Consider the following 57,671-nt stretch of genomic DNA (forward strand, 5'->3'; position numbering starts at 1 on the left):
AGCTCTGAGATTGTAGATTTTTCTCAAGTAGAGCTTCCTTATGGACAGTTAGCAGCTAAACATTACTTAAAAAGTTTTATGAGTAAAATTGCACTCTATCATCGTTTAAAAGAAGTAGAAAAAGAGACTACTTCCACTAAGTAACTTTAAGAATCTAGCAGGCCCCTCAAGGGGCTTGCTTTAACCTCTTCGCTCTAACATCACCATTTTGAATCTCTTTCTCAGTTAACTTTGCGAGACCTCTCGCCGTGATTCTCACTTGATTGCGAACGGAATAACCGTAAGCATGGCACTGAGCAAATGAGGTATGAATTAACAAACCCTCGTTAACCTTATCCTGATAAACAAACTTTCCTTTGGTCTTAGGGTTCTGATAGATCCAGTTATGCTCATACATCCAATCTCTCAAATCTTTTTTAGATCTAATCCCTAACTTCTTATCGCCTTCTGTAATGGATAAAGCACCTGAAGCACAAGACACCCACAATATATCCAAACATCACACCAACATCAGTGTATCTCTTAAACAATTTATCTTTCAATTTGATAGAGTACTCCTCTTTAATAAAACCCTTGAATAAAAGAGGGACCTATTCACTACCACGAGAAAAGATCTTAACTCCCATTGCTACTTCCTGTTAACTAAAAAAAAGGGCGCTTAAAGCGCCCTTTCTTGTACTGCAACACTGATATCAAATATCAGCAATCACTATTCAAATAAGCCAATAAAAGACGATTCATGTCTTACTCAGAAGAATGACACTTATAAAGTTTTAACATCAGACGTTCCTTTCGCTTGTTTGTCGGTGTTAGTTTTACTTGCCTTAAAACCTCTACCTTCTAGCAATGCATCAGTAGATGGCTCTCTACCACGAAAACCAACATAAGCTTCTCCATAGTTTAAGGTATCACCTGTACTGAACACATAGTCATACAATCTTTTTGCCGTTGATTTATCGAAGATATCGTTTGCCTCTACAAACGCATTGAATCCGTCGGCATCCAAAATCTCTGACCACATATAGGCATAGTAAGCCGAGGAATATCCACCCGCAAAAATATGCGAGAAGTGAGTACTACGGTGACGCATAATGATTTCGTCAGGCTTGCCATATTCACTCAAGATTTTATTTTCAAATTCTCGAACATCGATCTTATCCACTTCTGTCATCGAGTGATAAGCCATATCGACTAACGCAGACGCAGTATATTCAACGGTTGCAAAACCTTGATTGAAGGTACCTGCATTTTTAATACGCTGAATAAGTTCATCAGGCATTGGCTCATTGGTTTTATAATGACGAGCGAACTTCTTCAACATTGAAGATTGCTCAATATAGTGCTCATAAAATTGCGCAGGAAACTCAACCCAATCCCGTGAAACGCTGGTACCAGCAAGCGTTGGGTAAGTTACATTCGACAACAAACCGTGTAATGCGTGACCAAACTCATGGAACAGTGTCACCGCATCAGAATAACTCATAAGCGTAGCTTCACCTTCGGCAGGCTTATTTAAGTTCATGTTATTAATGATGAGAGGCTTAACGTCACCAGCTAACTTCTGTTGTGATCTAAACGAACTCATCCACGCGCCAGAACGCTTTGTTGAACGTGCGTAATAATCACCGAAGAAGAGACCAATCGAGTTATTCGCAGCATCTTTCACTTCCCAAACTCGCACGACGGGATTATATACCGGAATGTCCTTGCGCTCTTCAAACGTTAAACCAAACAGTTTGTTAGCCACATAAAACTTGGCCTCAATCATGTTGTTTAATTCAAAGTACTGAGCAATTTCACCTTGGTCCAGATCAAAGCGTGCTTTACGTACTTTTTCGGCATAGTGACGCCAATCCCAAGCCGCTAACTCGTGCTTAGCGCCTTCCTCTTTCATTATCTCTTTGATCCAAGCTTTCTCTTTTTCAGCTTGTGCGACGGCAGGCTTCCACATCTTCATCAGTAGTTCCATGGCCGCCTCCGGTGATGAAGCCATAGTATTTGACAAGACATAATCCGAGTGATGCTTGTAACCTAATAACTTTGCACGCTCAGCTCGCAGCTTAACGATTTCTTCAACGATGGCTTTATTATCAAACTCATTATCGTTATCACCACGCATTGCCCAGCCTTTAAAAGCTTTCTCACGTAGATCACGACGGGTAGAAAATTGTAAGAATGGCTCAACGCTAGAGCGTTGTAGTGTAATAAGATATTTGCCTTCTAATCCTTGCTCTTTCGCTGACGCCGCGGCAGCTTCAATCATCGATTTCGACATGCCGTCTAAATCAGTTTTCTCGAGCACCAGCTTAAAGTTGCGGCTATCATTAAGCATGTTTTGACCAAACGCAGTGGTTAAGCTCGAGATACGCTCATTAATTTTGGCAAACTTTTCTCGGTCTTCACCCGTAAGATCAGCTCCAGCTCTTACAGCATCGTTGTGTAAACGTTTTACCAGTCTGATTTGCTCGGCATTCAAGTTGCTTTTTTCTAAATTTTCAAAAACCGTCTTCACTTTTGCAAATAAGGCTTCATTCATTTGAATCGCATTCGTATGGCGGGCTATCATCGGTGAGATTTCACGCTGCAAAGCTTGCATCTCATCGTTAGACTCAGTGCTGGTTAAATTAAAGAAAACCCTAGCGACTCGACTCAGATCAGACCCGGACAATTCAAGTTGTTCAATAGTATTTTCAAAGGTAGGAACGCTATCGGATTTTACAATAGCATCGACTTCAGCTAAGTGCTTTGCCATCGCTTTTTTAAACGCAGGCATAAAATGTTCGGTTTTGATTTCCGCGAAAGGTGGAGCGCCAAATGGCGTATTCCAAGTCTTAAGAAGAGGGTTCGCTTCCACCGCCACTTTTTCAACCTCTGCAACCTCTGCCACTTTAGCAGGCTTTTCAGCTTTTTGTTCTTCTTGCGAAGAGCATCCTGAGGTCATCAGTGCAATAGAAATAGCACTGGCTGACAAAACTAGGGAAAATTGATTTTTATTCATAGAGCTTCCTCACCGTTAGTATTCTTATATTTTTTGGGCTAGCGTAAATATGAACACAAGCCGATTATTAATAAAATCTCGTTATCGCCAATAGTTTATCTTCACCATAACACCTATTATTGCCCTACGGCTCTCACTCAAAGAGTTACACCTAATAGAAGTGCGGCTTTGGGAGTTTGGCCAAGCCTATTAAACAGCTGCGAGATAAAAGGTAGACAGCTTACCGAAAATCAGTGACTAACCAAACCCTTTATCATGCGTGTATCATTGTGCAATCCATCAAATATTGAATTTATTGAATACTTAGGGGTAACCGGGGCATCTCCAGCCGTCCCTCATTCAATCTAACCCATTGTTACAAAAGGAGTTAAGTCAAATAAACATCAAAATTCCGATGATGTTTTCTGACACAATTTGAAACTATTTACCGGGTTATAATTCATTCAATTTTTACGAAGACCTCGAAAACTGATCATTTCTTATTCATATTTCGTAAATCACAACCATCAAGCTTATATCAATTTACAAGGTAAAATGCTGCGTAAACTCCAAAAGCAATGACATGTTCTTTTGGAGTTTTCTAACGTACACTACATCGGCAACAGAAGGTGTCACGAAGAGATTCTTAAAATGTATGTGTTTCGAACGTTGATAAAAATGCGAAACATAACAGATAAGTGGCTTGTGGAATATAACAATGCTCCCATGGCGCATTTACAGAAAGTGCAGATAAGGCCATCCTTTCTAGACATTATGTTTTCGCGTTTGAGTTTAAATTGAGGCTTACATCTAAAAATGAAACTGAGTAATGACTTTAGCGGTGCATTAAGAACTTTCGCCTATTTTATGGCGAGCGGAACTCACTATATGCTGGAAGACATAGACTACTTGTCGCTATATGGTGAAGAACCTGGCGCTATCGAAATAGCCTTTGCTATTTTTGCTAATAATATAGAGATGGATGATTATGGCCAGGTTATTAATTTCACCTATGCACAAAAACGAGCGACTGATTACATTCGAACATACTGTGATCCATCATTTGAAATGTCTCCCCCACTTGAAGAATGGGAAGACGCGCTTTATGGTCCACCTAATACGTAGAATTAAAGTTAACCTTATTCATTATACCTACAAGAAATATTAAGCTCCCCCCAAATATAGGCCCATAACAGAGATGAGATGTTTTTTGTTGACTCCCCTATAAGCACATCTCGTGAACTTACCTAGTTTGCTATTCCCATATAAATACTAGATACTTAAGCTAACCCACACTCGTCAAGGAAAAGGCAGTAATATGAATCAAAGGAATCATTCATCCGAATCTCAAAGCGAAGCAAATCCACATCCCAGTTTATTAAGCTCATTTATTAAATATCTACTGCTGTTTTCAATCCCGATGGCCGTTCTGATGTTTGTACCCACACCACAAACTACAATGGAAACCGCTGTAGGAACAGGCTCTGTACTTAAGTTCTTATCTTTTGATAATGCAGAATACTCAAAAACTAAAATCCAGATTGTATCGGTAGCCCATTCTGATTACATAGGCCCCGATCCTGGTATTTTCATTCAGATCGTAAAGAATGGAAAAGAAGTGGTGACCGCGGTAGCAGGAGACTTTGAGAAGCCACACAAAGGATGCAAATCCTACGGCAACTCCTTAAGCTCAGAGAAAGGGGAAAACGTTTCGTATACTTCAAACTATCTAACCTATCTGGAATGCACTTTAACGATATCAGCAACCAGTCGAGACGAAGACAATCCGCATAAAGCAGGTAAACCTAAGAAAAACACCAGTTTTATTGTGAGGGCCTATCCTAGAGGAAGTTGCTCCAGCTCCAAAGACTGCAAGCCAGAAGTGTCTCTTGATGTAGCCTATTCAATACAAGGTAAGTGGTACCAGAAAGCCTTGCTAATCATTGGAAACATTATTAAGTAATCTATCATTTAAAGAAAATGTAGGAAGATACCCAAAATAAACTTAACGCTTAGAAGCGTTCTTAGCTCCTTTTGTTCATTCAATACGTTTAGAAGAGAGTCTGAAACTCAAAATATATCAGTATAAAAGAAGCAATTTGAATCAGTAGAGTGTTGAAAAAATTAACGACATCCTCACCAATGCCAGTCATTTTGGAGCATCTATGAAAAAAGCGCTAGTACTTTTTATCTCTACACTTTGCTTAAATAACGGGTTTACAGCCGAAAAACAATTGGATGTGCATACGCAAAAAGAAATAGCCAGATTAGCAAGCCAAGAGCTAGCGAGTACTGGCACACCTTCTCTACAAATATCAATCGGATACAAAGACCGTATTGTTTATGAAGATGCTTTTGGATTTAGTGATCTAGAGAACAAAGTACCCGCGTCAACAAAAACCAAATACAGAACGGCCTCTATTGCTAAATGGTTTACAGCCACATCAGCCATGGCATTGGCTGAAGAAGGAAAGCTTGACCTCGACACACCTATCCAAACCTACTGCCCACAGTTCCCTGAAAAACAAAGAAAGGTTACAACGAGACAATTGTTAACCCATACGGCGGGTATTAGAGGCTACCTTGACTTTTCTAAGTTATCAGAAGAAACCCAAGACCTTAAGGAACTAGAAAACTTAAGGAAGAAAGAATTACAAGAAAAGCTAAGTCAGCAAACTCGATATCAGGATGTGATTACTCCTCTCGACGTTTTTAAGAATGATCCTCTTATATTTGAGCCCGATACGAATTGGTCATACACCTCTTTAGGATATCGTATTTTAGCCTGTGTAATGCAAGGAGCATCAGGCCAAAAATTTCGCACACTGTTAAAGATGTCAATTTTCGAAAAAGCCAAGATGAACAATACACTCGCTGACGACGCCTGGGCAATCATTCCACATCGAGCTGCGGGATATCGACTCAATCGTGATAAAACGATCCGTCGAGCAGACTCTCGTGATGTTAGCGAAAATTTGCCTGCCGGAGGCTATCTTTCGACTTCCAGTGATCTAGTGAAATTTGCTTTAACGTTTAACGATAGTTTTATATTGCCAAAAACAAAAAGTTTAATGACATCTCCAGTACTTAACGAATCATTGGATATAAAATCTAAAAAAAGTTGGAGAGATGCCATGCCACATAAATCAAGGTATGGCTATGGTATCATGCTGTGGTCAAAGTATGTTCCAGGAATGATCGGACACACAGGACGACAAGCGGGTGCCTCTTCTATCTTAATACTCATTCCGAGCAAAGATTTATCTATCGCGGTGATGACCAATGCTAAAGGCTGGAACGGCTATCTGAACTTTACAATGAAAATAGTTGAAGCGATTGAGAAGTCGGGAGGCGTAGCATCACTTTCCCATAAAAAACATCAATAACTAAAGGGAAATCTTTCACTCTCCCTTCGCAATGTTCTGTAATACGAACATTGCGAGAGAAGAAGGCTTTAATTATTATACCAACTAATATGTTTGCAATATGGGTTGGGTACTTTTGGAAGCGTTAAAAATAATTCTTGCTGCGGCAATGGGCCAAGGACTGCTGATAGTCATCATGTTGCTAACAGCTCGTCGCAGTAACTTTAAAGCCAATGTATTTCTATCAATCCTTGTATTGATGATGACTCAAGTTATGTACATCGGCTATGCACAGCTGCAAGGATGGAATACAGAGTTTCTTGATCGCATGGGCATCTATCCATTGTTTATCCACGGCCCAGTAATTTATTGTTATTGTATCTTAATGACCCAGCCTAAAGTAGCGACCTCAAGTATTATGGTTCACTTTTTATGGCTACTTTTTCCCGCTCTGTGGATTGCCTTTGGTCTCTACAATGTTTCATGGGGCATTCCATTCCTTCATATTGTGAGCTTTCTCCAGATCGGTGGCTACTACTTTTTGTCCATTAAAAAATTGCGAAACTATGCCCAAACCATCAAGCTTAACTTTGCGAATACCGATAAATATCGACTTCGATGGCTTTATTTCTTGCTCAGCGGATTAGGTATTCTCACGCTACTGGATCTTGGCAGCATTATGCTCAATTCATTGGCACTAGAGGGTATGGCTCAAATTCAATTTAAGTATCTTTACCTGTTAGAAGCGGCCTACACGTTTGCCATTGGCTTTATGGCCTCAAGGCAGCCGCAGATTCTATTTAACACGCCAATTATAGAAAGCACACGAAAATATGATCGCTCCAGCCTCAACTACCAAAAGGCTGATGATATCTGCCAGCAGGTACAGCGCATTACCCAAGAACAAGAATTGTTTTTAAACAACGAACTTTCACTATCGGAGCTAGCCCAGCTAGTAAAAGTGAGCCCTCATCACCTTTCGCAGGCACTCAACGAAAACCTGAATAAAAACTTCTACGAATTTATCAATGAGCTACGAATTCAACATTGTCAGAACTTATTAAAACATCCAGATAATAAGCGTCGAAATCTAACGGATATTGCTTTAGAGTGTGGCTTTAACAACAAGACTTCTTTTAATAACGCGTTCAAAAAACACACAAATATGACGCCTTCTCAATTTAGGAAGCAACAACACACTCAAACATAGCGAGACTTCTAGAAAAAACTTAAAGCAAAGTCTCAAAAACTTCTTGTGACATATCAATAAGTTAGAAAAACGTAAATCCCGCGCCAAGCCAAGTTAACGTTTACCAAAATCAGATTGGCGCAATCGCGGGCACTCCTCGTTAACGTTAGGCCTACGGAATCACTCCGTAGTGTCTAAATCAGAGGAAACAATAATGAAAAATTTTGTATTACTGCTCAGCTCACTTTTTATTTCGGTCGCTTCCATGGCTCAAACGCCGACAGAAGAAGCCAGAGAAGTGATGTCTAACTATGATTTTATGGAAGGAAACTGGCTAGCGATTAACCGTTCATTGAGTCCCGACTTCTCCATCAAAGAGCAGCCTTTCTTTTTAAAAATCCGCACAAACTCTTCGGGGTTAATGCAAAAAAATCAATGGCGTTCGCTCAAAGAAGGATTCGAAGCCGATCCTGAAAATCTCCCCAAATTACGCAAGCTCAAAAAAGCCAGTCAGTACTTTGGCACAGTATTCAATACTTTTGATCCTGCCTCACAAGCAATCACCACGGCCTTCTTTGCCGCAGAAAGCTCTAGTTGGGACATTAATAGTCGTCAGTTTACGTACAGTGACGGGCTGATAGAAGCATCAGGAGAGTCTCAGGATGACTTTGGACCTTACCAATACTACGAAAAAATTGAGAAGCTATCTGAAGATAAGCATCAGTTCGTTTCGCAACGTCTGTACGAGACATTGGGATTCTGGATCACTGTAGACAGCTATGTTGCCTACAGAGTTAAACGAAAATAGAGGATATTCTGTGCCAAACTTTAGAGTTTGGCACAATACGACTTCTAAAGTTTGCTTTTAGGGGAGGTAAATAATTTAATCGAGCAAGGCAAGCAAGTCACTTTGCATGGTCGGCTTTTATCTTTTCAACAGGATTACATATAAGCGGTTTTAGAATAACTGACTTCCAGAGATTTTCCGCCGGAGCTTTCGTATTCCAGATATTTAAGAATGATTGTCATTTCGGAAATTCGTCTCTCTATCACTTTATAAAGAAAAGTATCTTTTCCCACCCTTCCATACTCAGCAATATATTCAATGAGCTCTCGAGGGCGGTCAATTTGATAACCGTAATCAGCCACATAAGCGTGTATGAAGTCATAAAAAGCCTTGAGATCTCGATTACTCTTAGAGTTCCAAGTGCTCTGACTCAACCACTCTATCAACCGCTTCATCGTGGTATCTGATAGATCCATCTCGCTGACCCTCTTTCGCTGCTCTCTGACGAAAATCGTCTTAAATGGAACAAACTACCCCATAACGAGTATATATTAAATACGTGTTTCCTGCCTAATTCCTCACACAATCAAATCCTGAAAAGCCAGCACTCGCCGAGCAATAGCAAACACCTGACGGATTAAAAGCAGAAACCAACTATTTGACTAACCAATTGAAAGCAGTATCTATTTCGTCAAAGTGCTCAATCTCACCACTCATAAACCAAGCCCCTACCCTGGTACTTAACTCTAACCATTTTTGGTTTCCAACAATGGCAATCTTAGAAAACTCACTGCCATGTTTAAGCCCCAACTTTAGATCATCCCAAGCAGCACGTAGCTCCCAACCATCCAGTTCTTGAGCATCAATAAGCGCTTTAATTCGAGGATTCTTTACTCCTTGAAGTGCCGACTCCAACAATGGAACCATAATGCCGTAATCATCATGGGTTAACTTGCCTATGACTTTAATGGTTAGCATAAAGTTGTTATCAGCTCTCTCGATCCCTACGGATATGCCATGCTTTTGAGTTTTCATAAATCCCCCTCATTAGTCCTATCTGTCTCCAATACAAATGCTATCTAAATTACCTTAGGTATTGTTTGATCTAAATCAGGTTAAAGAAAAAGTAATTTGCATTTCAATATCTCAAAAACGAGCTATAATCAAAAGTTCAGACGTACCTATTGTTGAGTATAAGTAGTTGATATGGTCATTTGTAATAAGCAACACAGGTTAATAGAAAGTTTAGCTCTAGTTCCCACCGATAGCTCAGGAATGAGTCAAAATAAATGCCCTGGATGTGCTTATGAATCGGGGTATCGATCGGGATTACAAATGGATGTGTCTTTGAATCTTCCTTTTCAGAATCTTCCCAATTGCCAACATGCAACCACTCAGTCAAAAGATATCTTTGCGGCCTTTGCTCAGGGTTATTTTGATGGAGTGAATGACTTTCATCAACAAAAGACAGCATAAGTCGATGACAAATTATTGAGTGACTCCTAACAACATTTCTCTATGAAGCATAAAAATCTCTCTGCCGACATTGGGATTTTTATAACAAAGATCTCCCAAAGAAATTGGATGAGAAATGTCGCGATAACCATCGGTGACCAGCTCATTGATGTGGTTAACTGATTTAAAAGCCATCGACCAGTTTGCAAAAGCACGAGACTGAATATCGCCCTCATAAACAACATTAATGGTTCGGTGCTTATCATCATCTCTTATGAGAGGAAAAACCTGTTCAACTGCCGTCTTCGGGCCTTCTAATAACTGGATAAACTCTTGATTATAATAAATTAGCATTCCAGTTATTCCATATCCTTGATTTCGACTCCTTGCTATATTTAACAGCCTAATAAGAGACTTATCATCAAACTTCATATTAGCAACGCTCGTATAAATAAGCTCATACATTGGTATATAGAACTCCTTTTTTAGCCTTACTAAAAATCTAGAGAGATACAGCAAAAACTTCCATACCCGTAAACTGGTTGTCTAAGGTTTGTAAAGCTTTTTACTGAGCAAAGAAAAATAACTAGGCACGAACTCCTTTTCTGCCATCGACTGACTATCAAAAAATAAACGACTCCAATACTCGCCGCTTATTGATTCACAAACTCCATAATAAGATCTGTCAATCGATCACTGGCATCAGCTTCAAATGTATCGATATCCATATCAAATGCGTTTAAATAACGAGAAGCATAGCTATGGTTCAAGTTTTTATTACCTACGCGATACTCAATTTCTGGAAGAGACTTATCAACTCTAGGAAGAATTTCCCAACTCATAAAACCGACGTCGTACATAGCCACCTGGCCCTGTGCAAACTGACAAAATTCGCTAACAACACCAGCACCGTCAGGCCCCAAACTACCCGGTTCGATTCGACAGACAACCTTGAGCTTTTTATCACTAGGTAATGAAGGATAACTTTTCATCGCCCCTCCCCTTATTATCCATATAGGTGTTAGGTTCACTACAAGAACTACCTATTAAGTATAGATATAAATTCCAAATAGGAACAAATCCTCCGGGGCAGTATTTACTTTATCCAATGCCTGCCTGTCCTGAAACCATCAAAGTAGTTACGACTCAGTAGGTTAAGGCTAACTGTTTAGAACTCACTTTATCACCGCCCCGGCTCAAATTCATCATAACGAGGCAATTCAGCATCTAAATCGTCCCAGTTTGCACGTGAAGTGACAAAATTATGTGACATGGGTCTTTCACAAATATCATCATTTAGAATACCCAATCTGATGCGTATATAGTCTGGATTATCGGCGTTAGAGCTGTAGACAGGAGAGCCGCAATCACTACAAAAATGCCTTTCTCTTCCTGGTTTAAAAACATACGCTTTGAGTTTGCTTGCACCTTTGGCTATTCGGAATTCTGCCGACGCCACAAAGCCGTTAGTGGCATAGGCAGTTCCTGATGACTTACGACAAAGAGAACAATGGCAATGAATAATACTTCCGATAGCTCCGGTAACTTCTACCTCTACCGCCCCACACAAACATGATCCTGTGTACATAATGATTCATAAATTGAAATTTAATGAGGAAGAACAATAAGTGATTTTTTAGCGTTAAACAACCTTTTCATTGCACATAAACCTTCAGCAACTCCTTGATGTAAAAAATAATAGTTTCACGATGAATGACTTTATTTTATAGTGCAGCCTTAAGTTCCATTGACCTAACAATTGAAGGTTATTCTCAATGAACGATCCAGAGTTTTCTTTTGAGTTTATGTTCCAGGATGAAGTAGTGGGTCTTTTTTCTCCTTTTATTCCTAATAATCCAGGACGAGTAGAATTTATCCCCGTTCGTGGAGCAAGTTATGACGAACTGGAAATGGAAGCGGAAGCAGGAGAGATGCCAGAGTGTCACTTTATCAGACTGCGTCAAGAAAAAACTTTCAATGTTTTTTTTGATGTCATCAGTATACCGGAATATGGCGTCATGATGATCGACAACTTACGAGAAACATATAAAGAAGAGACTTAATTTTTTCTAGCTTCTATTGCTCTATACTAAGCCCGATAACGTATAAGGATGAGCAAACGTTAGCTTGGCGTTATCGGCTCACCATGAATTAACTTTCGGTGAGCTTTTTTTTACACATTTTCCACTCAAAAAGCAGCATCAAAACAATAACGCCTTCGACAATAGCTAACGGCCATAAAGCGGAAGAGTAGAGCAAGAAGCTGATTAATCGAGCTCCTAATAACACAGCAGATACGACCATCATAAATCCTAAGCTGGCTAAGCGTAGTTCAACTTTATGTATACCAATGATTAAGGCACAACCCAATCCTATTTGTAATCCACCGTATACAGTAAAATACTCTGATAAACCTTTTGCACTACTTAGGGTTAACCCTAAGTAGCTCGCAGAAAGCACAGGATTAACAATGCACCAAATTCCAGATATAAGATATAGAACTGCGACTGTTCTTGCCATCCACATAAATCGAAACTCCAATAAAATCGTTTTCTTTTATTCCAAAGGCAAATAAATATCAATGACCGCGTCACTCTCATTCACATCGGGATACATAGCAACTCGGTGTAAAAAACAAGGAAAATCTCTTAAGCCTTCACCACTTTGAGGTAACCATTCAGAGTATAAATATCGAATCGAGTCTGCAAGAGTTTCATCACTACCAATATGCCTTAATAAAGCACAACGCCCCGCAGGAATAGCGGAAGCAATAACTCCTTGTTCATTACTAGATATCACTTTACTACCGCAGGAAGCTGCAATACCAAAGCGATACTCTTCAGCGTTAACCGATTCTGGATCGTCATACAATAGATTATACGTCTGACTACGCTCTGGAGATAATTTATTTTGCTTGCGCCATTCAATAAATACTTTGACCGACTCAAAAATTGTTTCTTGCGGTCCTTGATGAATGAATAAGGCGATGGGAGTTTCATTAAACTCGACTATTTCAATGCTTTGCTTATTGATCTTCACTATATTAGCCCTCTTTTGCGATACTTCAGCCGAAAACACTTGCCACCCGTTCATATCGGGTGCTTTTCGATATTGAGAAGGCGTCTTTCCTGTCCATCTTTTAAAGGCGCGACTGAATGACTCTGGACTATCAAACCCGACCATCATTGCAATATCAATCACTTTTAAAGAGTGGCGAAAAGCAAGCAGGTAGGATGCTTTTTTAAGTCGGTAGCCTAGAACATATTGTCCCAGATTCATTCCCATATAAGCATAAAACTGCCGATGAATATGAAACCGAGAAAAACCAGCAATGCTACTCAAGGTATCCAGGCTAAGATCATCATCAAGATGCTTTTCGATATAATCCAGAATACTTTCAAATCGTTGCCTATAAGTTAGGCTGGTGTGTCTATTCATATCACCTCCCAATGTTTGGAAGTGTACTGTTTAGCTATCTCATAAACCTGACATATATTGCTTTTATGCTATTATTTTTCTGGCTAAGAAACACAAGAAGAGAAACGGGTGAAACTTGCCGCCACACCCGTTTTTTAACTAAAGTTTATGTCGGAGAATAGAAATGGCTTGTTTTGTTTTTCCGAGTCCTGAAAGCGCCTGGCTCTCGGTATAAGACAAGAACTCCTCTGCATTTTTCTCTTTACTCTCAGGTAAATCTCTAAATTCAGAGATAAAATAAAGAACGTCTTGATAATCATCGGCGTTGCTACTGCTAACAATAAACATATAGAGTAATCCAGCTCTGTGCTTTCCTGGTATGGTAGGATTTTCCAGTAACTTTTTTGCGGCGTCATTGGCTTTAATACGATCTTCTCGATTACCACTGCTTGATAAAGAAATGTAAGGTTTTAGTTGTTCATAATACCCGACAGGAACAACATCTTTTAGCCGAGGAGCATCAATATTATGGTTGACGCTATAGATCTGAACATAAGCCATATACAATGCTTCTTGCTGCTCATTAGATAAGGCGCTAAGCTCTGAACGGCCATCAGCCAGTAGCTCGAAACCTTGAGCTTTCTTCTTAGCATTTTCTCTCGGATCAAAGAACTGAAGCTTATAAGCATAGAGTTGCTGGGCTTGCTTTTCCGATGCGATGTTTTCAAGAACACAATCTAAAGCAGCACGTACTTTTAATCCGACTTCTTCGTCCAGTGAGGTCAGTAAAGATGTATCATTACAGTACTCTTTTGCTTTGGAGTACCAGGAAACAACACTTTCTGGGGTGTCGCGGTAAAGCTTATTGATCATTTCTAGTGTCTGAAACTCATATTTCATCCCTAAGGTTTGATCGTTCCCCATTCTTTGATACCAGTAGCGATATTCTTTTTCCGAAAAATAACCAAACTTACCCACCGATAAATTGATGGTCATCAATTTTATTAATGAGTCTCCTAAATCAGTATTTGCATACTCTTCAATAGCGGCTTCAAGCGACTTTTTTGCCAGCATTAAATGGTCAGGATTTGAGGCGTTGTCTAAATGTTGTTTATATTGTTTAAAATGGTCCACGCCTTTAGGAACGGTTGCGCAAGACACCAATACGAAAATAGATAAAAACAGAAGTCCTCTTTTGCAAAATGCAAAGCTCATAAATAACCTCATTATAAAAAGCCTGATACAGGCTAAAATTCCAGTTCTCAACAGCAATGAGAAAAATCACGAATGCACATTAAGTCCGAATAAAATATCAATGGTATGAAGGAACTTAGGCATGAGCAGCTCCGCTCAACAAAGTACCTTAAGCCATTGTTTTGTTGCTGTTTACTTTCCTTGAATAAAAAACGGCAACTTTTTTAGTCTTAAAACGCCAAGGCACATTATAATGGATAAAACACCAAAACCACTACACCCATTGCCTTTCAAGCAGCATGGTTATTCGTTGGCTTGCAACGCCCACACCACTCGAAGTACTTTTCTGCCCCTTCCTCCCTTCCAAATAATTCCCCAAAAACATATAAATGGTCTACCTAAACTACTACAGAAGGTTTACAATGGCGGCAACCATTGTACTGGCTTCAGGTGCAGCTTAGCTTAACGGGGTTCGTTTCCCACTTCAGTCTTAGGTCATTATTCAAACAAAGTACGGTGTATGAGTTTCAGATTACAACTTCCCTGATTGCACGGTGTCTTATCAAGCATAATAACAAAGTTTATATTACGAGGTATTCTTAAGTTATGGAAATAACTTTATTTATTGGAGTTTTGGCCATTACCGGCTCAATTTTGGGAGCGTTGGTGGGCGGCATATTCTCCTTCATAGCGACCCGCAGGCTTTACGCCAGCCAAATACTATTAGACAAAGAAAATCAATCAGTTGAAGTTAACAATATATTAGACAGTCTATACGACGAAATTAATGCTTTGGTAAAACTCTACAAGAAAAACATCGGCAACCAAATCAAGAAGCATCCAAGCAATCAGGTTTTTGATCATTATTTCTTTGCCAAAAGCGACTACTTTACCGTTTACGAAAGCAACGCTACTTTGTTGGCCAAACTCTCTGATCCCGAACTAAAGAAGCTCATCATAGAAACCTATTTATGGTTCAAAAGCGTCATTGATACTTTAGAGCTCAATAATGAAAGAATGGCTAAATTTGAAGAAGCGCGTGATCTATTTATTCAGACAGGAGACCAAAGATATCAGCTTCTGGAAGATGAATACTATAAAACGCTACTTAAGCTGGCGAGCAACATCAAAGAAAATCATCAGAACGCTATGAAATCCTCAGAATCAATGTTGGATGCTATAGAAGAATACCGCGAAGAAACAAACGAATAATTATTCGCCACAGCAGCCTGATGCTTGCAGCTGTGGCGCTATCATTTACTCAGGCTGAGTCACTACTTTCTGTTTCGGCTTTAGCTCGATCCTTCCTAACTCAAAACCACGAAGATATTCATTCTCATCGAAGTTTTGAGGCCGATTGCCAATCACCACATAATAATTGTTGCGCCAGTTAATCGGTAAACCAGCAATGGCATCCTGATAACCTGTCTGATAGCTATGGTGCTCCAATTGAGGCTCATTATGACTCATGGTCGCACATCCCGATAGTAAGAAGCTTCCTGTCATTGCAGCAAGTACTGATTTTATCTTTTTATTGTTGTTGCCAAACTTGTTCATCTGCTACTCCTGTAAGTGGCACCAACCAGAATGGGTTGGTTACTAATGCCAGCAAATCAAACATCTCAAAAACAAATATTTGAACTTCATTTCGAGAACTGGTTTTATTCTAGCTGTGAATTTTTCCTATATCTACCTTAATTATTAGCGGGAAATACAAATATTCCAGTCAACATTCATAATATTGCCGAGTTTTCTCCCCATAAGTGACGTTAAATAAGTATTACTCCATTGTGAGTAAGCACCCTCTCACCTTTAAGCACAGGAATTCCAACACTTTGTTAGATGTGCATAATCCCACTTATCAATGCCGCAACTTCTTCATAACTAGAGTTACTTATCTAGCGACAATCATTATGTGTTTTTAAATAAATGAATTTTTTATTGCGTTGTCTTAGCCAGACATCGCCCATAAAAACACGAAAGAACAAAAAGTGTTCTATTTGAAAAAGGTACCCATCGTCATGTTGCGATTCACTTTTCCTGTTTTATTGGTGGTAGGTCTATCCAGCTACTTTTATCTATCAGAAGCTCGTTCTCCTGATGAGCCAGTAACGGCCGTAAACCAACAAGCATTGTCCGAGAGCAAGGACTATCAGATCCTTGAGGTTTCTGAGTTAAAAAGTCTGGCAGATAAACAAAATGAGCGAGATGCTCAACACGCACTTGCCCTCCGATACAAAAAGAGCAAGAACTATGACGCTGCCAAAGAATACTTTTTAAAAGCAGCCACAAACGGTAGCAGTGACTCACTCATCGAATTGAGCAATGTGATGGTAAGCTATGTTGACAACATGCAACTGTCACCAAAGGCAAAGCAGGCAGCAACAACAGAAGCATTAAGCTGGTTGTATCTGGCAAAGAATCTGGGTAATGCTAATGCCAGTATTATGCTAGAACTCTATAAAGATGGCTTCTTCCCTGCCTCACAAAAAGTCGATGCGGATGCACAACAAATGGCCTTACGTCGCTACAATCAGATGCTAGCTCAAGGCTATATTCAAGCCTTTGCTCAGTACTATGATGCGGCCAGCGTACTGCATACGCAGGCCGAGTAACTCCTACTGTAGCGACTTCTTAATAGCCAGATAGTCGTCAAATAGAGTTTGAGTATGGGTATCAGGATCAACTGATTCGTAGTGCTTAACAATATTGCCTTTGTCATCTACCAGCAACGTTTCGCGTCGTGTATGTGGCCAGGGCAAGTAACGAACCATGTCCAGTTTGGATGACAACGCTTTATCCACATCAGCCAACAGACTGAACTTTACCTTGTAATCCTTAGCAAAGGACAGGTGAGACTCCACAGAATCCAGGCTCACCCCCACCACTTCGAGTCCTTGCTTTTTCATCTGTTCGTATTGCTGAGCAAAATTCGTCGTTTCTTTGCTGCACCCAGGCGTATGATCTTTTGGATAAAAATAGTAGGCAACCCAGTGCCCTTCATAATTTTTATTCGACACCCAGTCTCCATTCTGATTTTGCAACTTATAGGTTGGAAACAAAGACCCCGTCAAATCTTTAGCATGAACCGTCGCCACCGTGAAGCAAAGCCACAACATACCCAATAATCGAACCATAATATCCACTCCGTATTTCTTTGATACTCAGGCGACATCCTAGCGGTATCACAGCCACTCCACAATGCCACCAAAGTCATTTAAACCCAGGTATTTCATCTAATTATACGTTAGATATGGCTGATCCGATCTTGCCGTTCGCTGGTAGCCCCTCTAGCATTATCATATAATCCCCCTCTCCTTTTGTCGCCGTAGCTAAACCATGCCCAATACTGACGCCACCGAACTCAAACAACGCTTACAAGAATGGGCACAAGAACTCGGCTTTCAGCAGGTCGGCGTTGCTGCAGCGACTTTAGACAAAGATTTATTGCACTTTAAACAGTGGCTTAAAAACCAATATCATGGCGAGATGGGTTATATGGAAACCCGAGCCCAACTACGCTGTGCCCCACAAGAACTGGTACCAGATACCCTGTCAGTTATCAGCCTACGTATGAACTATGTGCCCGAGAATGCTAATTTCGACGGCACACTGACTCAAAGCCACAAAGCCAACATCTCCCGTTATGCACTTGGTCGCGATTACCATAAGCTCATGCGCAAGCGGCTGGCCAAGCTGGCTGAAAAAATAAAAGCCGAAACTCAGCACTTCGATTATCGAGTCTTTGTGGATAGTGCTCCGGTACTCGAGCGAGCTTATGCACAACAGGCAGGCATTGGCTGGATCGGCAAGAACGCCATGTTAATCAATCCCGAAGAAGGCTCTTTTTTCTTTCTTGGAGAAATCTATACCAACCTGCCGCTAGAAGCCGACAAACCTCAAACAGAGCAATGTGGCGCCTGTACCTCCTGTATTAATTTGTGCCCCACTCAGGCCATCGTTGCTCCTTATCAAATTGATGCCCGTCGCTGCATTTCTTATCTAACCATTGAATTAAAAGGCTCAATCCCCGAAGAGTTTAGACCTCTGATTGGTAACCGCATTTATGGCTGTGATGACTGTCAGTTAGTATGCCCATGGAATCGATTTGCCAAAGCAACCGACGAACAAGATTTTCATCCGCGCCATCAATTACAAAATGCCGATTTATTAACATTGTTTGCATGGACAGAAGAAGAATTTTTGCGCAAGACAGAAGGCTCGCCTATTCGACGCATTGGACACGATAGTTGGCAACGAAACCTCGCCGTTGCGCTAGGCAATGCCGCTTACCAGGCCGACATTATCAAGGCTTTGCAAGCTCGGCTGGAGCAAACCTCTTCGGCCATGGTAAAAGAGCACATCCAATGGGCGCTTGAACAACAGGAGCAGCGCGCCAAACAACATATACCCGTATTCGTTGAAGCCAAAGAACACAAAAAGCTGGTACGAACCTCACAAAAACTGCTGCGGCAATTCCATTAAAAATAAGAAGTTTTTGATTGAGGCGGCTAACAGAGAAGCCATCAGCCAGCCTCATTGATCGGCCAATCATCAAGAAGGAAGCAACAAGGATCCTTGATGCTTAAAACGTAAAGCGATATGGGCTACCGCAAAGCCTCCTACGATCAACAATGCCAGTGCTGCGGGCACAATCGCGGTGACCAAAATGGCGCTGGCCAGAGCCAGTTTATTGCTGCCCGCCAAGCCTTCGGGCAAATCATCTGCCGCATGAAGACTCTCATAAACCCAGTAAGCACTGGCAGCTATCATAAGTAACCCTACCAGATGCCATAACACCAACCCCATGCTAGAAGCTAACATGACATTAGCACTTACCTGAAGGGTCAAAATCAGCAGCGGAGCATGGCTCCTTTCAGGCCATTTAAATTCGATGTCTCCAGGCAAAAGTTTGAGCAGAGGTAAACATAAGAATGCAACTGCGGCAATAACTGCACCAATGACTCCAACCACCCATTGACCGATCATCATCATAGCCAATCCTAACAACATCGCGCTCATAACGCTGTTAAGCAACAGTGGGGCTTCTACTTTATGCTTAACCATTTCTGCCATGGCTTTGTGGAAAAGAGGCGACAACACTTCATGATCGAGTCTCGATAATGGCAACTTGTTAACTTGCTGCTCACACTTCAACTGCGAAATCATATCTACATCAATGGCGGTTTCGATAACGCCCCACTGATTTTGCTTGGTTGGAAACACCAATGCTCGATCTGCCCGACTCATCACCAGCATCATCTGATGCCAGTTTAAAGGACGATTCTTTGGCATACGTTCAATAAGCTTAAAGATGATGGGGGTGCATTTGTACACGCCAATGTCGGTACCACTTTTGCAATCGTCACTGGTTCGTTTTGCCACAATACGACCACGAGAATAATGCAATCGAGATAGGCTATTCATTTGTGTCTGAGGATGCTCAGTACCTGAGTATACCAGACTAACCATTTGGTGACTGGACACAGGAAAACGAGACAAACCTTTGAGTAGCTGGGTGGAGACTAAACGATTCACAGGCAAATAGATAAACGCTTCTTTCATATAGGCCTGTGCTAATAAAAGACTACGCTTTTGCTTTGCTACTTCGGGGTCCACTTCCAAAAACGTTGGATTTAATCCATAACGAGAAGCAACTCGCGCAATAATGTGCTTAACATCAGTATCCTGCAGCACTAACACAAAAAGCGAACGAACGCCGGCTTGCTTCAATGCTGAAATCTGATGTTCAACCATAGATTTATCATATATGGACGTCAACAACTTATGATTATCATCTGATTGCAGCAATCTTCTAAAATCAACTGTCGCATCTAATACACATTTCATTTTTCAATACTCCCTTCTATCGGAAGATCCTATCACTTCGTCATCCAGGAATATGTGAAGACCATCAACTTTAATAGAGCATCATCCGTAACTATTTAACGTTTTGGCTATTTATCTCAACGAAAGCAGCGCCTTATACAACTGACTTTCAATTCCGTTTTTAAAATTGTCGAGACATAAAAAAACCGCTCTATTAACAAGAGCGGTTTTGATAACATCATAAAGAACGACTGGCTATTCTTGCATAACAGTCTCGATGAGCTGCTTGCGAATCTCAGCAGTTTCTCCTTGCTTGGCTTGGCGAATAGCCAACGCATAAGCCAGATAATCCTTACCCGCCTCTAACTGGTTTTCTGCTAATAGACGTTCTGCTGCCGCCTGATAGCGAATATCGGGATCTTTTAACATCTCAGACAGCTTGGCACCAATTTGAGTGGCGACCTCTACCGACAACTGTTCCATGATTTCGATATCCGATGGCAACTCAGCTCGCTTACGTTCCAATGTAAACTCACCAATACTTACACTTTCGTTACCTTCTCCCTCAAACAGCTTTTTGTCGCGGGCATTTTCATTAACCACTACCTGGCCATTGGTTTCTGCCAAACGATAAGCAATAGAAAGAATACCGGTTTTGCGTAAATACTGAGTATTTACAGTAATGTCTTCTTTCTTTTCGAGAATATTAAATTCATCAGGAGCCGCACCATCCTTACCGTCTTTTAACCATTTGGCATAAGCCGGGTTAGGCTGACGCTGTGTCTCTGTAACAACACGCATGGTTTTTTGGCCGCTGGAATTATCCGACTCTACCCCGGCTTCCAAAATATCACCTTGCAACACCAACAGGCGTCCCGGCGCATCAGCATCAACAGAATCAGAATGTTGCTGCACCAATGCAATGTCACCTTTCATGTTATCAAAAACCCAGCCATAAACTTTCTGCGCCACCGATTTACCAGCACTATGATGAGTTCCGGTTTGTGAAAAGTCTTCTACTTTCAAAACAGTCGAAGAGTACTTCACTAAAAACTCACGGGTTTTATGCAACTGAGTTTGAATGCCAGGATACTCAGGGTTAAAGCCTGCAACGATTTCGAGATAAGCCAGTTGCTCGCCGTAGCGTTTTTCTTTACCTCGGTTGGCAGCCAGATTCACCATCTTACGTAAAAAATGAAACTCGGCTTCTGATCCCAGAGGTTCGCCAATTAATTGCTGAATATTTCGCGCTTTGGTAAAACTTTTGTAAGCACCTTTTAAGGCACCTTTCGAACTGGCTTGCAGTCCCTGGTTTTCAAAAAAGCGAACCAATAATTTAATACTGTTACCCAGTGATGCCTTCACGGATTCAAACATGGGTGTCTGCGCAATACTCATAAAGGCTTCATAGGCTTTTTCTGGTTGGCCTTTTTCTAAAGACTGGCGAAACACAGATGAGAACTCTTGCTGTTGCAATGAAGCAAGGCGTTTTTTGGCTTGTTCGTTCTTTGGCTCAAGCCCAATCACCTTACGTAAATAGGTTTGAGCAACCGCGTACTCTCGCTTAGCCGTCGCCTGATCAACCTGAGCTAACCAGTTATCGATGGTTTGTTGTTTTTGATTCACAAAGTTTTGGTAGTGGCGGCTGTTTTCACCAGCGATCCGTGCCGCTTTTTCCATCGCTGCAATACGTTTTACCTGATCTGAGGCAGGGATCTTGCTGACCGCCAATAACTTTTGCGACAGTACGTCTTGCGTCTGCGTCGCTTCATTGGTCATTTTTTTGCGCGTTTCGGAATAACGAGATTCGCTCCAGCGCTTAATTTGCTCAGTCTGCTGCTTGAGTTGCTGCAGTCTTTCTAATGGCGCAACGCCTTCTGGCAAACGTTCATCTTCAACTTGCTGATAAATCTGCTGTTGTAACTTCAACGCAATACGGTCAGCTATCTGCGCCGAAATGCCATTGAGTGTTTCGCGCCGACTCCCGCTGGCCTGTTGTAGCTCTAGCTGCACTTTTTCGTACAGCTCATTTAAAGTGCCATTTTGCTGCGCTTGATCAATTTGCTGAGGCGTAATGGTCGGCTTCTTTGGACCACATCCGCTCAGTGATAAACACACAGACAACATTAGAGCGCGTGTAAGCATCGTTTTATTTTTATATTGCATACTGACCTCAAGTCTTGTTCATTAAGGCAATGCCGGGTTGACGCCGTCATCGCCTTGAGTCGTGGGCTTCTCTTCTGATTCAGGCTCTTGCGCGATGGGCTCTAATGTCACATCCATCTCGGCAATGGCCTGTTCTAGAACAGAAAGCTGGTTATGTTTTGGGAAGCCTTGTTTTAGTTGTGTAAACCAGGACAAAGCTTCTTCTTGCTGGCTATTATTAATCGCTTCGCGAACGAGTTGAAGTAAGGTTTCTTCAACCAGGGTAATGCCATCTTTGGCTTGTTGATGGCGATCATCAATGGCCAACACATCGCGGTATTTTTCTAACGCGTTATCACCACTGGGCTGCACCAGCCGCTTCTCGGTCACAGCCAGACGAGCGGCATCCAAAAAGCTAGAAATCTTAAGCTGCGTTAAAGGATCAGCCAGCCGCGCTATGCGTTCTTCTTCGGCCTTTTTGACGGCCGCTTCTTTCTCGGCAATAGCTTTTTGTTCTTCAACCTGCTGCGCGATCACATTAAGCTGTTGGCGTAACTCCGTTAATATGGCTTTATCTTGTTTAAGAGTTTGCAATTGCCCAATGTAGCGCCGTGCTTTGGCCACATCTTTATCCAGCATGGCTTTTTGTGCCAGTTGAGTAAAGCGGGACTTCACTTCTTTCATACCCGCCAAAGCCCCTGCATTACGACTGTCTAACGCCAGCACCTTACCATAATAGTAGATTGCATTATTGCTTGCCGGAGCAGACAGACGTGAGGCCTTTAAGGCTTTATCACCATCCTTTAGCCACTGCTGAAGTTGCGCCTGTTGTTGCTTGCGCTGTTCACGCTGAGTTTGATTGGCTTCATATTGAGATAATTGTCCAGTCAACATCGTTATCTGTTCATGATTGGGTGCAACATACTCTATTACGGCTTTATATTGTCGAAACAATTCAGGGTTGTCTTTTTGATTAAGCGCCTGTTGTGCCGAAGCACTGGCTTGTGTCACAACATGCTCTTTTCCATCAACGGCTTGCTGAGAGCCAGGTTCTAGCGCTTCAATTTGCATATAGTGTTGTGCCAATTGCCGCAACTGCGCAGGCTCAAGCTGTGGTAAAGCGCGTAACGCATCAGCCTTCACTAAGAATGAAGCAATTTCGCGCGCTCGAGCTTCATCTTTAGCATCATTAACACGGGTTGCCACTTGCTCGGTTGTTTCTGTCTGGGTGGCGGGAGGCTGTTCTTGCAGCTTAGATTCTGAGACTGAAGGCTTCTTTTGTTCTGCAGGTTGGGCTGTCGTCACAGGTTTAGGCGTTTGAATAGGCTGGCCAGTGATTTCACTCACTAGCTGCTTTGCCTGAGGTAACCAATGTTGTTGTTGCAAGAAGCCGACGCCACCGACAACAACCAGCACCGCGACAATCCACGGCCAGCGAGTTTTAGACTCGGCTTCTAGATTGAGCATAGGCTCAGGCGCAATGAACTCATCGTCGTCATCAAAAATCTGTTGAGTGCGATCATCTCGCTGCGCCACCATGGTATCGGCGCTCATGGATTTTTGTGCCGTCGTCGTATCGCCCGCAAGAAAACGCTCGATTTCGTCGGCTAACAGGCCGCCTGTCTGGAAGCGATCATCAGCCTTTTTAGCCAACATACGATCCAACAGCCATTGGTAGTGCTTTAACCGCACAGGTAATTTAGGGATAGGTTTGGTGACATGTTGCAAGCAAACGGCAACCGAGTCCTCTCCATCAAAGGGCACGTGCTGAGTCATCATTTCGTAGAAAATAATGCCAAGACTATAGATATCAGAACGCCCATCTAACTTGCGCCCACGACATTGCTCAGGGCTCATATACTGCGGCGTTCCAATCAATTTGCCCGCTTGAGTCATTTGCGTTGCAGAATTGGATGCTTTTGCGATGCCGAAGTCAGTCAACACCGCCTGCTCTTCATCTCTAAAAAGAATATTTTCGGATTTTACATCGCGATGAATATATCCCTCTGCATGAGCGTAATGTAAAGCATCGGCCATCTGTCGAATCACCGACATCGCCAGCTTGCCTTTAATTCCCTCAGAAATACGCGTACGCAGATCGGTACCAGGAAGATACTCCATCGCCAGATAATAAAAGCTATCGTGCTCTCCCACATCGAATACGGTCACGATGTTAGGATGCCTGAGCTTAGCGACAATGCGAGCTTCGCGTAAAAAACGCTCACCAAAAGAAGGATCAGCGGCTAACACAGGAGACATAACTTTAAGCGCCACTTCACGCTCAAAACCTTCCTGAATGGCCAGATAAACCGTCGCCTGACCACCAACCCCAAGGGTTCTTATTATTTTATATCCAGGTATCGTTATTGATGTCACGCTAACCCTGCCCCCAAATCCAGAGTTCTATCGTCATTCTCCGAGACGATTATATGGTATCTATGCCAGCGCCACCCTAAGATAGACGGGCTTACCATTATCGGGTCTCAATTTTGTGAGATAACGCACGCTTTTGCCCCTACTTATGACAAGGGTAATTGAGGCAAACAAAGCCATTAGCCTTCACATTCGGCGTGCTCCACCTCTTAATGATAGATCTGCTAGGCCAGATCTGGCAACTAGTTGAATTCTTAGAATTTTTTTAAGGCCATAAATTGGCTTAAATAACACTCAATTTTCATCCTTCGGCGCTGACCTCAACACGTCCTTTCGACTCTCTTTATCCTCAGTAAATTCTGGCCGTGCAGCCGATGCGGTGAGTGCTGTTTGCTGATATAGCGAGTTTTGTTGCTCAACAAAATGTTCGCTAGATTCAGGCGTTTGCCATAATACTGAAGGTGGCAAAATCGTCGAATCATAGCGTGGATAATCACGATAATCCTGCGACTCGAAAGCCGCTGGCAGCAAGAATAATAAGACTATACCCCAGGCCACCGAATTTGCAGTGATCATACGAGTCAAAGGTTTTTGAGGGACCGTTAAGTACAAGTTGCACCAAAGCAATAACGCAAAGATGGCACCATTCAAAACCAGCTGAATCTCTCTTATCCACAAGCCTAATAAGGCATTGTAACTAATGATCTTAAGAACGATGGGGCTCCACTGAAACAACAGCGCTGCCATCACCGTAATCGACAAGTGCGTAACAAAACGACTCTCATGACGCACGATACGCCCAGCAAGAGACCACAATAGACTCCAGATCCCAATAAAAATGAGCTGGTAGAACATATTTTTACTCAGTCCATGAGCCGATAGGTCATTGCTTGAGGCAAAACTATTGAGTGCCCACTCGCCAAGCACAAAGGTGGTAACCAATATCATTGCCAGCCATATCGAGCTGAGCGAATGAAACACATCATCCACTACGTCCAGTTTCCAGGTATCTTCTACTGGATGTTTCTCGTCCCAGATACGAATGTAGGCACGCCCCAGCTGCAATGAATCGCCTGATTGGATCACACTTCCAGATAGGATGAGTTGTCGCTTGGTGTTTCGGATACCATTTTGGCTGTTATTGTCATGTACCAACCACTGCCCAGTGTCATCTTCTATCAATACCATGTGATGGGGACTAACATGAGGCTCGGTTAAAATAATATCATTGTCAAAAGCTCGACCAATGGACACCTGCCGTGTGTTGTTGATCTTGTGACGTTTGATCACCTTATGAGTGCGATTAATTTCTTCTATCACAAGATTCATTACAAGTGATCCATAAAACGCTGCAAAAAGGATTGAGCAAACTTTTTCTCTACTCCAGCCAGAGTGTAATGGCTGATCAAACTTTTGTTATTATTGCTCACTGACATGGCCAGATATAGAACATCAAACAAGCCTTTAAATTGTTTATAAGCACGAACGCAATAAACAACTTTTACAACCTCTTTCGATTGAGTAACAAAGTTGTTATTGCATTCAAACTCAGTCACATCTTCTTGATTAGCAACATTGCCCGCAGAGACACTATGAAACCCTTCTGCCAAAATACGATAGAACTGCCAACTAGACATGGCTTCTGATTCATACCAGAAAAACTCCATTTCAAGAATCCCGGTATGAAAAGCAGGTGCAATATAAATGTACTCTTGATTGCGACAACGTCGGTACACTTCTTTGATATTCATCTCGTTAACCGACGAATCGCCCCAGCAACTGATAAAGTCAGTCAACTCACCAACCACCTTAGCCTCTCCTAAAGGTAGTCGATTCCAGTCACCATCTAGCACGGATTGCATTAGCGTTTGTTGATTAGCAACCAGCTGTTTATAAGCTTGTGTCGCCAGAGATAAAGAAATATCACGTTCATTATTAAGTAGTATTTGTAACTTCTTGAGCGGCACCAAAAAACTGATTTGGTTTCCGGATGTGGCCACATTAACACCGACCACCTCTCCTTTATGATTAAGAACAGGCCCGCCACTCATTCCGGGATTCACCGAACCCGAAAATAAAATGCGATCATAATATGAGTAGCTGGTATAGCCATTGTAAGTGCCAGGAACAACCGTCATCCCAAGATCTCTTGGATTACCTAGCGAATAAATAGCTTCTCCCTGCTGTGGCTCTGCTGTGGCGAGCTTCAGTCCCTTAGAAATGCCCGGCTCTTTAAAAGATACCCGCGCCAGGTCATTGATCACATCGATATTGTCAATCACGATGGGGAGGCTTTTGCCTTCACTGTTCAAAGCTTCCAGATGGTATTTATCGGGTCTGAGTATGGCGTTGGAGATCACATGATAATTGGTAACCAGGCTGCCTTTGTCATTGATGGCAAAAGCCGAACCAATAGAAGATTTGCTGCCGGACTCGTTATCAATGGTGCGGATCTGATACAAACGATCCCGGAAAGAAGAAAACAAAGACTGAGCTTCTTCATCAGCAACAGCAACGGCAGGCCACAGCGCTGCCAACATTCCAATAAGAACCCCAAAAAAAATTAGTTTACGCATTCATTCCCGCTACATAACCGGATGACCAAGCCCATTGAAAGTTAAATCCTCCCAGATGTCCGGTGACATCAACCACCTCGCCGATAAAGAACAGTCCAGGAATGTCCTTCGACATCATCGTCTTAGAAGATAGCGCATCAGTATCGACCCCACCGAGAGTCACCTCTGCGGTTTTGTAACCTTCGGTTGTCGTTGGCTTAATAGTCCACTGATGCAATGTTTGGGCTATTTCATTTAATTGTTTGTTGGTGAAATCAGCCAACTTTCGGCCCGCATCCACCTGTTGTAAAATAATAGTAGCAAACCGTTTCGATAAAAGCTTGGCAATCACGGTTTTCAGCTGGCTATTGGGCTGCGCTTCTTTTTGCTCAATAAGCCATTGTGCTAGATCCATATCGGGCAACAAATCAATCTTTACCGACTCTCCCGGCTGCCAATAAGATGAAATCTGCAAAATAGAAGGCCCACTCACCCCTTTATGAGTAAACAACATAGCCTCTCGAAATGACCGAGAATCAGTGCTGGCGACCACATCCTGACTCACACCAGCCAATTCAATGTACTGCTTTAACCAAGCCTTATCCATGACAAAAGGCACCAAAGCTGCTCGAGTTTCTAGATTTTTCAGGCCAAATTGCTGTGCCACATGATAACCAAACCCTGTCGCTCCCATTGAAGGTATCGACAATCCGCCCGTGGCGACGACTAAGGATTCACAGGTGATGACCTTATCGTCAGTCTCAACCTTAAATCCAGCTCCCTGCTGTTTAATCCGAGTGATTCGAGTCTTCGTCTCTATAGTAACTCCACCTCGCTCACACTCAGTTAACAACAACTGCACGATATCTCTCGACTTGTTGTCGCAAAATAGCTGTCCTAGCGTCTTTTCGTGGTAAGGAATTTTGTGCTTGTCAACCAAAGCAATAAAATCCCATTGCGTATATTGACTTAGCGCCGATTTGCAAAAGTGCGGGTTCTGCGAAAGAAAATTATCAGGCTCCGTATACATATTGGTGAAATTACAACGGCCACCACCAGACATGAGAATCTTACGCCCCACTTGCTTAGATTTTTCGAGCAGCAACACCCGCCGCCCCCGCTGAGCGGCAACAAAAGCACACATCATACCTGCTGCACCAGCACCAACCACTACCACATCATACGTTTTCATGCATTAAACTACTTACTTCAAAGATAGCGCGAAGCATAAGAGATCAATGCTCAATTAACAAGTTCATTTGCTCACAGATGGGCGTTAGGCATGACAAAACACCCCATAGAACCAGCCCCCTTGTAATATAGTTAGCAAACCACTTTCAATATCCAACACTAGCGACTAATAACTCGCTCTACTTACTGGCATAATCAGAGCTATTATCCATAAGATATATTGCCTCTTAATCAGAACCTTCTGCTCATTTTTGGAGTATAATATAAGTTAAAGTTACGCTTTAATAATTGAGTTAAATCTTAGATAAAAGGGTTCATCTATGGACAATCTTGATTTGGAAGAATTAATGCACTTAGCGATTCATGCATCATCCAATGGTCGCAATGATGACGCAATCAATTACTTAAAAAAAGCTCAAGAAATCGATACAGAAAATGCCCACATTGCTTTTCTTCTCGCCGCAGAGTATGCGCAGATAAAAATGTATGACAGAGCCTTAACACTATTCGAAAAAACAACTCAGCTAGCCCCCGAGCTTTCGGTAGCACGCTTACAATGGGGCCTTCTTCTCATTATGCTTGAGCAATCCGATAATGCCAAAGCAACTCTAGAGCCATTGACCGATCTTGAAGAAGAAAGCCCCTACAAGATGTTTAGTAAAGGGCTTCTTGCATTACTTGAAGAACAAATGGATGAAGCCAAAGCTTTGTTTGCCAAAGGCATCGAATCAAACCATGAAAATGAACCGTTAAATAACGATTTTCGTCGTATTATCAACAACATTGATGGAAAGCTAGAAAATAGCGAGTCCACTGAAGATACAAAAGAAAATGCCAATGAATTTTTACTCTCAACATACAACAATTAGAGCAACTCATGTCCAGAATAAATAAAACGGGACAAATCAATGAGTTAATCAAAGCATTAAGCAGTCGCTCAAAAGAAACCGACAGTGCTTCGACACCAAACAAAAGTCGAGCACCTACGACAACGGGTGGCGAGCGACTGACTAGTCTCAAACAAGACATTATTCATTCAATTGCTTCTCTTGACATCAACGAAGAAAATGACCGAGAAAGTGCTCGGAAAATATTGATCAGCAAAATGTTGCAGTGGCAGTTTAAAAAACTCCCGTTAACTGCTTCGCATATTGATTATCTGGTTAGTAATATAAACTCCGCCATTAAAAAATCAGAATCAGACGAACAAAAACTCAATCAATTACTGCACGACCTTAAAAAGTAAACTCACAAGAAGTCTTGTCTCTTATAGTTACTCGAAAAATACTCAATAAGGTGCTGGAGCGCACTTTTAAACACTTGCGAAACCCTTCCTTTTGATACTCCCAGTAACTTTGCTACCTGACTGAAATTCAACCCACATGAATAATGATATTCAACCACTTTTTGCTCCATATCGGGTAAGGTCGCAATAGCTCGCTTTAGAATATCTTGAGTAAGCTCCTCATCCTTAACCAGGCTAGAAGGATCATCAAGAGTATAAAAACGTTGATAGTAATCATGATATAGGATATTCAAAGCATAACCTGTCACCATATCTAATATCGTCTTAAATAAATCATCGCCGTCCCCATCAAACAGATCATGACGCTCAAAGTGAGCACGGCGAACAATACTTTGTTGCTCAGAGTAATTGCCCATGCTATTGATAATTTCGCCTCGAATCCTTGGTTTGGCATAAGTCTTAAAACTCACTGACTTGTTAATATCAAAGCGGTCAATTGACTCCAAAGTAGCAACCATCGCATGTTGAATAAAATCAGACAGCTCAATACCCTTTGGCTTGATAGAATAAAAATGATGCTTTGCTTCGCTTACAATCCAATCTCGATAAAAAGTAAGAACCGTTTCTTTTGATGTGCGACCTTCTGCTTGATAAGCTTCCCATAACTCGGCTTCTGCATGGTCTTTCATCATCACCTAGCCTCAACCAGACACGCTCGCAACCAAAGATTGAACGATTAAGTTCCAGCCATCAATCAATACAAACAGCATGATCTTAATAGGCAAAGAAATGGTTGTTGGAGGTAACATAATCATCCCCAGAGACATAAGCACACTGGACACTACGAGATCAACCAATAGAAAAGGTAAGAAAATAACAAAACCTATTTTAAATGCCATTCTGAGCTCACTCAGTAGGAACGCTGGCACAATATGAAAGAACTTTACTTGTTCTATTGTATCTGGCATTGACTCTTTAGCCAATCGAACAATAAGAGCCAGATCTTCTTCTCTCGTTTGTTGAATCATAAAACGCGTCATCGTATCTTTGGCGTTTTCTATTGCCTCTACCGAAGAAAGAGATTTCTCCATATAAGGGGTAACCGCTTCGTCATGTATCTTGGTTAATGGCTCCTGCATAACAAATAAAGTTAAAAACAATGAAATGCTGATTAAAATGATATTAGGAGGTGTCTGCTGTAATCCTAAAGCAAACCGGAGCATAGAAAAAACAATAATAAACCGAGTAAAAGAAGTCACTGCAACAAGCAATAATGGAGCTACAGACAAAGCGGTTAAAAAGATCAAAATCTCTAACGGCTCTGCCAATGAGACCTGCTGTGCAAGTTCTCCGGCAATCTTTTGGGTTGTATCAATGCTCATTAACTTCATCGCCTTTTTTATTAACATCGATACTTAAGTTAGGATCTAACTGAACCAGTGAGTGGCCATTTTGCACCAGATAAAAAGCTTTATTACCAAGCTCTATTTGATACACACTTAAAGACTCTTGTTTAGCCACTAATGAAATATGACTATCTTTAGGAAGCTTTCCCGATGACAACCACGAAACGCCGCCAGAACGTTTTAAAAAATAGAGTACAACATAAATAGCCGCTAAAATAACAATAACCACCCACCATACAGTAGGTGTTTCAACCGCCGAGGTATCTTTAAACGGAATAGCAGATAACCATAACATGTTTCTTAACTCTCTTTATAAAATAGATATCCACCGCCTTTGAAAGTGCGCGGATTTTGGCTAGCTACTTATCAGCAACTTCAGTCAATTTAATAGCGAAGTGCTCTTCTGTTGCCACTAATTCTCCTAAAGCCACTAACTTATCTTTATAATACAGTTTCACTGGTTCTTCTGACTTTTGTTCCAGAACAAGAAGCTGCCCTTTAGTTAAAGAGTACAGTTCTCCAACTGTTAGGTGGGTAGTTCCAACAACGACCGACAACTGAATATCCAACTCATTAATTATCGACTGGTGTTCTACCACCTTGTCACCACTAACAGATAACTCGTCTTCTTTTATTTCTTTTAACTCGATTTCGTTAATATCCATTACTCACCTTCACTCATGTATGACAATCACTTTATGACTTTTATTTTTGGCCAAAAACCCGCTAAAAACCTGACTCCCCCTCGATGTAACTTCAAATAAATCAGACAACTCTTTATTCGTGCCTAAAATGTCACCACTTTTTAACTGAGAAAACTCCAAAGCAGATAGAGATAAGCTACCTAAATTGGCAATTAGAGGTACAGTCTCATCAACAAAACCAGACTTCATATCGGGTAGCTTCATTGTACTTTCTGACGACTCAAACTTCGGCAGGTACTTCTTTAAAAAGCCCGCCATCAATACGATGTGCCCAACTTCCCTGTGACTGTTATAAAAACAAACTTCAATAGCTTGATGATAGAAGTTGTCATGCTGAGAAGCTCGAGAACCGAATGTAACCTCTTTTGCAAACTGCTGACTTCTTTTTGTCTCACAGTATAAACTGGCAAGAAGTGTTTCCTGTAGCTTTGCTATTAAAGTCATAGAGTCATCAACTTGATCTACAGCATCGATCCCTAAAACCCCATGAACAAACCAACGATCATAGGAGCAAAAATCCAGAATCACTTCGGAATCAGAAGTCATCAAACAACGCTCTGAAGTTGCCTTTCGAGCCTGTCCTACTTCAGATAACTTAACAGACAGTTGATGCCCTCGACAAAACCATGTTTCCATCCATGACAACACATCAGTATGAACTGCTTTGAGGATATTTTTTTGGCGGCGCGACGATAGACACAATACTGGAGCATACAATTGAGACAAATCATTAACCTCCAGTGCTATCGTAAAGCTGTTCTATTAACTGGTTCGATATATTCATTACTCTCGAGCTTGCCTGATAACCTCTCTGCACAACAATCATTTGCGCAAACTCTCGCACCAGGTCCACATTAGAAGATTCAAGACTGCGTCCTTCAATCGAGCCATATACGCTTTGATTTGCATAGCCGATCGTACGAGTTGCACTGTCTGGAGCTTCAAATAGATTCCCTTCTACCGAAATCAATGCAGACTCATCACGAAAATGTGCCAAGGCCAATCGAAAAGGCGTATTCGTCTCGGTGTTTGAGTACATCAACTCCATTTCGCCATCATTGTTAAAGGCAATCGCGATGAGCCCTTCTAGCCCTCGGCCATCTTCGAGGTTGACCACCAATGTAGAATTAACACCGCCCGCCGTACTCGAAGCATTACTTAAGTCACCAGGCTCACCAAAATATAAGTCAACATCCAGAGGGACGTTTGCCGTACCATTAGACGATGCAGGAATAGTAACAGTGACACGATTAAAACCAGCCAGTGGGGTTCCAGCAGAATCAAAGCGAACTTCGCTTGTCGCAATCTCGATACCATCTTCATCTTTAATGGAAATCAGCCAACTTCCTGCGGTCGTCGCAGAGTTGTTAGTAAATTCATAACTAAAGTCCAGCTCTTCACCCAAGCTATTAAAAAGCTTTAAACCATCAACGGTATGCAGGTTATCTCCTGTCGACAAGTTTCCAGTAAAGTTGAGCTGAGATGTCGCTTCGGGTGCGAGATTAAGCATCCCACTGATATCGATATCTGTAAGATTGCCAAACTCATCTTGTGCCATCACTCGATACTGTGTTGAAGAATCAACCAGCACACCTTCCGAAATTTCAAACTGGCCAGAGCGAGTGTAAAGTAGATTACCAGCATCATCTCGAAGAATAAAATACCCATTACCAGAAATAGCAAGATGAGTGTCTTGATCAGATTGTTGAATGTCTCCAGCAGAGAACCGAGTTAACTCACCACTTACCCTCGAACCCGCCCCAGAACTTAAATGGCCGCCGGATAATGCTTGATAAAAAACATCGCTACCTCGGAACCCAGGTGTATTCATATTGGAAATATTATTACTAATGGTATCGAGACCGCGAGAGAAAGTTAGCATCCCAGAAAGCCCGTTAAAAAATGACTGTAACATGTCTCTTACCTCTAGTTATTAGTTACCTGAATGACTTGAGAGTAACTCACATTGGTCAATACGCTACCGTCAGAAAGACGCAACGTTAACCTTAACCCCTCGTTAGAAAAATTAATTCCGGTCACCTCTCCACCCTGAACACCGGTTTCGGTTCTTATCTCTACATTCTTGCCCAAAATTGAAGTACCTTGAGCAGCTGAGTTAATGTAAGCAATACTATCCAAAGTTTGACCATTTTCACTGATTTGTTGAACGCTGGAAAACTGAGCCAACTGAGCTAGAAACTCTGAGTTATCCATCGGCTCTAAAGGGTCTTGAAATGATAACTGTGCCAGAAACAACTCAATGAACTCATCCTGAGAAATACTATTATTGGCGGTTAATGCGCTCGTCGATGTTTGACGACCAATGGCTTCAATTTCCATAGTTCACTCCTCAGCGGTATTGTTTGCCGTTTACAAATAGCTTTGAGACATCTGACTGGCGTGTAAACAATGTCAAAACCTCATGGGCTATCGATTCTGTATCAGCTGTAAAATCACGAATATACACACGATATTTTTCGTGAACATTCAGCACCGTTACTTTACGGATCATCTCTTTAAAATCGGATTGAGCAACTTTGTACGCACTCAAAAATTCATCACTAGCTTCTTCAACAATACTGGAAGTATTACTTCTTCCTTCCATCGGCTGCCACACCCCTTGTTGATCCAAAGCTATCTTTGGTGTCAATAATTGGCTTTCTCTTGCAGAGGTTAAGTTCTCCATGGCAGCAGGAAGTATCGTTGTCGTTACGACACCGCCTTGCTCTACTCCCACGACACTCTGCTCTCCCACAAGAAAGCTCTGTTCTTTATGGCTGACAGAAAACTGAGCCAAAGAAAAATTAGCAAAAAAGGTCTCCGCGTTAACAACAGACTGCCACGCATCCTGCCGCCATACTCGGCTATAATCCACATGATCGACAGGCAACTTTTCAACAGCCAACCGTAGTTTGGCCCGGTACAGGTCGGAATTAAGCTGCTCAACCATGCTTAGGTGAAGAGTCTCATCAGACACTGAATTCAGCATCTCCCCCGAAACATTGCTTTCGTCTGATAAGTAATAAGAAGCGGGAGCATTAGCAGGCTCTCTCTTCAATGAGTCACCGGTTACATATCCCATGAAGTCAGCATCAAAACCTTGATATGAAGATAAGTGAGTAGGCTCTACAGAGTAGTCAGCAACAGAAAATAAGACTTGAACATCGGTATTAACGGCCATTATCAAGACTCCCGCTTACGATTAGTAAGAATAAGTGTAGCTTCTTCAATACGTTTTAAATCCGCTTTCGTCACAATTTTTCTTTCAAGCTTCTGATTTCTATCTCCGTTTTTTCTATGGCTTAGCTGTACTTTTTTTATAAGCTCGACGCAATTGAACAATGCATCCTCAAGGTTTAATTTGCTTTCCTTCAACTGCTCTGTCTTAAGCGATGACTCCTCAAGGTGGTGGTACATCACCTCTATTACTTGAATATCACCAGACTTAAGGTAGCTCGCAATCTTTGCCTTCACCTTTTGATTATCACTTTCAATATCATCTAGCTGATGTTGAACAGACTCAATTTCACCACGAATTCGGTCGGCTTCAGACTCGAGTTTAACTAGCTCTTTCTGGTACTTTTTCTGCAAAGCTCCACGACGAGAATAACTGTCTTCAAGCTCTCTTAACGTGCTCATCGAAGCTTCCTTTCTAGTTCACTCATCAACTCAACATAACTGCCTGCGTAGATGCCATCATTGTAAAATAGCCACTTCGATAACTTTTCATAACGTTCAACTATTTGGTCAGTGCTTTTGCTTTCACCTTTGGTGTAGCCGCTAATCTCTATCATCTCGCGAATGGTTTCATACCGATTTACGATCTGATATAACTTATCAACAGCTGCTTTATACTCAGGCTTTATTAGATTATCTTTAACTCGACTTCGGCTTTGAAGAATATCAATGGATGGATATTGGGCTTGATCCGATAAGCGACGAGAAAGCACAAAGTGCCCATCAAGTATTGCTCGCATGTTATCAGCCACAGGTTCATCCATATCATCGCCTTCTACCAGTACAGTAAAGATGCCAGTAATCGCGCCCTTATTTTTAAAGCAGCCCAATCGCTCAATAAGCAAAGGCAACTGAGCAAATACAGAAGGGGTATAACCTCTTAACGTTGGCGGCTCTCCAATCGCCAAGCCTATCTCTCTTTGTGCCAACGCATGACGAGTTATCGAGTCAGCGAGCATCAAAACATCGTAACCAAGTTCAGAAAAGCTCTCTGCAATGGCAATAGCAGAAAACAAAGCATGGGCTCTAACGAGTGCCGGTTGATCGGCAGAAGCCACCACCATGACCGATCTTTCCATATCGCCTGTACTACGTAATAACTCAACCAGCTCAGCTACTTCACGACCACGCTCACCAATCAATGCAATCACACGCACATCGGATTCTACATGAGTTGATAAAACATTAAACAAACTGCTTTTTCCTACCCCACTACCAGCGAAAATACCAACTCGCTGCCCTTTGCCAATAGGATGAATACAATCAATCACCCTGATCTTGGTATCCAGTTGCTCAGTCACAGCCATCTTATTTAATGGATTGGAAGGCTCAGGGTAAACAGGTTTAAAAACATCTGACGATACAGGGCCAAGCTCATCCAATGGTTCACAAAAAGGATCAACTACTCGCCCCAAAAGACTTTTTCCTACAGGAATATCAGCTCGTCGTTCCGTTTTTATTACCAGGTCGCCAGCGGTAATACCGCGAACCTGAGAAAAAGGCATTAACATGAGCTTATTATTTCGAAAGCCAACGACTTCTGCTTTGATCTCTCGATCTTCAATAGATGACCGCACCAGACAATAGTCGCCAATACATCCTTTTAGCCCTTCGACTTCAATAACAGTACCAATATAGCGAGACACCCGACCAATAGACTGCACAGGAGAAAGCAATGTTACTTTTTGATGTAAATCGGATAATCTCACAACAAACCTCTTAATGCTCGATATTATCGAGAGCAGATAAAAACAGGCTAATGGTTTTCTTAAAATCAATTCTTCGGTACTCGCCTCCGACATGAATATCGAACTCGTAGTCTTTTAAGCTGGTATCCAGCTTTAAAACCACATCTCCAGAAAAGTCTTTGTAATGATTTTTTAGAAGAAGAAAATGTTTTTGACCAACAGCTATTGAAGAACTTCGTCCTTTACGAAACTCCTCAACCTGTCTGGCAACCGACTCTACCAATGACTCTTCATTTTTTAGTTCTTTCAAAAACAGTTCTTGCATTGCCTGAACAATGATATGCAGCGTCTCTTGCTCCATACTCACTTCCAGCTCTTTTTCTTTCTTGATCAAACTCTCCTTCAGCGACATAACTTGACTAACAGCTCGCTCATATTCCTCTATCGACTTACTTAATGATTGCTCACGAACAGTTATTTTTTCACGTTCTTTCAAAAGCTGCTCTTGCAGGCTTTCAATACCTTCCTGATAGCCTTGTTGATAACTGTGAGTCTTGGCTTCTCGAATAGCCGCCTCAAAGTGTTCTTGTGTGTAGTTCTGGACAGGGCGAACAGCAGCCAAAAGCTCTTCTTTTGACTTATCATTTGTTTTTGCTTCTGCTTTCTCTTCTGATGGTATAGGTTCACCTGCCGACGGAATGGCAAGCAGTGTTTTCCCCATATTTTTACCACCTTTTAGCAATGTCACGGTGACTCAACCTCTTGATTAAGCTCTTTAAGGAGAACCTCAATCGTCTCCACGGTTTTCTGAGAAGCCTCACTACTTCTAGAAAACACCTTATCTAGCTGAAACCTTGCTAAATGCTGCTTTCTCTGTTTCTTCTCCATCATCACAGCATAAAGTAACTGCTCTTCTTTCGAGAATTCACGAGCTGCAACACGAGTTTCGTAGTCAACAAAAGCATCACTCTTATATTTGCACAGAGTTAAAATATCCGAGAAAGCAATAGGCACTCCGCGCTCAGCATCAAATATCTCATTAAGCTGTTGAATACAATGAGTGACACTCTCCCTTATAGAAGGCTCCATTTTCATTAAGAAAACTTCTTTCTCTTCTTTTGGAAGGCAAGCAATCAGCAGCGCTATTTTTTTTGACGGCTGCTTACTCATGATTGAGCCATCCAAGCATTAAGCTCTTCTCGAATTTTCTCCTTCTCTCTCTTTGACCACTGGCTTCCCCCTAACTTTTTAACTTTTATCATTAATATAACCAACAAAACTAAGCAAACGGCAACAACCAAAGCCAACAGCATGATAACTTTTTTATAACTACTATCATCTGAGCCAATTACTACAGGTCTAGCAGGCTCAAAATTCTCTTCAACTATGTCAAGACTTTGCCCTGCATAGACAACAGACAACACTTCGATGACATCTCCTCGCTTGAGGTCAGCTCCCAGAGAAGCAGCAATCAAGCGCTTAATATCGTCAATATCTTTTTCACTTAAATTTTGTTGAATAATGACACCAATTGACATGCGACTGACGTTGCCATGAGCAAACTCAATGGTTTCCATTTCTCGTGTATTCATATATTCAACTTCAATATCTCTATCGGTCTTAGCAGACTTCCCTTTGGTTGGCTCTGTTTTTTGAAACTCTTTTTTACGACGTACAACGGATGGTTTATCACTAGGAAAAGATTCTATTTTCTTTGAGTGTTTAACTCGATTAAGCTCAATACTTACAGAAACTTCGACCTGGCTAGCATCAAACCATTTTGTTAGCAGGCGCTTAGCTCGTTTTTCAAGTCGCCCTTCATACTGACTCGTATTAGACCCCAAAGAATTAATACTATCTTGTTCGACACTAGAAAGAACCACACCACTTTGGTCAACAACACTCACATTATCTAACGATAGCGAATCAACGGCACCTGAAACTAACTTTTGAATCCCTAGAATTTGATTTGCAACCAGCTCATAACCTGGTTGCAAATGAAGAACTACCGCCGCAGATGCTTGTTGCTGCTCAGCAAACAACACACTTTTACGAGGAAGCTTAATATGAACTCGAGCTTGCTTTACGCCCTGAATAGCAATGATGGTTTTTTCCAGCTCTCCTTGAAGTGCCCTTTGGTAGTTCACCTTTTGAGCAAACTCGGTCATACCATAGTCCGTTTCAGTGAACACCTCAAAGCCAACCCGCTCTGGTTGAACAATGCCTTTTTCTATCAACTCCATTCGCAAAGGATAAACTAGCTCCTCCGCAACCATGATGCCTTTTTCAGCATCTAGATAAAACTCGATTCCGTTGGCACCTAAATATTCTATGACGGACTGCTGTTGACGCTCATCCAGTGAACCAAATACAGACTTTTCGCTTTGGTTAAATAGCCACAACCAAGCAAAAAGTGTAAATCCAACTATCAAGACCAGCCCAATCACAAAGTACATTGTCTTAGCATTCATTGAGTACTTCCTATATCTGCATACGAGTAACTTCCTGATAGGCTTCTACCAGTTTATTACGTACTTCTACGATCATGCTCAACTCCAGTCGCGCTTTTTCCATTGCGATCATGGTTTCATGGATAGCCATGTCACTACGGCCTTCCGCCTGCTGGGTAATATGCATTTGTACAGTTTTTATTGACTCATCGGCCTGGGCAATTTTGTCCGTCAATAACTGAGCAAAACGCTCTTGTTCAACCACGCTAGACGCCTGTGTAATACCACTGCTTTCTCTAGCTGACTGAATGGCCATAATAGCTTCAATCATTATCCTCTCCCTATCTCTAAGGCTTTCGCGTACATTTGCCCAGCATTGTTAAATGCTCGGATATTAGCTTCATAAGCTCTTTTTGATAACGTCATTGCGATAAACTGCTCAGCAATATCTACATCCGGATAAGAGACAAATCCTTCGCTATCTGCCATTGGATGATCAGGCTCAAAGACTCGCTTTATTCCAGCAACCAATTCAGAAACAAGCGGTGTATCCTGGCCTTCCAATACTGTCTCTCCAATTAGCGAAGAAAATGTCTTGGTTGCTTGATTAACATCGTGAGGATTTAATGGCGTATTGGCTCGAGCAATATTAAATGAAGCTATCTCAGCTCGCGCCATCTCTGTTTGCATAGCCACTCTTGATAAATGAAAAATTGCATCAAAGCTCATTATTGATTCCTCCCACTGATCACCAATCGATAGAGAGAAAGCTGTTTATTCAACATGCCAACCATTGCATCATACTTCATCGCATACTCATGAGAGGCAGCCACTTCTTGCGCAAGGTTGACTCTTTCTGGCTGCGCTTTTTGACTCAACTCGTTCATTACCTGACTGACGGTTTGATGAGAAAGCTCTTTATTCATTGGCACAGCGCTCAATAGCTGCTCAAAAGAAACATGTTTAGCTTCGCGTGATCCAGAATTTGCATTAGCAATATTGTTCGCACTGATTCTTTGTGCTTCTGTTAAATAAGAAAGTGACAAAGAAACCACTCGAGAAACTTCATTAATATCCATAATAGCTGACCTCATTCAACAATAAGCTCGGCATGCAAAGCACCGGCTTTTTTTATACTTTGGAGAATAACGATGATGTCTCGTGTTGAGACATTAATTTTTTTCAAGGCTTCGATAAGATCGGCGACATTAGCACCGTTAGCAACATTAACGGCTTGCGCTGAGCTTTCTTTTACTTCAATTTTCGTTTGTGGTATGACAGTACTGGCAACAGAGTCACCTGCTCGACCAATAAAGAATGGTTGCGAAACACCATATTGAGTATCAATATTAAGTCGCAGTCCGCCATGCGAAATAGTCACACTGGAAAGCCTGACATTGCCTCCCGCAATTATCGTCCCAGTTCTCTCATTAATAACTACCCTTGCTTCAATATCCGGTTTAACCACTAACCTTTCGATAGCAGATATTTGCTTAAAGGCGGCTTTCTTATCTCCTGATGGCAAGGTGATTTTCAGTTTTCCTGCGTGTTTTGGCTCAACGATAAGATCAGGGAAAGATCTTTCCAGAGCTTCCATAATTTCTTCCATAGTCCGAAAGTCAGGCTCAGAGAGTAAGAAGTTCAAGGTATTATCATTTATTAAAAAATGATCATTCGTATTCTTTTCGATCAAGCCACCATTGGCAACAATACCCACGGTTGGATGATTTTTTTGCACCACAGAGTCAAAAGAATCGAATGCAAAGCCGCCGACACTGACCTGTCCCTGAGCTAACATATAAATAACATCATTAGCCGCTTTCAGTGGTGTGAGAAATAGTGTTCCTCCAGCCAGGCTACGAGCATCACCTAATGAAGAGACTTTGACATCCACTCTGTCACCTTTCTCAGAAAAAGGAGGCAGTTTAGCTGTCACCATAACAGCAGCCACATTACGCGAACGAATATCTTTGATATCAACATTCACACCAAAACTAATTAAAGTATTAGCAATAGACTGAATAGTCGCTTTGTTACGAGCACTATCGCCAGTGCCAGCCAGACCAACCACCATACCGTAACCAATGACTTCGTTTTCTCGAATGCCCTCAAAGCGTCCAATCTCTTTGAGCCGAATACCTTGGTCAGATACTGCTGGGAGCACCATCAACATAATGATTAAGAGTAATAAAGATCTCATGCGTTCCCCTCTACAAAAGTCCAAGCCAGTCAAAAATTCGTGCAATAATGCCCTTCTCCTGAGCATCACTCACAATGCCTTTTCCGGTAAACTCTATTCTGGCATTAGTTAAGCGACTCGAAACAACCGTGTTATTATTTGCGATATCTTCTTGACGCAAGGTTCCCTGAACTTTAATCGACTGTTCTTCACCATTGATCACAATCACCTGTCGACCTTCAACAACGAGGTGTCCAAGTTTATTCACGTCAATGACAGCAGCCGTTATTTGCCCCGTAAGAAAACCATTTCGACGTGTCACAGCATCGCCTTCTGTTCCAGAACTTAAACCTAAGCCCAGATCATTTATGCGAGTGTTGTCAAACGAATCACCATCAAAGTTAATGGACTTATCGGTACTGGTATTTGCTCGAGTTTCAGCCGTTGTTCTTTCAACAATTAGAATAGTAACGGTATCACCTACACGAAATGCTTTTTTGTCGGCCGTTAAACTGCGATAACGTTTTGCTTCAAACAAATCTTCTGCCATTAACCCACTGGAGGCAATGAGAACAATAATGAGAGTGCTAATGAGTATTTTCATATCGAACATGCCTCTTACTTAAAACTTTTGCAGAGATCACTGTATTAGAAGGTAAAACCAACACAGAAACCTTATCTCCCACTTTTCCAGACTCAAGAATCTTCACATCGACTTCCAGCATCACCGCTCCGTTCGAAACCAGAAGAGTCGCCTTGTCGCCTTCATCGATAAGTGGCTTTACTTCGGTTATCTCTTGAGTTAACAGCTGTCCTTTAGTTAATGCCGTCTTTAAACGTCGATCAGCATCCAGATGAGTCACAGGAAACCGATTTCCACTTTGGAAGTAAGGTACAGTGACTTCTCGAAATCCATAGTCTATTAATGGGTAATGAGCCTCTAAGTTGTGGGAGGCTTCGTACCCCTTAACAACAGCATTCACTTTTAACCACAGAGATAACCTCTTTCTCTTAATACTTTGCGTTGTCAACACCATATCAACACGCATCCGCCGAGAAAACGACGCAGGAAAACTGCCCACAATATCAATCTTTGTTATGGGCTCATCAAAAGTTACAGAGGAAAGCTTTGAAACATTATCAAAAGACATAGTAATGTCTTCTCCTCCATAATGTCTTATCAGCCATTGTTCAGCGATCTCCTGCAAGTGCTCTCTATCAATATGCTCCGGCTCTAGCAACTTAATCGCATTAATTTTTAGTCGAGACTTTAACTTGCAATGCTTAGCTAATAGCACCTCGACCGACTTTTCTTGTAACCACTTGTTGTTATCAATAAGCTCTGCTGGCACAACCGACATGGCTTCACATTTAGCAGCACCGTCAGAAATTAATAACTCGCTCACATACAGAGGTTGCTTTTTTATAATATGACTACGTAATGCCTCTGCTGAAGCCAGCGGCAGAATAAAAAGCAACACAACAAGAGGTAAAAAAATCTGCATGTTATCTATCGACTCAAGTTGTTGATGGTTTCCATCAGCTGATCAGAGACCTGAATGACTCTGGCATTTAGTTGATAACCTCTTTGAGCCACAACTAAGTTGACCATTTCTTCTACCATAGAAACATTACTTTCCTCGGTGTATCCCTGTAATAGATTGCCCATACCATCTTCACCAGCAATTCCGGTGGTCATCAAACCCGCTTCTTCGGTAGCCAAAAAGACGCCGTCTCCCTGAGCAACCAGTGCCGAAGCATTAACAAAACGAGACAATTCAATTTGTCCTAAATCAATCCAGTCAGGTTCACCATCGACTAAACCACGTACAGTGCCGTCTTGAGTAATCGCTATAGAGCCGATATCACTAGGAACCGAGATCATGTTACTTAGTCTATGTCCTTGAGTGGTGGTCAGGAATCCATCCTGATCAATTCTCAATCGCCCTACTCGGGTGTAGCCAGTACTCCCTTCTTTCAAATCGACGGCAATAAAGCCCTCTCCCTGAATCGCTAAATCAAAAGGATGCTGGGTAAATTTCAAGTTACCGGATGATAAGTCTTGCTGTATGGAGCTGACATGAACGCCCTGAAGCTCACCGCTGACATTACCCGCAGCAGGATCTTTATCGAGCTTGTTAACATCACCGTTGTAAACCAGATCAACAAAGTTCACTTGCGCCTTTTTGTATCCGGCTGTATTGACATTGGCAATATTATTGGAGATAACATCCACCAGAGTTTTTTGTGCATTCAACCCAGTCTCTGCAATGTACAATGAATTAATCATAATTACCTCTGCCCTATTTTATTGATACCTGACTCAAGCATTTGATCCAAAGTAACTAATGCTCTTTGACTGCTTTCAACATGCTTTGTAAGCTCAATAAGCTTGACCATCTGCTCCGAAGAGCTAACATTAGACTGCTCTAGGAACCCCTCTCTCACTTGAAAGTTTGTTGCAGCAATCATATTTTCTTCAACAGTATAAAAGCGACCTGCAGGTCGTCGCTTCAGTAAAGACTCATTATCAATATCAACAAGCTTCAGCTGCCCAATAACGTTGTCATTTTCATACACAACGCCCTGCTCATTAACAAACAAGTGCCCCCCTTGAAAGACGATAGGACCACCTTCGCCTTCAATAACCTTCCCATCGGGCGTAGTTAATAAACCATCAGAGTTGGTCGATAGCTGCAAACTTCGCGTAAGCAATAAAGATTGACCACCATTATCTTGAACAACAAAAAATCCTGCGCCTTGGATAGCTAAATCTGAGCTGTTTTCGGTCGGTGCTAACTGACCTTGACTCATGTCGAGCATAGTGTTGATTGCTGGCTTACCCTTATTCACAACGAGATGATGGAAACTGACAGCGCTGCTTTTTTCTGTCTTATATCCAGGCGTCGTGATGTTAGCCACATTCTGGCTAATGACTTCTACCTGAGACATATCAGAGCGAATTGACTGTAGTAGTGCAAGTATGGGATCTGACATAAATACTCCTATTCAATCCGAATGCTGCTAAATGCTTTGATGTTAACCGTATCAGGAATTTCTCCCATCCCCAGAACCGTTGCCGAAGGAACAATTCTCTCCACAAACTGTTTGAAAGGTTTTCTTAATCCAGCAGAACAAATAATGACGGGCAACCGATTGTTAGCCATCATATTTTCACAGCGCTTTACGATAGCTTTCATCAAAGAGTCAATCAGGTTAGGCTCAACGAATAACATTTTTTTACCATCGTTCACTTTTACCTGTTGGATCAGACTCCGTTCTAAATCAGGATCCAACGTTAATACATGTAAATCATCACCAGAAGTTTTCAGGTTTTCAACAATGTGAGCGCCTAGTCGTTCACGAACCTTTTCTACCAGGTCTTCGACATTTTTATGAGTTTTGGCAGCATCAACTAGAGTGTCCAAAATTATTTCTATATTTCTTATCGAAACTCTTTCTTTTAACAATCCTTGAAGTACCCTCTGGATATCAGAGTATGAGAGAATATTGGGTACAAGCTCTTCGATAAGGCCAGCCTGCTCTTTTTTGGTCCTCTCAATCAAACGTTCCGTTTCTGCTCGGGTGAGTAGCTGATAAGAATGCCTTTTCAGAGTCTCGCTAAAGTGAGTAATCAGCAAAGTACCCCCAGACACCAATGTATACCCAGAACCTTTCGCTAGTTCGACCAAATCTTCATTAATCCAGGTTGCAGGTAAATTATAAGCAGGCTCTCGAGTTTTCTCGCCTTCTAGTGCAGTTCTGTCACCGCCAGGATTAATTGCCAACTGTTTATCAGGATAAAGAACACCATGACTAATAACGTTACCAGACATTAATAGTTGATATTGGTTATCATCTATTTTCAGCTCATCCGTCACTTTAACTTCTGGCAGTATAAGCCCATAATCCAGTGCGAACTGTTTGCGCATGTCTTTGAACTGTTCAAGCAGATACGCCTCTTGTTGAGACATAAAGTCGGAGAGCGTTCTGCCAACTTTAATTTCTAGCGGATAAACTTCGAGCAACCGATAAAAGTCTTCTCCTTCGAGACTGTCCACTAATGGCTCTTCCGGAGCGGCTTCATCATCAGACTTCTTGTAGAGATAAGAATAAATGGCCGCCCCAAGAAATAAAGCAAATAACACAAAAATGGGTAACGCTGGTAAGCCCGGTAACCAGATAGCAAAGAATAAAACGGCGCTCACAAGAGCCAGAGTTTTTGGTTGAGATGATATTTGTTTAACTAGCTCAGTACCTAGAGCCGAGTCAGTAGCTGCTCGAGTGATAATGATCCCGGTCGCCACGGCAATGACTAAGGAAGGAATTTGAGTAACAATACCATCGCCAACAGTCAGTAACGTGTAAGTTTGCAAGGCATGGCTCCAGGACATTCCATGCTGTACAACGCCGATAGACAAGCCACCAATAATATCGATTAGAATAATGATAATGCCAGCAATAGCATCACCTTTAACAAACTTAGTAGCACCATCCATCGCACCATAAAAATTGGCCTCTTTTTCTACATTAGCTCGCCTTTCCTTTGCTTGATGCTCATCAATTAACCCCATATTCATATCGGCATCAATACTCATTTGCTTTCCAGGCATGCTGTCCAGAGTAAAGCGAGCCGCTACTTCTGCTACCCTTTGGGCACCATTGGTCACAACGACATACTGAACAACGATCAAGATCAAAAAGACCACCATGCCAATAACATAGTTTCCACCAACAACATAAGAACCCACAGCATTAATAACCTGACCAGCATGGGCATCCGCCAATATTAGTCGAGTTGCCGCAATATTCAGTGATAAGCGAAACAAAGTAGCAATGAGCAACAACGAAGGAAACGTTGAAAACTTAAGCGGTTTCTCGGTGTAAAAGGTTAGCAGCAAGATCAACATGCCAAAGCTAAAGTTAGTAACCAATAAAAAGTCTAATAACCCAGGTGGTATTGGCGTAAATAGAACGACCAAAATGCCAAGCATACCGATAACCAACAAGAGGTCTTGTTTTCCTTTGCCAAACATTCCATCAAGAAAGCTCATAGTTTCCCCTGTAACTGGTAGAGCCAGCGATATACTTCGGCGACTGACTCATAGTTATCAACCATGACAGGTTCATTAATATTACAGCTACGATAGAGTTCTCTAGCCAATAAAGGGCGTCTTAATATAGGCTTACTGTACATACGAGCGAGCTGTCTTATTTGTGCAGCCAAAGTATCCTTTCCTTTTGCCAACACAATGGGAACCGCCATTTTGCTTTGGTCATACTTTAGAGCAATGGCGTAGTGACTAGGATTAGTAACAATTACATCTGCATTTTTAACCTGCCCTAGCGAAGATGACTTTTTTACCAGTTCTCTCTGTATCTCTTTTCTTTTGGATTTGATCTCTGGGTTTCCATCATGGCGCTTATGTTCATCCTTTACTTCTTTTCTACTCATGCGCATATTTCTAGCAAAATCTTTTACAGAAAATAACCAGTCTAGTAAGGCAACAGGCAAGAGGATTAACATAAGCACTCCGCAATAGCGAGCAATACTATGCACAATATCACTCCCCATCTGATCGCGTTCACTATAAGCAATAATAAAAATATCCGGTAAAAAATAGCTTAGAACCAAGAAAACAAGAAGCCCAAAAGCAAGCAGTTTCAATGTAACTTTCAGTAGTTCGAACAACACTTTTCGATTAAATAACTTTTTTGCCCCCTGAGCAGGGTTGAGCCTATTAAAGTCAGGTTTGATGGGATGGCTAGAAATGAGCGGTTTTGTTTGCAAAACATTAGCCAAGATGCCAGCTAGCATAAGAAAAAGTACAGGAGCACCGAACATCTGCATCAGATCTTCTGATAGCAGAGAGAACCAGGATAGGACACCATGGGTACTCATATCAATCTGAGTCCCGGCCAAGATAATAGTGCGAAAGAAGTCACCAAATTCACGAGATAAGTCTAACCAAAATGCGAGTGAGATTACTAAGAAGCTAGATAACACAATCCAATGGCTCACTTCCTGACTCTTTGCAACCTGACCTTTTTTACGAGCGTCTTTTAACTTCTGAGGGGTTGCTTCTTCTGACTTATCAAAATCATCTTGCGCCATGCTAAGCTCCTCCCCATTGATGCCAGAAGCTTTTTACTTCTTCAAAGATGCTTTCGAATGCGGGATACATAAGGCGAGCGGAGATTGTAAAAGCAATCAAACCGACGGCTATCTTTAAGGGTAAGCCGACAAAGTAAATGTTCATTTGAGGCATCGTCTTAGCAACGAAACCAATTAAAGCATCTAGAACAAGCAAAGTTAAAATAACAGGAAGCGCCAGGACTAAAGCGAGAAAAAACTGCTGTGATAAGGTCGATAATAATAACCAAAAATCAATGCTCGACGATAAGCTACCAACGGGCACTTTATTAAATGACCATAAAAGAATCATCAGCAAGTCATGATGCAGATTCAACTCGAAGAACAAAACTAAAGAAACCATCATCAGCAAAGTACCAATAAGAGATTCACTATTACTGGTCTTAGGATCGATAATTCCCGCAGCACCAAAACCAATCTGCATATCAATAACCCGCCCCATGGTCTGCAGGCTTGCAATTGCCGCTTGTAAACCAAACGCAAATGCAATACCCAGTAAGAGTTCATAAGAGGCCAAATAGACAAACTCAAACATCGTCTCAATCACCATGTCGGCTTTAGTTGGAACAATAACCGAGGTCATAATGGAGAAAATGATCAACATCATCACCTTGGAAGTTGTTGGTAACCTCGACAAAGGCGTCATAGCACTACTCATGAAGATTGGGATAATTCTTAGCATAATTAACAAAACAACCAGTACATCATTTGTCCAGGGAGTCATTTGCTACTCGCCACTACATATTTGGAATATTGCTAATCAGTTCGATGGCAAAATTCTTCCATAGCGAAAGCATCCAATGTCCCATAACAATTAAAATAATAACCGCAGCAATAAGCTTAGGTACAAAGGTCAACGTCATCTCCTGTATTTGCGTGACCACCTGAAAAATAGAAATAAGCAAGCCAACCAACAAACTACCAGCTAATACAGGCGCCGCAATCCAAGCCGCCACCTCTAGCATTTCTGCCATTAAAAATAGAGAGAAGTCACCTTCCACAAGGACTAACCATTATTAGCAAGGTGCTTTTCCAAAACGGGCAAATAAGCCAGCGCCGAACGTCCCGTTTGCTCAGCTAAAACCTGCTCAATCAGGGCCTTCGCTTTTTCGGCCTCACCTTCTCTTTCAAGCAACAAGCTTTGCGCATAGCGTCCGGCCATCCCTTTCGCATCCAACCCTAATGCTCGACGTGTGGACTCTTTAGCACTTTCTGTATCGTTTAACATAATTTGTGTAACCGCTAAACCACCATGACTCTCAGAGAAATTGCGGTCTATATTCAATGCAGATATGAAGCTTTCTCTTGCCGACTCTATCTCACCAATAAGTATCTGACTCCAAGCCATTAAATGCCAACTACCAATATGCGCTGGCATAAGACTCACGGCCTTATTCAAACTTGATAAAGCATCATCAAATCGGCTTTCCAGCATGCACAACTCACCTTTTAACATCCATAAGCGTCCTACCTCGGAGTATGCATTTAGAGCAGGCTCAAGTACATTTATGACTTCATCAACTTTTTGAATCGCCAAGGCACAAGTAACAAAAGCAATACAGGCTTCTAATTGTAAAGGCTCTGCTACGAGCACTGATTTAGATACTTTGTATCCATTTTCATAGCTAGCCAGGTCGGTGTATATAAGGCTCAAAAGCCCCTGAGCTTCAATGTGTTCGCCTTTGAATGAGAGGAACATCTCAAGATGTTTTTGTGCCGACTCAAGGTCGCCTAATGCGTGCTCGCATCGTGCAAGCAATATCATCACTTCGGGACATTCTTGCCATTGCTCTTGAATCTTTAACGCAACTTCGTAAGCTCTAGAGAAATGAGACTGAGAGTAAATGGAATAAGCCCAGTTATAGACAATAGTCAATTGCTCTGGCATTTGCTCATGCATCGACTGGAAAGTAGCCTCAGCATCTTCATATTGAGCCGTCGACAAGTAGAGCACTCCAACTTTATAAGCGACAAGAGGTTGTTGCCTTATATTGTTAGGTAGTCCACTAATAAAAGACAAAGCGGCATTAAGCTCACCTGACTGAATACAACCTTCCAATATGTCTCCAACCAAAACTTCGTTATCTTTATCAGATGACCAGAATGAAAACAGTTTATTCAGTCGTTCACTTTCAAACATAAAAGCCACTCACTAATATTTTCTTCATCGTCACAGTTCTCTTTTTTACTGACTGCCACTACTTAGTTCAACTCCCAGTACGACACCGACATACGATTAAAATAAACCATTACTTTTCTTCTTAATAAGAAAGTTAATAAAACCTCCCAAAAGATAAGTTTTGGGAGTACTTACAAAGCTTGACGGCAAAGTCTTTAACAAGCTGACTCTTTATTTAAAAAAACATTGGGTTTCAATGGTTAAAACATAAACATAGACAACTTTTATACTCTCAACCTAATTTTATTTTATTTTTTTCTATTTCCTAATATTCAATATCTTTTCCAAAGCCACTGAGCTCTAAACATACAAATTCACCTGACGTGTTATTTCAAACCTCATCATCAAGACAAACCCTGAAAAGCATGATTTCTTTTTTTATCAAATAACATTACTTTATAAAACCAGCTTCGATATATAATCACCAAGCATAAAAATCGTAGAGAGCGAATCTACAATACAGGCTAAGAGTTTACAGCACGAACACTCCTGACAAACTCCCCCATTCCTAAAAAACTATTTAGAACATTAGTCTACTTGGTTTTTCTTCTGTAGTTACCTAAGGCATCAGTCTATGAAATAAGAGCTCTAAACCACAAGCTTTTAGAGGTTCAACAAGTCGTAACAAAGTCAGAAATCGTTAGGGGCTTACAACGCTTGAAGATCTATAAAATTTCGACAGCTCTTTCTTTAAAATATGGAATCAAGAAACTTTGTCAGGTTATCTATAGGAGCTCACTCCCCACCACATAAAACATGAATCCTCATCACCATGGAAAAATTATGATTTAGTCAGAGAAAGTCCGTAGAAATATCCATTAAAATTTTAGGTATCCAAGCTCATAAAATAACAATAGTCACACTGACTGCCGTAATATGGCCGTCAAAAACAGTAACAAATAGAGAAATATCTAAACATCAACAAGTTCATTATTTGCAAACATTTAAGCAGAATTTCTAAGTAGATGGCAACATATTCTCTTAAGTGAAGACTTTATTTAGTCCAGTTATAAAATGATGAGTCGATGAGGTCCACACACAGTATAGAAGCTCTATGGTCTAAAAAACATATTGCTTATATCTATTTAGAATTAACATAACACTAACCCACTTTTATGAATATTAAGCAACAACATACTACACCAGCTATAATTAGAGTTGACGGAGTACGACAATAACAAGCGTCGTTCATCAACAAGGAAACCATATTATGGAGAGTTCAGTTTCTTCTCTAGCATCAATAGACTATGCCGAAGTCATTATTGCGGCTGCATCCTCAGAATTTGGCATGCTGGCTTTGATGATTCTTACTATCTCTTTTGTCGCTTGCATTATGTTTCGAAAATCTGGAGAGAAGTATCGTCTAACCGCTTTCGTTATGATATTTGTTAGTTTTATTATTTTTGGTAAGACCATCATCGACCAAAAACATCAACAAGAGACATCACTGGCGCTTGCTAATAACGAAACTCCAACTAAAGAGCCAGACAAGCAGATTGACAAACTAGCTCACAAGCAACCTAATATCACCCGAAAAACAACATCAGCCATCAAAGAAGCTCTAAACAATGCGGAAGAATTTGAATCATTAGAAATAAGTGTCGATAAGCAGGAGACGAATAACAATCTAGGCAATCGTTGCTGCGACACCTCAGGTGTAGCCCGGTGCACAATTGAAGCTTACTATCCTTTAGGGCAATCTTGTATGTGTTTTTATCAAGGCTATGGATATGTCTGTCGATAATAAAATAGGCAGCCGAGGCTGCCTGTTTCTTACTAAGGAGAGATTAATACCCAGGCATTCTGCCAGTGGCTGCCACTGCCTGGCTCATAATGATTGGATGTTGGCGTATAGATAGTACACCAACCGCTGAATGGGAAGGGTTTGCACTGGTAGACTTTTCCATCTCGAGCCAATACTTTTGTTCCCTCTTTGTAGCTCTCTTTACTATTTGGATAAATATAGTCGTACTCACCATTTTGTTCTGGAACCAGGTTAAAGGGATAGGACTTCTGATAGGTTGTGCCGTCACTGGTTTCTACCTTCAATACCAGAGTATGCTCCATTGGTGCAGCATTGGTAATATCAAGCGTCAGCGAGCGGCGGCCATTAATGACAGCAGTAGATGATGCCTTTTGTAAATTATTAGCATCAAAGATGGTGACGTCTGTATTTAGACGCTCAGAAGTAGTCACATCGAAGACAACCGTTGCAGTACCATTCTTAATAAGATAGCTATCATCTAATTTTTCAACCGCAAAGTCAGGACCCTGTTGAAGGGTTTCTATTTCTACTTCAACTCGTTTTAATCGACTGTTCTTTTTTGCAAAGATATCGTTACGGCCTTTATTAGGCTTAATGTTTCCCTGACTATCGAGTTTACCGGCTTTAATTTGCGTACGTTGTTGGTTAATCGTCTTAGCTAATTGATAAGGCCAGATATTCTTTTTACCATTTTGTTCGCTATCAATGGTATAAGTTGTCTTTAGCTGAGCAAGCTCACCACTATCGTCAAATACTCGAGCATGAACTTTATCACCACTGGTCAAGTTAATACTGGGGAAGATATCACCAATATCTTTCCACTCTGTCGGAGGCTGAACACCACCAAACTCCGCATCAATAACATTATAAAAAGATGCGGCCGTATCACCAACATCCCACACGCCTAATATAACGTGATATCCCGATCTTTGCGGTACATTACATTCATGAGTGGTATCGACAGGAGGACGCTGCATAAAACCATCGTGTTCACAAAAAGGTGTAGGCTCAAAAGATCCTCGAGACAAAGGTTGGTTTGGGTTCCAGTCCACCTTAGTAATGTAATAACGCCAGTCGCGAGTCACATGGTTAGCAGTAAAGTGCCAACTAAAGCTCTGCCTACCTGATTGCATAGGTACTTTATGCCAGCGCTCAGATGTTTGCACATTCAATGGAGAAAACTGAGCTAAGCCAGCTGAAGCGATAGTGCCATCAGCAGGTCCGCCCGTTGGATATCTATCGCCACCTTCAATACTTTGAGGCTCCCATTGAACTGCACCACAGTTAGAATGAGAGCCTAACTTACATAAATATCCACGAGACTTTGGCTCGCTCATGTAACCATGAGCGTGAACCGTAGATTGATACTGAACGAGACCAACTGCGGACAGAACAGCCGCTTTTAACCACAACTTGCTTTTCATTTATTTCTCCCAAAAGCCTATTATTTAAGGCTCTTTTATCTTTCAAAGTGACTTTACACTTTGTGTTATTTCTTTTTTATTAATAATTCATAAGAAAAACAGCAGCAATAGAAAAACACCAAGACTGTGATTAGCGCACACTAAATCAGTGAAAAATATTTTTTTTGAGAAGCAGTTATAAAACTTATTTATTATTTAAAAGCCTAAAGAATAAGGTGAGCAAAAAGAAATATTTTATTAATCAAATATTCTGATAGCAAAATGATAAAGAGTTCATAAACCAACTGTGAACTACTTTCAGTTTCAAGAAGACATTCGCACCAGATAGCCGTTTTGTGTCCTGTTGCTCACTTTTTTTCATTTAAAGACTTACAATTACCAAGGTGACAAGCAAGGAGCGAACACTCCAGTCACACTATGTAGGAGGTGTTCCCGGAACTTTCCGGAAACTAAAAGAGGGCCGAGCTACTCACTATTAAGTACTTTAAGAATATTATAACGAACGGGTACTCGGCCCACGCCAAAAGCAATGAAGCTTCGTCGATATGAAAATTGAGTAATAGAGCGGGCTGAGCTTTTTATAAAGATAGGAAAACAAAAGAGCCGCCCTAAGGGCGGCTCTAAAACTATGCTAAGAGTAATTACTTAACAACCTCGTCAACTTGACTTAGTTTATCCGTGCGATAACCAATACTCTTTTTACTCAGTGTGGCAACATTGATAAACTTTTTCACTGAAACAGGCTGCTGAACATCGGTTTCTTCAAGCTCCCAGTCATTATCCATTGCATCAAAGATCATGCCGGCAGCTTGCGCTCCCAGACCATAGTTATCAGGCACGATAGCAAAAGAGCCTAAAGGTATCTTAGTCATAAACTGCCTAATACCGACAATTGCCGGAAGTTTCGACTTTCCTCTTGATGGTAACCAGGCTTTTAGTAACGCATCACGAGTCAGTAAAGCATTGTCATTAAGAATCCACAGAGCATCGACATCATTACTGAGTGACTTCAAAGCATCACGCACTTTAGAATCAACTTTACCACTTTTATTTGGCAACTTGATTCCAACAAGCTCAATGCCTTCTGTTTTACAGTAGCGCTGATTTTCTTTGATAATGTCTTCCATCCACTCTCGATAAACAACCCCCACCTTCTTAACAGGCTTACCCAAGATGCTGCGCATAGCGACAACACTGGTTACGGCGGGTATTTCGTAGCGTATAGCTGTGGCATTTTTTAGTTTGCCAACAAACTTATCAACAAAGAGTGCTGCCATAGCAATCGCGGGAGGATAACTATCCTTTGGATTCTTATTTTGAAACTGACCATAAAGATTAACTGCTTTATTGCCGACCAAAATAACAATATCAGGATTATGTTGCTTAAAGGCTTTAACGATTTCTTTTTGAGAAGATTTCTTGGTCACTATGATTTCGTGCAACGTGACTTCACCCTCAAGGTCATCGTTCATACCATTAACCACTTCTTCAAAAGCAGACGAAGCACCTCGAATTACCAAAGCATTGTTAGCCCAAGCGACTTGCATTGGAAGACTGAATAGAGCAACAAACAGCCCTAACTTGCGAAGTAGATTGAATAGATATTTTATAGAGTGCGCCATTGTTCCACTCCTAATGTTGCGTTCAGTTCCTTATCAAAAGCAGAAATGCATTTCATAACCTTTTCTTTAGATGAAGCCTTGCTTAAGGCTGCAGAAGCTAATCCCACTTGAACATTAATGGTAGTAGCAATAAGGTTAAGATTTGATTTCGACTTCAACTGATCATACAAAGAAGTGGGAACAAAAATCCCCTGCACCGATCCAAAAGTCAGCAGTGGTAACAAGTCTTCTACCTTGGTTACCCTTTTCAGTTTCACTTTGGTTTCCAATAACCCGCTAACAAACTTCTCCATCGGCTTACGACCAAGCAGATCCACAACACCAATTCTTTTCGTTCCAATAGCACCAACCTCCAAAGGTTTGTCTACAGAAACTAATACATAGTCTTCTACATCCTGTCCTTTTTTAACCCCTTTCATAACGGTATTAAAAGAGTCACTTGCTTCAATAACAGGTGACAAAGACAAGATAGCAGTAGGCGGATTCCCTTTTACTTGTTTGCGAAAATCTTTTGCGCGCCCAAAAACAGTAACTTCAACCCCATTACAGAGCTCGCCTATTTTGGTTTGCATGACATTTGCCCTGACCTCAGTTGGCACGAAAACATAAAGAGATTCCGCTGTAAGTGACAGAGAAAACATCATCGCAAACATAGTGCATGCAATACGTTTTATCATGATATAGACCTCTTCAAACTTACCAAATCCCAGAAACAACAATAAAATTAAGCACTTATAAATCTCCTGCCGTTTACATAGAACACATCGACTCTCTATCAACCGAATGACAGAACGGCCAACATCGGTTAACAGCTTATTTAACCCATCAAATTCACAAAACTTTTTAAATCTTCTACCAAACAAAGATAGAAGCTCTGTTTCCAGCTTGGTAACTCTGATGGGCGTTACTGCCAGCATTCATAGTGTAAAAAATGCGGACTGTTTCATTAAGATAGTCATAAATCTAGTACTTGACCAGTTTCGGAGCGATCTCGAGGTTTTATTCAAAAACACGTCACTGATGGACTGAAAAGCAGATGCTTTAGCGTTAATAAGCCATCAATATTTCGCAGATAATCTCAAAAAACTCAACTTAAGGTTATGAATTGAAAGCTAAAAGCCGCGCTATCGCTGCGATGTGAGCCATTCTTAGTCTCTTAGCCGCTAAATATCTCACCTCAATAATATGGCCGTCTTAAATCTCATGTTTAGAAAGCTCCAATTGATTGGAAGCCTCAGCCAAACTGGGTATTTGCCCGAAAAAAGATTCGATTCACTTTTTTTTTGTCGAAAACTCAGATTTTTAACTAAACTCTGGATAGAAAACCCATCGTTAATGTTGACTTATAAATATAGTTAGGGGTCTGCCTTGAAATTCAAAAGTATAAGCAGCAAGTTAATCCAGTCAGTTAGTGTCATATTTGTCTTAAGTTTCATACTACTCCTTTCAGTAGTGGCCTATATGAACACGTCAGATTCTCAAACCAACCTCGAAAAGTCCGCAGAGAGTATTAAGAATGCCCTGATTGCGAAAGGTAAAACACTTTCGAACAACAACAGTCAGGCATTAAAGGGCATGGTAGAGGACAATGCCTTTACGGCGGTTCAAGATCTGGTTTCCAGTACCGTTCGTGATGATGGAGATATTAACTACGGTATCTTTATGGATGCGGATCTGTTGGCCTGGGTACATGCAACGCCCGAAAATCCCGAAGGAACTGTCACGCCCGGTCAAGAATTGACGGACGAAGTCAGTGAGTGGGCAGCCTCCTTAGAAAACCAGGACTTTAAAACCGTCCCCAAAGAAGATGGCAATGATATTTATGAATTTGCATCACCTGTCATTGTTGATGATGAAATTCTTGGAGTGATTCGTTACGGTATTTCGACTAAATCAATGCGCGAATCCCTATCTAAAGCCGAAGCTGCCTCAAAGCTGTCGCTGCAAAAGACGCTTGGGATCTTGCTTGCCGCTGTCATAGGCGCTCTGGTGGTTGGTGTACTTTCCACTCGCAACGTAGCGCACCGAATCACGACACCATTGAAGTCACTTCAATCATCAGCGGGAACCATCGCCAGCGGCAACTACGATGATGCCGTCACCGTTTCAACAAACGATGAAATTGGTGTACTTGCCGATAACTTTGAGCAAATGCGGTCCACCATCAAAAAGAAGATGGCCGATCTGGCAAAGCTGAACTCCAGCGGTGAAATATTGGCTTCACTCACCGATCAGGCAAAAGCGCTTGAAGTCGTACTGCACACAATGCACGAACAAATTGGTGTGAGTCACGGTTCTGTATATCTCATGAATGACGACAACGAAATGGAAGTGAAGGCCTTTTTTCCACCCAAAAAGATTGCGCAAGATAGCAAGCCGAAAAAGTTTGCAGCGGGCGAAGGTATTTTGGGGCGAGCGGCGAAAGAAAAAGAAGTGATCTTCATACCCAACACCAAAGAAGAACAATCATTCGAGCATAACGAACATGATCAGGCCAGAGCCTTGCTCTGTGTCCCTCTAATGGATAAAGACATCGTCATTGGTGTAATGAACTTATCAGGCAGTATTGACGAAGTGCGCTTTGAAGAAAGCGACAACGAGTTTGTCTCTTCCATCGCTCGTTTGCTGGTTATCACGATTAAAAACATTCGCATGCGCGAAGTGATAGAAGAACAAAACCGTACTTTGGAACAAAAAGTCGAAGCCAGAACCGCCGAGTTGGCAGAGAAAACCAACGACATCTCCAGCATGTTAATGAATATGCACCAAGGTCTGTTTACCATTATGGAAGGCGGCATCATTCACCACGAATATGCGGTTTATCTAGAGAAAATCTTTGAAACACAACATATTGCCAGCCGCAACTTCATGGATTTGTTATTTACCGACACGGATATCGGCAGCAATGGCCAAGATCAGGTTAAAACAGCGATTGAAGCTTTGATTGGCTCCGATGAAATGATGTACGACTTTAACTCTCATCTGCTAATCACCGAAGTGTCTAAGACGATGGAAGACGGTCGGGTCAAGATTCTCGACTTCGATTGGGACCCTATCATCCTTGACGGCGACATAGACAAAATCATGGTAACGGTGAGAGATGTAACCGAACTGAAAGCGTTGCAAAAAGAAGCCGAAGC

At 41.5% G+C, this 57,671-nt stretch carries 61 protein-coding genes (1 of these 61 running past the window's edge); 14 read left to right on the top strand and 47 right to left on the bottom strand.

Annotation, left to right across the window (positions count from 1 at the left end; genetic code table 11):
• Window positions 1-166: 166 nt before the first annotated feature.
• The gene (locus NH399_RS05105; RefSeq protein WP_253037527.1) at window positions 167-496 is read right to left on the bottom strand and encodes a phage antirepressor KilAC domain-containing protein; all 330 of its coding nucleotides are present in this window, start codon (window positions 494-496) and stop codon (window positions 167-169) included.
• A 267-nt stretch (window positions 497-763) separates the two neighbouring features.
• Window positions 764-2,998 carry a M3 family metallopeptidase gene (locus tag NH399_RS05110; RefSeq protein ID WP_253037529.1) on the bottom strand — a complete coding sequence of 745 codons (2,235 nt, stop codon included), beginning with the start codon at window positions 2,996-2,998 and terminating at the stop codon, window positions 764-766.
• A 795-nt stretch (window positions 2,999-3,793) separates the two neighbouring features.
• Between NH399_RS05110 and NH399_RS05115 the strand changes: the two genes are divergently transcribed.
• From NH399_RS05115 to NH399_RS05135, 5 genes are all read left to right on the top strand, one after another.
• A complete protein-coding gene (locus NH399_RS05115; RefSeq protein ID WP_253037538.1) occupies window positions 3,794-4,102 on the top strand; it encodes a hypothetical protein in 309 nt (102 codons plus the stop codon).
• Window positions 4,103-4,295: 193 nt separating this feature from the next.
• Complete coding sequence (locus NH399_RS05120) at window positions 4,296-4,940, top strand: hypothetical protein (RefSeq protein WP_253037542.1); 645 nt, start codon at window positions 4,296-4,298, stop codon at window positions 4,938-4,940.
• A gap of 202 nt (window positions 4,941-5,142) precedes the next feature.
• Entirely contained in the window at window positions 5,143-6,363 is a 1,221-nt protein-coding gene (locus NH399_RS05125; protein WP_253037543.1) for a serine hydrolase, read from the top strand.
• A 100-nt stretch (window positions 6,364-6,463) separates the two neighbouring features.
• Window positions 6,464-7,552 carry an AraC family transcriptional regulator gene (locus NH399_RS05130; protein WP_253037545.1) on the top strand — a complete coding sequence of 363 codons (1,089 nt, stop codon included), beginning with the start codon at window positions 6,464-6,466 and terminating at the stop codon, window positions 7,550-7,552.
• A 193-nt stretch (window positions 7,553-7,745) separates the two neighbouring features.
• Window positions 7,746-8,339: a hypothetical protein gene (locus tag NH399_RS05135; protein ID WP_253037547.1), complete on the top strand. Its 594-nt coding sequence runs from the start codon at window positions 7,746-7,748 to the stop codon at window positions 8,337-8,339.
• 134 nt (window positions 8,340-8,473) lie between these two features.
• Here NH399_RS05135 and NH399_RS05140 read toward each other — a convergent pair whose 3' ends face one another.
• Both NH399_RS05140 and NH399_RS05145 read right to left on the bottom strand, forming a co-directional pair.
• Window positions 8,474-8,794 carry a hypothetical protein gene (locus tag NH399_RS05140; RefSeq protein WP_253037548.1) on the bottom strand — a complete coding sequence of 107 codons (321 nt, stop codon included), beginning with the start codon at window positions 8,792-8,794 and terminating at the stop codon, window positions 8,474-8,476.
• 178 nt (window positions 8,795-8,972) lie between these two features.
• On the bottom strand, window positions 8,973-9,353 hold the full coding sequence (locus NH399_RS05145) for an STAS/SEC14 domain-containing protein (RefSeq protein ID WP_253037550.1): 381 nt from the start codon (window positions 9,351-9,353) through the stop codon (window positions 8,973-8,975).
• 240 nt (window positions 9,354-9,593) lie between these two features.
• On the opposite strand from NH399_RS05145, the gene NH399_RS05150 reads away from it, so the two are divergent.
• Entirely contained in the window at window positions 9,594-9,794 is a 201-nt protein-coding gene (locus tag NH399_RS05150; protein WP_253037552.1) for a hypothetical protein, read from the top strand.
• Between the two features lie 12 nt (window positions 9,795-9,806).
• Here NH399_RS05150 and NH399_RS05155 read toward each other — a convergent pair whose 3' ends face one another.
• The 3 genes from NH399_RS05155 to NH399_RS05165 all read right to left on the bottom strand — a co-directional run bounded on the left by NH399_RS05155 (window position 9,807) and on the right by NH399_RS05165 (window position 11,361).
• On the bottom strand, window positions 9,807-10,238 hold the full coding sequence (locus NH399_RS05155) for a BLUF domain-containing protein (RefSeq protein ID WP_256489305.1): 432 nt from the start codon (window positions 10,236-10,238) through the stop codon (window positions 9,807-9,809).
• Between the two features lie 188 nt (window positions 10,239-10,426).
• Window positions 10,427-10,765, bottom strand: coding sequence for a hypothetical protein (locus NH399_RS05160; RefSeq protein WP_253037554.1), 339 nt, complete (start codon window positions 10,763-10,765; stop codon window positions 10,427-10,429).
• 191 nt (window positions 10,766-10,956) lie between these two features.
• On the bottom strand, window positions 10,957-11,361 hold the full coding sequence (locus tag NH399_RS05165; RefSeq protein WP_253037556.1) for a GFA family protein: 405 nt from the start codon (window positions 11,359-11,361) through the stop codon (window positions 10,957-10,959).
• Window positions 11,362-11,548: 187 nt separating this feature from the next.
• Between NH399_RS05165 and NH399_RS05170 the strand changes: the two genes are divergently transcribed.
• Window positions 11,549-11,836 carry a hypothetical protein gene (locus NH399_RS05170; RefSeq protein ID WP_253037557.1) on the top strand — a complete coding sequence of 96 codons (288 nt, stop codon included), beginning with the start codon at window positions 11,549-11,551 and terminating at the stop codon, window positions 11,834-11,836.
• 88 nt (window positions 11,837-11,924) lie between these two features.
• On the opposite strand, the gene NH399_RS05175 is transcribed toward NH399_RS05170, so the two are convergent.
• The 3 genes from NH399_RS05175 to NH399_RS05185 form a co-directional block, all read right to left on the bottom strand.
• Window positions 11,925-12,299: a hypothetical protein gene (locus tag NH399_RS05175; protein ID WP_253037559.1), complete on the bottom strand. Its 375-nt coding sequence runs from the start codon at window positions 12,297-12,299 to the stop codon at window positions 11,925-11,927.
• Window positions 12,300-12,329: 30 nt separating this feature from the next.
• On the bottom strand, window positions 12,330-13,211 hold the full coding sequence (locus NH399_RS05180; RefSeq protein ID WP_253037561.1) for a GyrI-like domain-containing protein: 882 nt from the start codon (window positions 13,209-13,211) through the stop codon (window positions 12,330-12,332).
• Between the two features lie 138 nt (window positions 13,212-13,349).
• On the bottom strand, window positions 13,350-14,405 hold the full coding sequence (locus NH399_RS05185) for a hypothetical protein (protein ID WP_253037563.1): 1,056 nt from the start codon (window positions 14,403-14,405) through the stop codon (window positions 13,350-13,352).
• A 585-nt stretch (window positions 14,406-14,990) separates the two neighbouring features.
• On the opposite strand from NH399_RS05185, the gene NH399_RS05190 reads away from it, so the two are divergent.
• On the top strand, window positions 14,991-15,596 hold the full coding sequence (locus NH399_RS05190; protein ID WP_253037565.1) for a hypothetical protein: 606 nt from the start codon (window positions 14,991-14,993) through the stop codon (window positions 15,594-15,596).
• Window positions 15,597-15,641: 45 nt separating this feature from the next.
• On the opposite strand, the gene NH399_RS05195 is transcribed toward NH399_RS05190, so the two are convergent.
• Window positions 15,642-15,941: a hypothetical protein gene (locus NH399_RS05195; RefSeq protein WP_253037567.1), complete on the bottom strand. Its 300-nt coding sequence runs from the start codon at window positions 15,939-15,941 to the stop codon at window positions 15,642-15,644.
• Window positions 15,942-16,384: 443 nt separating this feature from the next.
• On the opposite strand from NH399_RS05195, the gene NH399_RS05200 reads away from it, so the two are divergent.
• Window positions 16,385-16,999, top strand: coding sequence for a hypothetical protein (locus NH399_RS05200; protein WP_253037569.1), 615 nt, complete (start codon window positions 16,385-16,387; stop codon window positions 16,997-16,999).
• Between the two features lie 3 nt (window positions 17,000-17,002).
• Here the strand turns inward: NH399_RS05200 and NH399_RS05205 are convergent, their stop codons facing one another.
• Window positions 17,003-17,521, bottom strand: coding sequence for a peroxiredoxin (locus NH399_RS05205; protein WP_253037571.1), 519 nt, complete (start codon window positions 17,519-17,521; stop codon window positions 17,003-17,005).
• 202 nt (window positions 17,522-17,723) lie between these two features.
• On the opposite strand from NH399_RS05205, the gene queG reads away from it, so the two are divergent.
• On the top strand, window positions 17,724-18,869 hold the full coding sequence (queG, locus tag NH399_RS05210) for a tRNA epoxyqueuosine(34) reductase QueG (RefSeq protein WP_253037577.1): 1,146 nt from the start codon (window positions 17,724-17,726) through the stop codon (window positions 18,867-18,869).
• A 69-nt stretch (window positions 18,870-18,938) separates the two neighbouring features.
• On the opposite strand, the gene NH399_RS05215 is transcribed toward queG, so the two are convergent.
• The 6 genes from NH399_RS05215 to NH399_RS05240 form a co-directional block, all read right to left on the bottom strand.
• Window positions 18,939-20,234, bottom strand: coding sequence for a hypothetical protein (locus NH399_RS05215; RefSeq protein ID WP_253037578.1), 1,296 nt, complete (start codon window positions 20,232-20,234; stop codon window positions 18,939-18,941).
• A 234-nt stretch (window positions 20,235-20,468) separates the two neighbouring features.
• Complete coding sequence (locus NH399_RS05220; protein WP_253037579.1) at window positions 20,469-22,379, bottom strand: hypothetical protein; 1,911 nt, start codon at window positions 22,377-22,379, stop codon at window positions 20,469-20,471.
• A gap of 21 nt (window positions 22,380-22,400) precedes the next feature.
• Entirely contained in the window at window positions 22,401-24,734 is a 2,334-nt protein-coding gene (locus NH399_RS05225) for a protein kinase (RefSeq protein WP_253037584.1), read from the bottom strand.
• Between the two features lie 291 nt (window positions 24,735-25,025).
• Complete coding sequence (locus NH399_RS05230; RefSeq protein ID WP_253037585.1) at window positions 25,026-26,060, bottom strand: FHA domain-containing protein; 1,035 nt, start codon at window positions 26,058-26,060, stop codon at window positions 25,026-25,028.
• Window positions 26,060-27,307, bottom strand: coding sequence for a serine protease (locus NH399_RS05235; protein WP_253037586.1), 1,248 nt, complete (start codon window positions 27,305-27,307; stop codon window positions 26,060-26,062). Before NH399_RS05235 ends, NH399_RS05230 begins: the two co-directional genes overlap by 1 nt.
• Window positions 27,300-28,478: an NAD(P)/FAD-dependent oxidoreductase gene (locus NH399_RS05240; RefSeq protein WP_253037587.1), complete on the bottom strand. Its 1,179-nt coding sequence runs from the start codon at window positions 28,476-28,478 to the stop codon at window positions 27,300-27,302. Before NH399_RS05240 ends, NH399_RS05235 begins: the two co-directional genes overlap by 8 nt.
• 319 nt (window positions 28,479-28,797) lie before the next feature.
• Here NH399_RS05240 and NH399_RS05245 point away from each other — a divergent pair, with 319 nt between their 5' ends.
• Together NH399_RS05245 and NH399_RS05250 are read left to right on the top strand one after the other, a co-directional pair.
• Window positions 28,798-29,346 carry a M48 family metallopeptidase gene (locus tag NH399_RS05245; RefSeq protein WP_253037588.1) on the top strand — a complete coding sequence of 183 codons (549 nt, stop codon included), beginning with the start codon at window positions 28,798-28,800 and terminating at the stop codon, window positions 29,344-29,346.
• Between the two features lie 8 nt (window positions 29,347-29,354).
• Complete coding sequence (locus NH399_RS05250; RefSeq protein WP_253037589.1) at window positions 29,355-29,723, top strand: hypothetical protein; 369 nt, start codon at window positions 29,355-29,357, stop codon at window positions 29,721-29,723.
• A 2-nt stretch (window positions 29,724-29,725) separates the two neighbouring features.
• On the opposite strand, the gene NH399_RS05255 is transcribed toward NH399_RS05250, so the two are convergent.
• The 26 genes from NH399_RS05255 to NH399_RS05380 form a co-directional block, all read right to left on the bottom strand.
• Window positions 29,726-30,415 carry a sigma-70 family RNA polymerase sigma factor gene (locus NH399_RS05255; protein WP_253037596.1) on the bottom strand — a complete coding sequence of 230 codons (690 nt, stop codon included), beginning with the start codon at window positions 30,413-30,415 and terminating at the stop codon, window positions 29,726-29,728.
• A gap of 9 nt (window positions 30,416-30,424) precedes the next feature.
• A complete protein-coding gene (fliP, locus tag NH399_RS05260) occupies window positions 30,425-31,105 on the bottom strand; it encodes a flagellar type III secretion system pore protein FliP (protein WP_253037606.1) in 681 nt (226 codons plus the stop codon).
• Complete coding sequence (locus NH399_RS05265; RefSeq protein ID WP_253037608.1) at window positions 31,095-31,424, bottom strand: hypothetical protein; 330 nt, start codon at window positions 31,422-31,424, stop codon at window positions 31,095-31,097. The genes fliP and NH399_RS05265 overlap by 11 nt, the downstream gene beginning before the upstream one ends.
• Window positions 31,425-31,488: 64 nt before the next feature.
• Window positions 31,489-31,794, bottom strand: coding sequence for a FliM/FliN family flagellar motor C-terminal domain-containing protein (locus NH399_RS05270; RefSeq protein WP_253037610.1), 306 nt, complete (start codon window positions 31,792-31,794; stop codon window positions 31,489-31,491).
• 9 nt (window positions 31,795-31,803) lie between these two features.
• The gene (locus NH399_RS05275) at window positions 31,804-32,559 is read right to left on the bottom strand and encodes a FliM/FliN family flagellar motor switch protein (RefSeq protein WP_253037620.1); all 756 of its coding nucleotides are present in this window, start codon (window positions 32,557-32,559) and stop codon (window positions 31,804-31,806) included.
• A gap of 4 nt (window positions 32,560-32,563) precedes the next feature.
• On the bottom strand, window positions 32,564-33,748 hold the full coding sequence (flgF, locus tag NH399_RS05280; RefSeq protein WP_253037622.1) for a flagellar basal-body rod protein FlgF: 1,185 nt from the start codon (window positions 33,746-33,748) through the stop codon (window positions 32,564-32,566).
• Between the two features lie 11 nt (window positions 33,749-33,759).
• Window positions 33,760-34,173 carry a flagellar hook assembly protein FlgD gene (locus NH399_RS05285; RefSeq protein ID WP_253037624.1) on the bottom strand — a complete coding sequence of 138 codons (414 nt, stop codon included), beginning with the start codon at window positions 34,171-34,173 and terminating at the stop codon, window positions 33,760-33,762.
• A gap of 10 nt (window positions 34,174-34,183) precedes the next feature.
• Entirely contained in the window at window positions 34,184-35,014 is an 831-nt protein-coding gene (locus NH399_RS05290; protein WP_253037625.1) for a hypothetical protein, read from the bottom strand.
• 2 nt (window positions 35,015-35,016) lie between these two features.
• Window positions 35,017-35,472 (bottom strand): hypothetical protein, encoded by a 456-nt coding sequence (locus NH399_RS05295; protein ID WP_253037627.1) that lies wholly within the window; start codon window positions 35,470-35,472, stop codon window positions 35,017-35,019.
• Window positions 35,469-36,779 carry a FliI/YscN family ATPase gene (locus NH399_RS05300; RefSeq protein ID WP_253037628.1) on the bottom strand — a complete coding sequence of 437 codons (1,311 nt, stop codon included), beginning with the start codon at window positions 36,777-36,779 and terminating at the stop codon, window positions 35,469-35,471. Before NH399_RS05300 ends, NH399_RS05295 begins: the two co-directional genes overlap by 4 nt.
• Before the next feature lie 10 nt (window positions 36,780-36,789).
• Window positions 36,790-37,506, bottom strand: coding sequence for a hypothetical protein (locus tag NH399_RS05305; RefSeq protein ID WP_253037630.1), 717 nt, complete (start codon window positions 37,504-37,506; stop codon window positions 36,790-36,792).
• Window positions 37,503-37,928, bottom strand: a complete 426-nt coding sequence (locus NH399_RS05310) for a hypothetical protein (RefSeq protein ID WP_253037632.1) — start codon at window positions 37,926-37,928, stop codon at window positions 37,503-37,505. The genes NH399_RS05305 and NH399_RS05310 overlap by 4 nt, the downstream gene beginning before the upstream one ends.
• Window positions 37,925-39,229, bottom strand: coding sequence for a flagellar basal-body MS-ring/collar protein FliF (gene fliF, locus NH399_RS05315; protein WP_253037634.1), 1,305 nt, complete (start codon window positions 39,227-39,229; stop codon window positions 37,925-37,927). The genes NH399_RS05310 and fliF overlap by 4 nt, the downstream gene beginning before the upstream one ends.
• A gap of 10 nt (window positions 39,230-39,239) precedes the next feature.
• Window positions 39,240-39,539, bottom strand: a complete 300-nt coding sequence (fliE, locus tag NH399_RS05320) for a flagellar hook-basal body complex protein FliE (RefSeq protein WP_253037648.1) — start codon at window positions 39,537-39,539, stop codon at window positions 39,240-39,242.
• Window positions 39,539-39,937 (bottom strand): flagellar basal body rod protein FlgC, encoded by a 399-nt coding sequence (locus NH399_RS05325; RefSeq protein ID WP_253037649.1) that lies wholly within the window; start codon window positions 39,935-39,937, stop codon window positions 39,539-39,541. Before NH399_RS05325 ends, fliE begins: the two co-directional genes overlap by 1 nt.
• On the bottom strand, window positions 39,937-40,287 hold the full coding sequence (locus NH399_RS05330) for a hypothetical protein (protein ID WP_253037650.1): 351 nt from the start codon (window positions 40,285-40,287) through the stop codon (window positions 39,937-39,939). The genes NH399_RS05325 and NH399_RS05330 overlap by 1 nt, the downstream gene beginning before the upstream one ends.
• 11 nt (window positions 40,288-40,298) lie before the next feature.
• Entirely contained in the window at window positions 40,299-41,408 is a 1,110-nt protein-coding gene (locus NH399_RS05335; protein WP_253037652.1) for a flagellar basal body P-ring protein FlgI, read from the bottom strand.
• A 10-nt stretch (window positions 41,409-41,418) separates the two neighbouring features.
• A complete protein-coding gene (locus NH399_RS05340; protein ID WP_253037654.1) occupies window positions 41,419-41,991 on the bottom strand; it encodes a flagellar basal body L-ring protein FlgH in 573 nt (190 codons plus the stop codon).
• Window positions 41,975-42,892 carry a flagella basal body P-ring formation protein FlgA gene (locus NH399_RS05345; protein WP_253037656.1) on the bottom strand — a complete coding sequence of 306 codons (918 nt, stop codon included), beginning with the start codon at window positions 42,890-42,892 and terminating at the stop codon, window positions 41,975-41,977. The genes NH399_RS05340 and NH399_RS05345 overlap by 17 nt, the downstream gene beginning before the upstream one ends.
• Window positions 42,893-42,897: 5 nt before the next feature.
• Window positions 42,898-43,677, bottom strand: a complete 780-nt coding sequence (locus tag NH399_RS05350) for a flagellar hook-basal body protein (protein ID WP_253037658.1) — start codon at window positions 43,675-43,677, stop codon at window positions 42,898-42,900.
• A gap of 2 nt (window positions 43,678-43,679) precedes the next feature.
• Window positions 43,680-44,384, bottom strand: coding sequence for a flagellar hook-basal body protein (locus tag NH399_RS05355; RefSeq protein WP_253037660.1), 705 nt, complete (start codon window positions 44,382-44,384; stop codon window positions 43,680-43,682).
• Between the two features lie 8 nt (window positions 44,385-44,392).
• Entirely contained in the window at window positions 44,393-46,441 is a 2,049-nt protein-coding gene (gene flhA / locus NH399_RS05360) for a flagellar biosynthesis protein FlhA (RefSeq protein WP_253037662.1), read from the bottom strand.
• Window positions 46,438-47,502: a flagellar biosynthesis protein FlhB gene (locus NH399_RS05365; RefSeq protein WP_253037664.1), complete on the bottom strand. Its 1,065-nt coding sequence runs from the start codon at window positions 47,500-47,502 to the stop codon at window positions 46,438-46,440. Before NH399_RS05365 ends, flhA begins: the two co-directional genes overlap by 4 nt.
• A 1-nt stretch (window position 47,503) precedes the next feature.
• Entirely contained in the window at window positions 47,504-48,265 is a 762-nt protein-coding gene (locus tag NH399_RS05370; protein WP_253037666.1) for a flagellar biosynthetic protein FliR, read from the bottom strand.
• Between the two features lie 13 nt (window positions 48,266-48,278).
• The gene (locus NH399_RS05375) at window positions 48,279-48,542 is read right to left on the bottom strand and encodes a flagellar biosynthetic protein FliQ (protein ID WP_253037668.1); all 264 of its coding nucleotides are present in this window, start codon (window positions 48,540-48,542) and stop codon (window positions 48,279-48,281) included.
• 5 nt (window positions 48,543-48,547) lie between these two features.
• The gene (locus tag NH399_RS05380) at window positions 48,548-49,681 is read right to left on the bottom strand and encodes a lipopolysaccharide assembly protein LapB (protein WP_253037670.1); all 1,134 of its coding nucleotides are present in this window, start codon (window positions 49,679-49,681) and stop codon (window positions 48,548-48,550) included.
• 1,249 nt (window positions 49,682-50,930) lie between these two features.
• On the opposite strand from NH399_RS05380, the gene NH399_RS05385 reads away from it, so the two are divergent.
• Window positions 50,931-51,464 (top strand): hypothetical protein, encoded by a 534-nt coding sequence (locus NH399_RS05385; RefSeq protein WP_253037672.1) that lies wholly within the window; start codon window positions 50,931-50,933, stop codon window positions 51,462-51,464.
• A 32-nt stretch (window positions 51,465-51,496) separates the two neighbouring features.
• On the opposite strand, the gene gbpA is transcribed toward NH399_RS05385, so the two are convergent.
• The 3 genes from gbpA to NH399_RS05400 form a co-directional block, all read right to left on the bottom strand.
• Window positions 51,497-52,909 (bottom strand): N-acetylglucosamine-binding protein GbpA, encoded by a 1,413-nt coding sequence (gbpA, locus tag NH399_RS05390; protein WP_253037674.1) that lies wholly within the window; start codon window positions 52,907-52,909, stop codon window positions 51,497-51,499.
• A 641-nt stretch (window positions 52,910-53,550) separates the two neighbouring features.
• Window positions 53,551-54,531 carry an ABC transporter substrate binding protein gene (locus NH399_RS05395; RefSeq protein ID WP_253037675.1) on the bottom strand — a complete coding sequence of 327 codons (981 nt, stop codon included), beginning with the start codon at window positions 54,529-54,531 and terminating at the stop codon, window positions 53,551-53,553.
• Window positions 54,516-55,448 (bottom strand): hypothetical protein, encoded by a 933-nt coding sequence (locus tag NH399_RS05400; RefSeq protein WP_253037677.1) that lies wholly within the window; start codon window positions 55,446-55,448, stop codon window positions 54,516-54,518. The genes NH399_RS05395 and NH399_RS05400 overlap by 16 nt, the downstream gene beginning before the upstream one ends.
• Window positions 55,449-55,992: 544 nt before the next feature.
• On the opposite strand from NH399_RS05400, the gene NH399_RS05405 reads away from it, so the two are divergent.
• Window positions 55,993-57,671, top strand: the 5' portion of a protein-coding gene (locus NH399_RS05405) for a GAF domain-containing protein (protein WP_253037679.1). Its footprint extends 1,102 nt past the window's final position; the window shows 1,679 of its 2,781 coding nt (coding positions 1-1,679); its start codon is at window positions 55,993-55,995; its stop codon lies beyond the right edge, outside the window.

This window comes from Pleionea sp. CnH1-48 (assembly GCF_024124665.1).
Lineage (GTDB): Bacteria > Pseudomonadota > Gammaproteobacteria > Enterobacterales > Kangiellaceae > JAMXSB01.

What these genes read in the sequence shown, in the direction of transcription:
- NH399_RS05270 (WP_253037610.1), bottom strand. Translation starts at nt 31,794, where the DNA reads ATGGATATTAACGAAATCGAGTTAAAAGAAATAAAAGAAGACGAGTTA.
- NH399_RS05160 (WP_253037554.1), bottom strand. Translation starts at nt 10,765, where the DNA reads ATGAAAAGTTATCCTTCATTACCTAGTGATAAAAAGCTCAAGGTTGTC.
- NH399_RS05220 (WP_253037579.1), bottom strand. Translation starts at nt 22,379, where the DNA reads ATGCAATATAAAAATAAAACGATGCTTACACGCGCTCTAATGTTGTCT.
- NH399_RS05290 (WP_253037625.1), bottom strand. Translation starts at nt 35,014, where the DNA reads ATGGCCGTTAATACCGATGTTCAAGTCTTATTTTCTGTTGCTGACTAC.
- NH399_RS05125 (WP_253037543.1), top strand. Translation starts at nt 5,143, where the DNA reads ATGAAAAAAGCGCTAGTACTTTTTATCTCTACACTTTGCTTAAATAAC.
- NH399_RS05155 (WP_256489305.1), bottom strand. Translation starts at nt 10,238, where the DNA reads ATGTATGAGCTTATTTATACGAGCGTTGCTAATATGAAGTTTGATGAT.
- queG (WP_253037577.1), top strand. Translation starts at nt 17,724, where the DNA reads ATGCCCAATACTGACGCCACCGAACTCAAACAACGCTTACAAGAATGG.
- NH399_RS05215 (WP_253037578.1), bottom strand. Translation starts at nt 20,234, where the DNA reads ATGAAATGTGTATTAGATGCGACAGTTGATTTTAGAAGATTGCTGCAA.
- NH399_RS05380 (WP_253037670.1), bottom strand. Translation starts at nt 49,681, where the DNA reads ATGTTTGAAAGTGAACGACTGAATAAACTGTTTTCATTCTGGTCATCT.
- NH399_RS05345 (WP_253037656.1), bottom strand. Translation starts at nt 42,892, where the DNA reads ATGCAGATTTTTTTACCTCTTGTTGTGTTGCTTTTTATTCTGCCGCTG.
- NH399_RS05310 (WP_253037632.1), bottom strand. Translation starts at nt 37,928, where the DNA reads ATGAGTAAGCAGCCGTCAAAAAAAATAGCGCTGCTGATTGCTTGCCTT.
- NH399_RS05255 (WP_253037596.1), bottom strand. Translation starts at nt 30,415, where the DNA reads ATGATGAAAGACCATGCAGAAGCCGAGTTATGGGAAGCTTATCAAGCA.
- fliE (WP_253037648.1), bottom strand. Translation starts at nt 39,539, where the DNA reads ATGATTGAAGCTATTATGGCCATTCAGTCAGCTAGAGAAAGCAGTGGT.
- NH399_RS05150 (WP_253037552.1), top strand. Translation starts at nt 9,594, where the DNA reads ATGAGTCAAAATAAATGCCCTGGATGTGCTTATGAATCGGGGTATCGA.
- fliP (WP_253037606.1), bottom strand. Translation starts at nt 31,105, where the DNA reads ATGAGCATTGATACAACCCAAAAGATTGCCGGAGAACTTGCACAGCAG.
- NH399_RS05385 (WP_253037672.1), top strand. Translation starts at nt 50,931, where the DNA reads ATGGAGAGTTCAGTTTCTTCTCTAGCATCAATAGACTATGCCGAAGTC.
- NH399_RS05395 (WP_253037675.1), bottom strand. Translation starts at nt 54,531, where the DNA reads ATGGCGCACTCTATAAAATATCTATTCAATCTACTTCGCAAGTTAGGG.
- flhA (WP_253037662.1), bottom strand. Translation starts at nt 46,441, where the DNA reads ATGAGCTTTCTTGATGGAATGTTTGGCAAAGGAAAACAAGACCTCTTG.
- NH399_RS05335 (WP_253037652.1), bottom strand. Translation starts at nt 41,408, where the DNA reads ATGAGATCTTTATTACTCTTAATCATTATGTTGATGGTGCTCCCAGCA.
- NH399_RS05115 (WP_253037538.1), top strand. Translation starts at nt 3,794, where the DNA reads ATGAAACTGAGTAATGACTTTAGCGGTGCATTAAGAACTTTCGCCTAT.
- NH399_RS05400 (WP_253037677.1), bottom strand. Translation starts at nt 55,448, where the DNA reads ATGCTGGCAGTAACGCCCATCAGAGTTACCAAGCTGGAAACAGAGCTT.
- NH399_RS05140 (WP_253037548.1), bottom strand. Translation starts at nt 8,794, where the DNA reads ATGGATCTATCAGATACCACGATGAAGCGGTTGATAGAGTGGTTGAGT.
- flgF (WP_253037622.1), bottom strand. Translation starts at nt 33,748, where the DNA reads ATGTTACAGTCATTTTTTAACGGGCTTTCTGGGATGCTAACTTTCTCT.
- NH399_RS05240 (WP_253037587.1), bottom strand. Translation starts at nt 28,478, where the DNA reads ATGAAAACGTATGATGTGGTAGTGGTTGGTGCTGGTGCAGCAGGTATG.
- NH399_RS05235 (WP_253037586.1), bottom strand. Translation starts at nt 27,307, where the DNA reads ATGCGTAAACTAATTTTTTTTGGGGTTCTTATTGGAATGTTGGCAGCG.
- NH399_RS05370 (WP_253037666.1), bottom strand. Translation starts at nt 48,265, where the DNA reads ATGACTCCCTGGACAAATGATGTACTGGTTGTTTTGTTAATTATGCTA.
- gbpA (WP_253037674.1), bottom strand. Translation starts at nt 52,909, where the DNA reads ATGAAAAGCAAGTTGTGGTTAAAAGCGGCTGTTCTGTCCGCAGTTGGT.
- NH399_RS05185 (WP_253037563.1), bottom strand. Translation starts at nt 14,405, where the DNA reads ATGAGCTTTGCATTTTGCAAAAGAGGACTTCTGTTTTTATCTATTTTC.
- NH399_RS05180 (WP_253037561.1), bottom strand. Translation starts at nt 13,211, where the DNA reads ATGAATAGACACACCAGCCTAACTTATAGGCAACGATTTGAAAGTATT.
- NH399_RS05195 (WP_253037567.1), bottom strand. Translation starts at nt 15,941, where the DNA reads ATGAACAAGTTTGGCAACAACAATAAAAAGATAAAATCAGTACTTGCT.
- NH399_RS05170 (WP_253037557.1), top strand. Translation starts at nt 11,549, where the DNA reads ATGAACGATCCAGAGTTTTCTTTTGAGTTTATGTTCCAGGATGAAGTA.
- NH399_RS05330 (WP_253037650.1), bottom strand. Translation starts at nt 40,287, where the DNA reads ATGGATATTAATGAAGTTTCTCGAGTGGTTTCTTTGTCACTTTCTTAT.
- NH399_RS05135 (WP_253037547.1), top strand. Translation starts at nt 7,746, where the DNA reads ATGAAAAATTTTGTATTACTGCTCAGCTCACTTTTTATTTCGGTCGCT.
- NH399_RS05245 (WP_253037588.1), top strand. Translation starts at nt 28,798, where the DNA reads ATGGACAATCTTGATTTGGAAGAATTAATGCACTTAGCGATTCATGCA.
- NH399_RS05365 (WP_253037664.1), bottom strand. Translation starts at nt 47,502, where the DNA reads ATGGCGCAAGATGATTTTGATAAGTCAGAAGAAGCAACCCCTCAGAAG.
- NH399_RS05340 (WP_253037654.1), bottom strand. Translation starts at nt 41,991, where the DNA reads ATGAAAATACTCATTAGCACTCTCATTATTGTTCTCATTGCCTCCAGT.
- NH399_RS05350 (WP_253037658.1), bottom strand. Translation starts at nt 43,677, where the DNA reads ATGATTAATTCATTGTACATTGCAGAGACTGGGTTGAATGCACAAAAA.
- NH399_RS05110 (WP_253037529.1), bottom strand. Translation starts at nt 2,998, where the DNA reads ATGAATAAAAATCAATTTTCCCTAGTTTTGTCAGCCAGTGCTATTTCT.
- NH399_RS05120 (WP_253037542.1), top strand. Translation starts at nt 4,296, where the DNA reads ATGAATCAAAGGAATCATTCATCCGAATCTCAAAGCGAAGCAAATCCA.
- NH399_RS05265 (WP_253037608.1), bottom strand. Translation starts at nt 31,424, where the DNA reads ATGTTATGGTTATCTGCTATTCCGTTTAAAGATACCTCGGCGGTTGAA.
- NH399_RS05165 (WP_253037556.1), bottom strand. Translation starts at nt 11,361, where the DNA reads ATGTACACAGGATCATGTTTGTGTGGGGCGGTAGAGGTAGAAGTTACC.
- NH399_RS05175 (WP_253037559.1), bottom strand. Translation starts at nt 12,299, where the DNA reads ATGTGGATGGCAAGAACAGTCGCAGTTCTATATCTTATATCTGGAATT.
- NH399_RS05250 (WP_253037589.1), top strand. Translation starts at nt 29,355, where the DNA reads ATGTCCAGAATAAATAAAACGGGACAAATCAATGAGTTAATCAAAGCA.
- NH399_RS05130 (WP_253037545.1), top strand. Translation starts at nt 6,464, where the DNA reads ATGGGTTGGGTACTTTTGGAAGCGTTAAAAATAATTCTTGCTGCGGCA.
- NH399_RS05355 (WP_253037660.1), bottom strand. Translation starts at nt 44,384, where the DNA reads ATGTCAGATCCCATACTTGCACTACTACAGTCAATTCGCTCTGATATG.
- NH399_RS05205 (WP_253037571.1), bottom strand. Translation starts at nt 17,521, where the DNA reads ATGGTTCGATTATTGGGTATGTTGTGGCTTTGCTTCACGGTGGCGACG.
- NH399_RS05190 (WP_253037565.1), top strand. Translation starts at nt 14,991, where the DNA reads ATGGAAATAACTTTATTTATTGGAGTTTTGGCCATTACCGGCTCAATT.
- NH399_RS05325 (WP_253037649.1), bottom strand. Translation starts at nt 39,937, where the DNA reads ATGAGCTTTGATGCAATTTTTCATTTATCAAGAGTGGCTATGCAAACA.
- NH399_RS05145 (WP_253037550.1), bottom strand. Translation starts at nt 9,353, where the DNA reads ATGAAAACTCAAAAGCATGGCATATCCGTAGGGATCGAGAGAGCTGAT.
- NH399_RS05285 (WP_253037624.1), bottom strand. Translation starts at nt 34,173, where the DNA reads ATGGAAATTGAAGCCATTGGTCGTCAAACATCGACGAGCGCATTAACC.
- NH399_RS05295 (WP_253037627.1), bottom strand. Translation starts at nt 35,472, where the DNA reads ATGAGCACGTTAAGAGAGCTTGAAGACAGTTATTCTCGTCGTGGAGCT.
- fliF (WP_253037634.1), bottom strand. Translation starts at nt 39,229, where the DNA reads ATGAATGCTAAGACAATGTACTTTGTGATTGGGCTGGTCTTGATAGTT.
- NH399_RS05230 (WP_253037585.1), bottom strand. Translation starts at nt 26,060, where the DNA reads ATGAATCTTGTGATAGAAGAAATTAATCGCACTCATAAGGTGATCAAA.